General features: G+C 37.4%; 58 protein-coding genes (2 of these 58 running past the window's edge). 30 read left to right on the forward strand and 28 right to left on the reverse strand.

Annotated elements, in window-relative coordinates:
* The 3 genes from IO90_RS06535 to namA all read left to right on the forward strand — a co-directional run.
* Positions 1-815 carry the 3' portion of a tetratricopeptide repeat protein gene (locus tag IO90_RS06535; protein WP_034965122.1) on the forward strand. Its footprint begins 310 nt before the window's first position, so the window shows 815 of its 1,125 coding nt (coding positions 311-1,125); its start codon lies beyond the left edge, outside the window; the stop codon is at positions 813-815.
* A gap of 14 nt (positions 816-829) precedes the next feature.
* On the forward strand, positions 830-1,285 hold the full coding sequence (locus IO90_RS06540) for a DUF1569 domain-containing protein (protein WP_034965123.1): 456 nt from the start codon (positions 830-832) through the stop codon (positions 1,283-1,285).
* A gap of 219 nt (positions 1,286-1,504) precedes the next feature.
* Positions 1,505-2,560 carry an NADPH dehydrogenase NamA gene (gene namA, locus IO90_RS06545; RefSeq protein ID WP_034965124.1) on the forward strand — a complete coding sequence of 352 codons (1,056 nt, stop codon included), beginning with the start codon at positions 1,505-1,507 and terminating at the stop codon, positions 2,558-2,560.
* Positions 2,561-3,029: 469 nt separating this feature from the next.
* Here namA and IO90_RS06555 read toward each other — a convergent pair whose 3' ends face one another.
* Positions 3,030-3,392 carry a winged helix-turn-helix transcriptional regulator gene (locus tag IO90_RS06555; protein ID WP_034965126.1) on the reverse strand — a complete coding sequence of 121 codons (363 nt, stop codon included), beginning with the start codon at positions 3,390-3,392 and terminating at the stop codon, positions 3,030-3,032.
* A 125-nt stretch (positions 3,393-3,517) separates the two neighbouring features.
* Here IO90_RS06555 and IO90_RS06560 point away from each other — a divergent pair, with 125 nt between their 5' ends.
* Genes IO90_RS06560 through IO90_RS06570 form a run of 3 tightly spaced genes read left to right on the forward strand, consistent with a single transcriptional unit; the run spans position 3,518 to position 5,019 of the window.
* The gene (locus tag IO90_RS06560; protein WP_034965127.1) at positions 3,518-4,312 is read left to right on the forward strand and encodes an SDR family oxidoreductase; all 795 of its coding nucleotides are present in this window, start codon (positions 3,518-3,520) and stop codon (positions 4,310-4,312) included.
* A gap of 21 nt (positions 4,313-4,333) precedes the next feature.
* Positions 4,334-4,651: a hypothetical protein gene (locus IO90_RS06565; RefSeq protein ID WP_034965128.1), complete on the forward strand. Its 318-nt coding sequence runs from the start codon at positions 4,334-4,336 to the stop codon at positions 4,649-4,651.
* A 53-nt stretch (positions 4,652-4,704) separates the two neighbouring features.
* The gene (locus IO90_RS06570) at positions 4,705-5,019 is read left to right on the forward strand and encodes a nuclear transport factor 2 family protein (protein ID WP_034965129.1); all 315 of its coding nucleotides are present in this window, start codon (positions 4,705-4,707) and stop codon (positions 5,017-5,019) included.
* A gap of 174 nt (positions 5,020-5,193) precedes the next feature.
* On the opposite strand, the gene hemL is transcribed toward IO90_RS06570, so the two are convergent.
* From hemL to IO90_RS06645, 14 genes are all read right to left on the reverse strand, one after another.
* Positions 5,194-6,474, reverse strand: coding sequence for a glutamate-1-semialdehyde 2,1-aminomutase (gene hemL / locus IO90_RS06575; RefSeq protein ID WP_034965130.1), 1,281 nt, complete (start codon positions 6,472-6,474; stop codon positions 5,194-5,196).
* Positions 6,475-6,575: 101 nt separating this feature from the next.
* Entirely contained in the window at positions 6,576-7,640 is a 1,065-nt protein-coding gene (locus IO90_RS06580) for a glucosaminidase domain-containing protein (RefSeq protein ID WP_034965131.1), read from the reverse strand.
* Positions 7,641-7,911: 271 nt separating this feature from the next.
* Positions 7,912-8,826, reverse strand: a complete 915-nt coding sequence (locus tag IO90_RS06585; RefSeq protein WP_034965133.1) for a 1-aminocyclopropane-1-carboxylate deaminase/D-cysteine desulfhydrase — start codon at positions 8,824-8,826, stop codon at positions 7,912-7,914.
* Between the two features lie 374 nt (positions 8,827-9,200).
* Complete coding sequence (locus tag IO90_RS06595) at positions 9,201-10,151, reverse strand: electron transfer flavoprotein subunit alpha/FixB family protein (protein ID WP_034965135.1); 951 nt, start codon at positions 10,149-10,151, stop codon at positions 9,201-9,203.
* Between the two features lie 94 nt (positions 10,152-10,245).
* Complete coding sequence (locus IO90_RS06600) at positions 10,246-10,992, reverse strand: electron transfer flavoprotein subunit beta/FixA family protein (protein ID WP_034965137.1); 747 nt, start codon at positions 10,990-10,992, stop codon at positions 10,246-10,248.
* A gap of 303 nt (positions 10,993-11,295) precedes the next feature.
* Complete coding sequence (locus tag IO90_RS06605; protein ID WP_034965139.1) at positions 11,296-12,207, reverse strand: T9SS type A sorting domain-containing protein; 912 nt, start codon at positions 12,205-12,207, stop codon at positions 11,296-11,298.
* Between the two features lie 303 nt (positions 12,208-12,510).
* Positions 12,511-13,212: an SDR family oxidoreductase gene (locus IO90_RS06610; RefSeq protein WP_034965141.1), complete on the reverse strand. Its 702-nt coding sequence runs from the start codon at positions 13,210-13,212 to the stop codon at positions 12,511-12,513.
* Positions 13,213-13,264: 52 nt separating this feature from the next.
* Entirely contained in the window at positions 13,265-14,647 is a 1,383-nt protein-coding gene (locus IO90_RS06615; RefSeq protein ID WP_034965142.1) for a dipeptidase, read from the reverse strand.
* A gap of 144 nt (positions 14,648-14,791) precedes the next feature.
* The gene (locus IO90_RS06620; RefSeq protein ID WP_034965143.1) at positions 14,792-15,052 is read right to left on the reverse strand and encodes a hypothetical protein; all 261 of its coding nucleotides are present in this window, start codon (positions 15,050-15,052) and stop codon (positions 14,792-14,794) included.
* 498 nt (positions 15,053-15,550) lie between these two features.
* A complete protein-coding gene (locus IO90_RS06625) occupies positions 15,551-16,504 on the reverse strand; it encodes a transketolase family protein (protein ID WP_034965146.1) in 954 nt (317 codons plus the stop codon).
* A gap of 122 nt (positions 16,505-16,626) precedes the next feature.
* Positions 16,627-17,478: a transketolase gene (locus tag IO90_RS06630; RefSeq protein WP_034965148.1), complete on the reverse strand. Its 852-nt coding sequence runs from the start codon at positions 17,476-17,478 to the stop codon at positions 16,627-16,629.
* Positions 17,479-17,597: 119 nt separating this feature from the next.
* Positions 17,598-18,158: a porin family protein gene (locus IO90_RS06635; RefSeq protein ID WP_034965151.1), complete on the reverse strand. Its 561-nt coding sequence runs from the start codon at positions 18,156-18,158 to the stop codon at positions 17,598-17,600.
* Between the two features lie 205 nt (positions 18,159-18,363).
* Complete coding sequence (locus IO90_RS06640; protein WP_034965152.1) at positions 18,364-18,888, reverse strand: hypothetical protein; 525 nt, start codon at positions 18,886-18,888, stop codon at positions 18,364-18,366.
* Between the two features lie 56 nt (positions 18,889-18,944).
* Positions 18,945-19,892, reverse strand: coding sequence for a PhoH family protein (locus IO90_RS06645; RefSeq protein ID WP_034965154.1), 948 nt, complete (start codon positions 19,890-19,892; stop codon positions 18,945-18,947).
* Between the two features lie 103 nt (positions 19,893-19,995).
* Here IO90_RS06645 and IO90_RS06650 point away from each other — a divergent pair, with 103 nt between their 5' ends.
* Positions 19,996-20,823 (forward strand): S-adenosyl-l-methionine hydroxide adenosyltransferase family protein, encoded by an 828-nt coding sequence (locus tag IO90_RS06650; protein ID WP_034965156.1) that lies wholly within the window; start codon positions 19,996-19,998, stop codon positions 20,821-20,823.
* 51 nt (positions 20,824-20,874) lie between these two features.
* Here IO90_RS06650 and IO90_RS06655 read toward each other — a convergent pair whose 3' ends face one another.
* Positions 20,875-23,040 carry a M12 family metallo-peptidase gene (locus IO90_RS06655; protein WP_034965157.1) on the reverse strand — a complete coding sequence of 722 codons (2,166 nt, stop codon included), beginning with the start codon at positions 23,038-23,040 and terminating at the stop codon, positions 20,875-20,877.
* A 279-nt stretch (positions 23,041-23,319) separates the two neighbouring features.
* Here IO90_RS06655 and IO90_RS06660 point away from each other — a divergent pair, with 279 nt between their 5' ends.
* The 5 genes from IO90_RS06660 to lnt all read left to right on the forward strand — a co-directional run bounded on the left by IO90_RS06660 (position 23,320) and on the right by lnt (position 28,966).
* The gene (locus IO90_RS06660; protein ID WP_034965159.1) at positions 23,320-23,868 is read left to right on the forward strand and encodes a CopD family protein; all 549 of its coding nucleotides are present in this window, start codon (positions 23,320-23,322) and stop codon (positions 23,866-23,868) included.
* A 78-nt stretch (positions 23,869-23,946) separates the two neighbouring features.
* Positions 23,947-24,675, forward strand: a complete 729-nt coding sequence (locus IO90_RS06665; RefSeq protein ID WP_034965161.1) for an ABC transporter permease — start codon at positions 23,947-23,949, stop codon at positions 24,673-24,675.
* A 132-nt stretch (positions 24,676-24,807) separates the two neighbouring features.
* On the forward strand, positions 24,808-26,466 hold the full coding sequence (gene gldG / locus IO90_RS06670; RefSeq protein WP_034965163.1) for a gliding motility-associated ABC transporter substrate-binding protein GldG: 1,659 nt from the start codon (positions 24,808-24,810) through the stop codon (positions 26,464-26,466).
* Positions 26,467-26,519: 53 nt separating this feature from the next.
* A complete protein-coding gene (locus IO90_RS06675; RefSeq protein ID WP_034965166.1) occupies positions 26,520-27,227 on the forward strand; it encodes a DUF2071 domain-containing protein in 708 nt (235 codons plus the stop codon).
* An 83-nt stretch (positions 27,228-27,310) separates the two neighbouring features.
* On the forward strand, positions 27,311-28,966 hold the full coding sequence (lnt, locus tag IO90_RS06680) for an apolipoprotein N-acyltransferase (protein WP_034965167.1): 1,656 nt from the start codon (positions 27,311-27,313) through the stop codon (positions 28,964-28,966).
* 64 nt (positions 28,967-29,030) lie between these two features.
* On the opposite strand, the gene IO90_RS06685 is transcribed toward lnt, so the two are convergent.
* From IO90_RS06685 to IO90_RS06700, 4 genes are all read right to left on the reverse strand, one after another.
* Positions 29,031-29,534 (reverse strand): DinB family protein, encoded by a 504-nt coding sequence (locus tag IO90_RS06685; protein ID WP_034965169.1) that lies wholly within the window; start codon positions 29,532-29,534, stop codon positions 29,031-29,033.
* Between the two features lie 79 nt (positions 29,535-29,613).
* A complete protein-coding gene (locus IO90_RS06690; RefSeq protein ID WP_034965329.1) occupies positions 29,614-30,066 on the reverse strand; it encodes a GNAT family N-acetyltransferase in 453 nt (150 codons plus the stop codon).
* Positions 30,056-30,367 carry a barstar family protein gene (locus tag IO90_RS06695; RefSeq protein WP_034965170.1) on the reverse strand — a complete coding sequence of 104 codons (312 nt, stop codon included), beginning with the start codon at positions 30,365-30,367 and terminating at the stop codon, positions 30,056-30,058. The genes IO90_RS06690 and IO90_RS06695 overlap by 11 nt, the downstream gene beginning before the upstream one ends.
* Positions 30,368-30,512: 145 nt before the next feature.
* Positions 30,513-31,040, reverse strand: a complete 528-nt coding sequence (locus tag IO90_RS06700; RefSeq protein WP_034965172.1) for a ribonuclease domain-containing protein — start codon at positions 31,038-31,040, stop codon at positions 30,513-30,515.
* 118 nt (positions 31,041-31,158) lie between these two features.
* Between IO90_RS06700 and IO90_RS06705 the strand changes: the two genes are divergently transcribed.
* From IO90_RS06705 to IO90_RS06740, 8 genes are all read left to right on the forward strand, one after another.
* The gene (locus IO90_RS06705) at positions 31,159-32,298 is read left to right on the forward strand and encodes an acyl-CoA dehydrogenase family protein (RefSeq protein ID WP_034965174.1); all 1,140 of its coding nucleotides are present in this window, start codon (positions 31,159-31,161) and stop codon (positions 32,296-32,298) included.
* Positions 32,299-32,375: 77 nt separating this feature from the next.
* Positions 32,376-32,768 (forward strand): DUF1801 domain-containing protein, encoded by a 393-nt coding sequence (locus IO90_RS06710; protein WP_034965176.1) that lies wholly within the window; start codon positions 32,376-32,378, stop codon positions 32,766-32,768.
* 212 nt (positions 32,769-32,980) lie between these two features.
* Entirely contained in the window at positions 32,981-33,445 is a 465-nt protein-coding gene (locus IO90_RS06715; protein ID WP_034965178.1) for a nucleoside triphosphate pyrophosphohydrolase family protein, read from the forward strand.
* A gap of 10 nt (positions 33,446-33,455) precedes the next feature.
* Positions 33,456-34,001, forward strand: coding sequence for a TlpA family protein disulfide reductase (locus IO90_RS06720; RefSeq protein ID WP_034965179.1), 546 nt, complete (start codon positions 33,456-33,458; stop codon positions 33,999-34,001).
* A gap of 133 nt (positions 34,002-34,134) precedes the next feature.
* Positions 34,135-34,746, forward strand: coding sequence for a DUF4230 domain-containing protein (locus tag IO90_RS06725; RefSeq protein ID WP_034965180.1), 612 nt, complete (start codon positions 34,135-34,137; stop codon positions 34,744-34,746).
* 11 nt (positions 34,747-34,757) lie between these two features.
* On the forward strand, positions 34,758-34,937 hold the full coding sequence (locus IO90_RS06730) for a hypothetical protein (RefSeq protein WP_034965181.1): 180 nt from the start codon (positions 34,758-34,760) through the stop codon (positions 34,935-34,937).
* A 154-nt stretch (positions 34,938-35,091) separates the two neighbouring features.
* Positions 35,092-35,589, forward strand: a complete 498-nt coding sequence (locus tag IO90_RS06735; protein ID WP_034965183.1) for a hypothetical protein — start codon at positions 35,092-35,094, stop codon at positions 35,587-35,589.
* A 193-nt stretch (positions 35,590-35,782) separates the two neighbouring features.
* Positions 35,783-36,280 carry a hypothetical protein gene (locus tag IO90_RS06740; protein ID WP_034965185.1) on the forward strand — a complete coding sequence of 166 codons (498 nt, stop codon included), beginning with the start codon at positions 35,783-35,785 and terminating at the stop codon, positions 36,278-36,280.
* 71 nt (positions 36,281-36,351) lie between these two features.
* Here IO90_RS06740 and leuB read toward each other — a convergent pair whose 3' ends face one another.
* From leuB to IO90_RS06760, 4 genes are all read right to left on the reverse strand, one after another.
* Positions 36,352-37,491, reverse strand: coding sequence for a 3-isopropylmalate dehydrogenase (gene leuB, locus IO90_RS06745; RefSeq protein WP_228374651.1), 1,140 nt, complete (start codon positions 37,489-37,491; stop codon positions 36,352-36,354).
* Between the two features lie 50 nt (positions 37,492-37,541).
* The gene (gene leuD, locus IO90_RS06750) at positions 37,542-38,138 is read right to left on the reverse strand and encodes a 3-isopropylmalate dehydratase small subunit (RefSeq protein WP_034965187.1); all 597 of its coding nucleotides are present in this window, start codon (positions 38,136-38,138) and stop codon (positions 37,542-37,544) included.
* Positions 38,139-38,328: 190 nt separating this feature from the next.
* Positions 38,329-39,714 (reverse strand): 3-isopropylmalate dehydratase large subunit, encoded by a 1,386-nt coding sequence (leuC, locus tag IO90_RS06755; protein ID WP_034965188.1) that lies wholly within the window; start codon positions 39,712-39,714, stop codon positions 38,329-38,331.
* Between the two features lie 3 nt (positions 39,715-39,717).
* Complete coding sequence (locus tag IO90_RS06760; RefSeq protein WP_076768771.1) at positions 39,718-40,881, reverse strand: 2-isopropylmalate synthase; 1,164 nt, start codon at positions 40,879-40,881, stop codon at positions 39,718-39,720.
* A 149-nt stretch (positions 40,882-41,030) separates the two neighbouring features.
* Between IO90_RS06760 and IO90_RS06765 the strand changes: the two genes are divergently transcribed.
* The 8 genes from IO90_RS06765 (at position 41,031) to IO90_RS06800 (ending at position 49,762) form a co-directional block, all read left to right on the forward strand.
* Positions 41,031-42,566: a hypothetical protein gene (locus tag IO90_RS06765; RefSeq protein WP_034965191.1), complete on the forward strand. Its 1,536-nt coding sequence runs from the start codon at positions 41,031-41,033 to the stop codon at positions 42,564-42,566.
* Positions 42,567-42,873: 307 nt separating this feature from the next.
* The gene (locus IO90_RS06770; protein ID WP_228374652.1) at positions 42,874-43,584 is read left to right on the forward strand and encodes a DUF2268 domain-containing putative Zn-dependent protease; all 711 of its coding nucleotides are present in this window, start codon (positions 42,874-42,876) and stop codon (positions 43,582-43,584) included.
* A 165-nt stretch (positions 43,585-43,749) separates the two neighbouring features.
* Positions 43,750-45,693, forward strand: a complete 1,944-nt coding sequence (gene thrS, locus IO90_RS06775; RefSeq protein WP_034965195.1) for a threonine--tRNA ligase — start codon at positions 43,750-43,752, stop codon at positions 45,691-45,693.
* Between the two features lie 69 nt (positions 45,694-45,762).
* A complete protein-coding gene (infC, locus tag IO90_RS06780; protein WP_051878375.1) occupies positions 45,763-46,293 on the forward strand; it encodes a translation initiation factor IF-3 in 531 nt (176 codons plus the stop codon).
* 196 nt (positions 46,294-46,489) lie between these two features.
* Positions 46,490-46,687: a 50S ribosomal protein L35 gene (gene rpmI / locus IO90_RS06785; protein WP_034965196.1), complete on the forward strand. Its 198-nt coding sequence runs from the start codon at positions 46,490-46,492 to the stop codon at positions 46,685-46,687.
* 118 nt (positions 46,688-46,805) lie between these two features.
* On the forward strand, positions 46,806-47,150 hold the full coding sequence (rplT, locus tag IO90_RS06790) for a 50S ribosomal protein L20 (protein WP_034965198.1): 345 nt from the start codon (positions 46,806-46,808) through the stop codon (positions 47,148-47,150).
* 79 nt (positions 47,151-47,229) lie between these two features.
* On the forward strand, positions 47,230-48,408 hold the full coding sequence (locus IO90_RS06795; protein WP_034965201.1) for a M28 family peptidase: 1,179 nt from the start codon (positions 47,230-47,232) through the stop codon (positions 48,406-48,408).
* Positions 48,409-48,499: 91 nt separating this feature from the next.
* Positions 48,500-49,762 (forward strand): M20/M25/M40 family metallo-hydrolase, encoded by a 1,263-nt coding sequence (locus IO90_RS06800; RefSeq protein ID WP_076768772.1) that lies wholly within the window; start codon positions 48,500-48,502, stop codon positions 49,760-49,762.
* A gap of 51 nt (positions 49,763-49,813) precedes the next feature.
* On the opposite strand, the gene IO90_RS18320 is transcribed toward IO90_RS06800, so the two are convergent.
* The 3 genes from IO90_RS18320 to IO90_RS06815 form a co-directional block, all read right to left on the reverse strand.
* Positions 49,814-51,679, reverse strand: a complete 1,866-nt coding sequence (locus tag IO90_RS18320; RefSeq protein WP_051878377.1) for a T9SS type A sorting domain-containing protein — start codon at positions 51,677-51,679, stop codon at positions 49,814-49,816.
* Positions 51,680-51,831: 152 nt separating this feature from the next.
* Positions 51,832-52,455 carry an alpha-ketoglutarate-dependent dioxygenase AlkB family protein gene (locus tag IO90_RS06810; protein ID WP_228374653.1) on the reverse strand — a complete coding sequence of 208 codons (624 nt, stop codon included), beginning with the start codon at positions 52,453-52,455 and terminating at the stop codon, positions 51,832-51,834.
* A 9-nt stretch (positions 52,456-52,464) separates the two neighbouring features.
* Entirely contained in the window at positions 52,465-53,241 is a 777-nt protein-coding gene (locus IO90_RS06815) for an XRE family transcriptional regulator (RefSeq protein ID WP_034965205.1), read from the reverse strand.
* Between the two features lie 61 nt (positions 53,242-53,302).
* Here IO90_RS06815 and dinB point away from each other — a divergent pair, with 61 nt between their 5' ends.
* A complete protein-coding gene (dinB, locus tag IO90_RS06820; protein ID WP_034965207.1) occupies positions 53,303-54,451 on the forward strand; it encodes a DNA polymerase IV in 1,149 nt (382 codons plus the stop codon).
* Between the two features lie 21 nt (positions 54,452-54,472).
* Positions 54,473-57,541 carry a DNA polymerase III subunit alpha gene (locus tag IO90_RS06825; RefSeq protein ID WP_034965209.1) on the forward strand — a complete coding sequence of 1,023 codons (3,069 nt, stop codon included), beginning with the start codon at positions 54,473-54,475 and terminating at the stop codon, positions 57,539-57,541.
* Positions 57,542-57,549: 8 nt separating this feature from the next.
* On the opposite strand, the gene IO90_RS06830 is transcribed toward IO90_RS06825, so the two are convergent.
* Positions 57,550-57,671, reverse strand: partial view of a type II toxin-antitoxin system RelE/ParE family toxin gene (locus tag IO90_RS06830; RefSeq protein ID WP_051878378.1) — the final stretch only. It continues 175 nt past the right edge of the window; the window shows 122 of its 297 coding nt (coding positions 176-297); its start codon lies beyond the right edge, outside the window; it ends in the stop codon at positions 57,550-57,552.

A 57,671-nucleotide genomic window follows, 5' to 3' on the forward strand; every position in this document is an offset into this window, starting at 1 on the left:
CCGTCGCCATACAATACCACAATATGGGACTTCACGCCAAAACGATGGAATCTTTGGACGAATATTACAAACTCTGCAAGGATTTGCCCGAGGGGAAATTCAAAACTTTGTATCTCGGACTCAATTCTACCATCAGAGGTTTGGTTTATAAAAACCAGAACAACAATGAGTTGGCTTTGGAAAAACTACTGATCGCTCTCGATTATCTTCGAAAAGTGGGAAATTACGACAACTCGATTCCCAACAGCAGTGTGATTCTTTACAACATCGGTTATTGCTATTTTTACCTTAATAAAAATAATGAGGCGGAAAAATACTTCAAAGAATCCGCTGATGTCGCAAGATCTGTCCACGCAGAAAGTTTGGAAGCCTTCGCATACAAAGGCCTTGCGGAAATTTACACAACGCAAGGCAAACATCACGAAGCGATCGGGCTATTGAAAAAAGCTGTCAATCTGTCCAAAAAAGTGGGCGACCTTGTCTTGAGTGAAGGCATTTCCAAAGGTTTTGCTGACAATTATCTCGCACTTCAAGATTGGAACAATTATGAAGTGTACAACAAGCAATACATTGAAACCAAATTTGCCAGAGAACAAAGCGAACTTGCCTCTCTCAACAAAAGCATCGATGTTTTGAATGCAGAAAACAATCAAAAACTGGCAGAACAGAAAACCAAGTCTAATATCATTAATTTAATAATTATCTTCCTATCAGTTTTAACATCTAGTTACTTGATTATTAGATTAATAAAAAACAGAAAGAACAACAAACTCCTGACAGAGGAACTCAACCAAATCAATAAAATCGTTGCATAAATAATAAAAAACCTATGAAAAATATCTTCGACCAAACCGATACTTCTCATTTCATCAAACGAATCAACGCGCTTACAGAAGACTCTTTTCCAAAATGGGGATTGATGTCCGTGGACAAAATGCTGGCGCACTGCAACGTGACCTATGAACTCATCTACGAACAGGAAAAACACAGAAAACCGACCTTCATCACAAAATGGCTGATGAAAAAATTTGTCAAATCCAAGGTAACCAATGAATTGGCCTACAAACAAAACGTTCCAACGTCCGCAATGTTTGTAATCACCGACAGCAAGAATTTCGAAGAAGAAAGAAAGCGCATCATCGGATTTATCCAGAAAACGCAACAGTTGGGAGCAGAAGCCTTTGAAGGCAAAGAAAGTTTCAACTTCGGAAAACTGACGGCCACAGAATGGAACAATATGATGGCCAAACATCTGGAACATCATCTTTCGCAGTTTGGGGTTTAAGATTTGGGCAACTTATCCGCCTTCCACTCCCAATCTTTTTTGCACACGATTTCCAATTAAATCGAACTTTCCTAAATGCAAAAAAGGATTTCCGTTCAAGTCGGGTTGCAGATTTCTATATAAAAACAACATTTGCTCATAATTACGAAGAATCTATTTTTTTTAGAACAATCGTGGTAGTGGGCATTATCAATCATAATTAGCAAAAATCATTAAAAAATGAAACTTTTCACGCCCATATCATTCAGAAACATAGAGCTGAAAAACCGAATCGTAATGTCGCCAATGTGTATGTACTCGGCAGAAGATGGCGTCGCCAACGATTTTCACTTTGTTCATTACGGCAGTCGCGCGCAAGGTGGCGTTGGATTGGTAATGGTAGAAGCAACCGGCGTAGAACCTCGCGGAAGAATTACCAACAAATGTCTCGGCATTTGGAATGACGAGCAAGCTTTGGCTTTGAAAAAAATCGTGGATTTCGTTCATCAGAATTCAGAAAGCAAAATCGGAATCCAGTTGGCTCACGCTGGCAGAAAAGGCTCGACGTGGGAAAACCGACAAATCAGCATCGAAGAAGGCTGGGAAACCATTGCGCCAAGTCCAATTCCTTTTCACCACTCAGAAAGAACGCCACACGTTTTGACGATTGAAGAAATCAAAAACTTGGTTGAAGATTTCCGAAAAGCAACGAAAAGAGCCGTGGATGCAAGTTTTGATGTGATAGAAATCCACGGTGCACACGGTTATTTGATTCATCAATTCTTGTCACCACTTTCCAACACGAGAACCGACGAATATGGTGGAAATGCAGAAAACAGAGCCAGATTCCTGATGGAAATTGTGGATGCCGTCAATTCTGAAATCACAGAAAATCAAGCGTTATTCGTAAGAATCTCTGGAACCGAATATGCGGAAAACGGCTGGGAAATCTCCGACAGCGTAGAACTTGCCAAAATTTTGAAAACCAAAAATGTAAACTTGATAGATGTTTCCAGCGGTGGCAATATCAGTGGCGTTACCATTCCGCTGAATCCTGGCTATCAAGTTCCGTTGGCCGAAGCTGTAAAGAAAAATGCGGACATCAAAACTGGTGCAGTTGGACTCATCACATCAACTGAACTTGCTGAAGAAATTTTGGAAAACGAACAAGCAGATTTGATTTTCTTAGCGAGAGAAATTCTTAGAAATCCGTATTTCGCAGTTCAATCTGCGTGGGAAAATGGAGAGGAAAATTTCTATCCACATCAATATTTGAGAGCGAAACCAGCGAAATAATTTTTACAAGTGGTAATTATACAGATTGTACACTCTTTGTTTTTCATATTCTTGGCTTACATTTTTTATTTAAAATATAATAATGGAATTATAAAAACTAGATATATTTACGTCGCACATTTTGTCGGAATATTACTTTTTATATTTAATTTATTTTTCGACGGGTTGCCTATTGAACTATTTTTTATACTCATGATATTTTCATTATCAACGGTTATAGTCAATTTTATGAGCAGATTCTTAACAGTTTTTGAAAACAATAAAGAATGAGCGAAACAAAAACATTCGAGAGAAAACATTTTGACAGTAAAGGATTTCATATTCACAAAATTTTTCATTTTTGGAATATGTATTTATCAAATGTTGTTGATATGGTGCCCAGATATTTATGAAAAAATGAATGGATAGTCAAATGGAATATTCTTAATTGTAATAATGAAAACTTTCCCAGTGGGAAAGTTTTTTGTTTTTACTCAATATTCAATCTTTTCAAGATCACTTTCCTCAGATGCTTTTCATTAGCGTCGCCCCATTCTCCAATCGCTGAAATCACAGGAATCAATGTTTTTCCCACTTCAGTAAGGCTATACTCCACTTTTGGAGGCACAACGGGAAATATTTCTTTGCTTACCAATCCGTGGTCTTCCAATTCTTTTAACTGAATATTCAAAACTCTTCTTGTTGCATCCGGAATCTTCCGTTGCAATTCACTTGGGCGTTGATGTCCTTGATGGATAAAAAAAAGCAAACGAATTTTCCATTTCCCATACAGCACCTCGCCAATCAAATCTAAACCACAGTTCAGATTCGGAATTATTTTTCGCTCATACATAAGACAAATTTAAACCTATGTTCCAAATCGTGCAATAGGGGAAAAAATATTCCCTATATGAATCGTAATTCCGTAATTGTGAGAAGCGTACATAAGTCTGAAATTTGCCTAAAATAATTAAACAAATGGAACAACAATTTAATTTCAACAATGAGTTATCTGGCACAATCGCTTTGGTAACTGGAGGTACAAAAGGAGCCGGAAGAGCCATCGCAGAAAGACTTTTACAAGCGGGAGCAACCGTTATCATCACTGCGCGAAATGCGCCTGAAGAAGAAAACGGAAAATTACATTTCATTACCTCGGATTTGAGCAAAGCAGAAGATTCACAAAAATTAATCAACGAAGTGCTAACGACTTATGGAAGGCTGGATATTTTGGTCAATAACCTAGGTTCTTCTGTGACGCCAGCGGGAGGTTTTGTGGCACTAAGTGACGAAGATTGGGAATCAACATTACAAGCAAATTTGCTTGCTCCTGTGAGATTGGACAGAGGATTTTTGCCACAAATGATTGAACGCAAATCTGGCGTTATCATCCACATCGCATCTATCCAAGGTAAACTGCCATTGTATGATTCTACCTTGCCTTATGCCGCTTCAAAAGCCGCCTTAATCAATTATAGTAAAAGCTTATCCAACGAGGTGACACCAAAAGGCGTTCGTGTGCTAACTGTTTCGCCAGGTTGGATTAATACAACTGCATCAAAAGCCTGGTTAGGTGAAATTGCAAGAAATGCCAACAGCACCATAGAACAAGCACAACAAGGTGTGATGGACGCATTAGGCGGAATCCCGTTTGGACGACCTGCTGAATCCGAAGAAGTAGCAGAATTAGTAGGCTTTTTGGTTTCTCCGAGAGCTAATTATTTGACAGGAACCAATTTCGTCATCGATGGTGGTACAGTACCAACAATTTAACAACCTTTAAAATTTAAAATTATGAACCTACCAAAAGTGATTAAGGAATTCATAACAGCAAAGAACAGTTTTGACAGTGTTGCATTTACAGAATGTTTTTCAGAAACAGCCGTAGTTTTTGATGAGGGCAAGACGCATACAGGCAAAAAAGCAATCGAACAATGGATTGATAATTCCAACAGACAACATCAAGATACGCTTGAGCCAGTTGATTATGATGAAAAAGAAGATATACTATGGGCAAAAGTTACAGGAACATTTCCGCAAAGTCCTATCGTTTTAAAATTTCATTTCAGTATAGCTGACAAAGCAATTCAGAGCTTAAAAGTTACTGAGTAAAGTATCTCTAGACTAAAGTACCAAACATTTTATAATCTATAAAATTAAAAATTATGAACTTATCAAAAGTAGTCGAAGAATTGATAAAAACACAAAACGATTTTGACAGCGCAGCTTATGCTCAATGTTTTACGGAAACGGCCGTAGTCTTTGATGAGGGGAAAACCCATACTGGCAGAAAAGAAATCGAACAATGGATAGATACAGCCAACAATGATTATCGCGCTACAATGAAACCTTTAGAATATTTGGAAACAGAACAGACTCTGACCACTGAGGTTTCGGGAAATTTTCCGGGAAGCCCGATTATGATTAAATATCATTATGAATTCGAGGACGGATTGATTCAATCCTTAAAAATCGTTTAGGATTAAATTCATTAAAATTAAAAAACCGCCCTCACAGAAAAGAACGGTAGTTAAACGAGATTCGATTTCTCATTTTGGAATTACTAATTTAAGATTAATAAGATACAATTCCAAGATGATTTTCAACATAAACAAAATCGACTTGACAATTAATAACCAAGTCGATTTTTATTTTTAATACTGAAAGTTTCTAACAGCTTCCAAAGTCTTATCAATCTCCGTATCGCCAATTGCAGACGAAATAAACCAAGTTTCATAACCACTCGGCGGAAGATAAATTCCTTGCGCCAAAAGCTGATGAAAGAAATTATTGAACAAACCAATTCCAGATTCATTTGCCTCTTTGAAGTTGCTGACAGACGTCGCATCAAAGAAAATCGACATCATACTTCCTTTTCGGTTGATTCTGTGTTTGATTCCTTTCTCATTCAGGATTTTTCCAATCTCGAAATCCAATGTTTCTGTGGTTTTCGCTAATTTGTTATAAAATTCTGGGTCTTGTTTTATCAACTGCAAAGTTTTGAGTCCAGCCCGCATTGCCAAAGGATTTCCACTCAAAGTTCCGGCTTGATAGACATTGCCTCTTGGCGAAAGGTAATTCATAATTTCGTTTCGTCCGGCAAAAGCACCAACTGGCAATCCGCCACCGATCACTTTTCCAAAAGTCACCAGATCTGCTTTCACATTCAAAGCTTCCTGTGCGCCACCAAACGCTAATCGGAAACCTGTCATCACCTCATCAAAGATCAAAAGTGCACCGTTCTCGTCACAGATTTTTCTAAGGTTTTGAAGGAAATTATTCTCAGGCAAAATACAACCCATATTTCCAGCAATCGGTTCTACGATGATACAGGCAATCTGTTCCGGATTCGCTTTGAAAAGGTCTTCAACTTGCTCAAAATTATTGTACTCAGCCAACAAAGTATCTTTCGCTGTTCCTTGTGTTACGCCTGGCGAATTGGGACTTCCAAACGTTGCCATTCCACTTCCCGCCTGAATCAGAAAGGAATCCGAATGTCCGTGATAACAACCTTCGAACTTGATGATTTTCTCTCTTCCAGTGAATCCTCTTGCCAAACGAATTGCGCTCATACAAGCCTCAGTTCCGGAAGAAACCATTCTGATTTGGTCGATATTCGGGACATTTTCTACGATGTACTTTGCAATTTCGGTTTCCAATTCTGTTGGTGCTCCGAAAGAAAATCCTTTCTCCGCCTGCAACTTCAAAGCTTCCAAAACTTCGGGATGCGTGTGTCCCAAGATGGCTGGTCCCCAAGAATTGATGTAATCGATGTAGTTTCTGTCGTCTTCATCGGTCAGGTAAGCACCTTTCGCAGACTTCATAAAAAGTGGAACGCCACCCACAGATTTGAAAGCACGAACCGGCGAATTCACACCGCCCGGAATATATTTGTACGCCTCTTCAAAAAGCGCTGAACTTCTTTGGTATAACATTTTTGTTGATAGTTGTTTTGTCCGAAGTCCGAGGACGGAAGTCGGAGGTTATTGATATTGAGTAGATTTTTGTCTTCGGACATCAGACTTCCGTCATCGAACTAAGACCTCGGTTTCTTATTCTGAAGATAAATCAATTGCCCGGATTTCGGCTGTTCGCCTTGGTTCATCCTGTTTTTGCTGTACAGTTTTTTCTCCTTGATGGCAAATTTCTGAGCAATATCGTGCATCGTTTCGCCCGTTCCAGCTTTGTAAGTGGCCTTGTTTCCAGATGAATTTTTACCTTCCAGGAAGATGATGTCGTTCTTCGCCAGTTTAGAACTTTCCAATTCGTTGTATTTCATCAGACGTTTTTCACTGATTCCAAATTTCTTAGAAATCTCAGAAACGTCCGCATCCACAGGCATTATGAAGAACTTAAGACCATCGTTTGGATGATTTTTTACCAGGATATTTTTCAAAAGCGCCGTTCTTGTTTTAGAATCTACGATTTCCGAAACTTTATTTTGTTGTTTGGCGTAAGAACCTTGCGTATAATCCACTTTGATGGTTGGCGGAGCAACTCTGTCATTTTGTTTTTCCTGACCCAATTGCGCCATAAAAACCGCATCGTTGTTGAGCGCAGGATATAATTTCAAGATGGCATAGTAAACCTCATCTTTGCTCGTGTTATCAAACTCGTATAATTTGTATCGCTCGATTTTATCAATCAAAATATGCGCATATCTAGGATTCGTCGCATAGCCCGCTTTTTTCAATCCGTGCGCCCAAGCCTTGTAATCCTTCGCATCCAGCTTGAACAATCCGACATAATATTTTCGCGTCGCCAAAAAAATCGAATGGTCTTCATAAGACTGCTTCGGGTCGTCATACACGCGAAAACATTCGTTGGGAGCGTCGTCCGTGTGGCTCATCGTTTTTCCGGTCCAGTCTTCTTTGCATTTGATTCCGAAGTGGTTTTTCCCTTGTTGCGCCAGTCGGCTTTGTCCGCCACCGGTTTCCAAAAGTCCCTGAGCCAAAGTGATGCTCGCCGGAATCTTATATTTCTCCATTTCTTCCACCGCGTACGGCGCAAATTTTTGGATGTATTGGTCTTCCGTTTTCCAGGTTTGCGCTTTCAACAAGCCTAAAACACCTACAAAACCAATCACTAATAACTTTCTCATATTTATTTTTTACAAAATACTTTTAATTTTTCAGGAGCTTATTGACTAACGTCGAATAGCAACTTGACATTTCTTATTTGGAGCTATTTCCCGCTATCCACTATTACTCCTCGCGCCAAGGCTAAATCCAGCGCCTGCTGTGGGGTAACCGTTACTATCGGGGCTATGGGTTTCTAAATTCTTTTCAACAATTGTCTTTAAAAATTTCCCCCATCCAAAACTCCACCAACCCCTTCAGAGTTTGAAACTCTGAAGGGGTTTTGTCCCACTATTACAAATTCAATCTTATCAATTCTCTTCCTTTATTCTTCAAAAACAAATTCGCGCCTTTGGTGCCTTGCAATCCGCCCGTATGAAATGCCAGAATCTTTGAACCTTTCGGAAAAAATCCTTTTTCTGCCAATTCAAAAATAGTTTGCATCAGCTTTCCTGTGTAAATCGGGTCCAGCGGAATCTGATATTCCTGAAAGAACCAATTTATAAAACGGACATTCTCTTCTGATATTTTACCATAACGGTTTTCATCAGCATTTACCAATTCGAAGTTTTCCTTTCCGCTCCATTCCAGAATTGTCTTTTCCAGCGAATCATCTCTTACAACCTTGATGCCTAAAACCTTTTGACCCGCTTCTGCAAATTTGGAAATTCCGGCAATAGTTCCGCCAGTTCCAACTGCGGTGCAAAGATAATCAAAATCTTTGGTGTCGTTTCCCAGCATATATTGCACGCCTTCAACAGCCGATTCATTGCTTCCACCTTCTGGAATAATCAATGAATTCGGATATGGATTTGAAAAATTTCCTGTTAGTTGTTCTTTATTCTGATAATCTTCTCTTGACACAAAATGAAAATCCATTCCGTTTTTCGAGGCTTCAGAAAGTGTGGGATTTTCTTGCCAGTTGTTTTCCAATTCGTTTCCTCGGATGATTCCAATCGTCTTGATTCCAAACTCGTTTCCAAAAGCTGAAAACGACGCAATGTGATTGGAAAATGCGCCACCGAAAGTAATCAGCAAAGGATTCTCAGGTTTGGATTCCAGATATTGGTTGACGTTGAGGAGGAGTTTCCAGAATTTGTTTCCGGAGATTGTTGGATGAATGAGGTCTTCCCTTTTGATGAAAATCTGGACATCAAAATTGGTTTTGAGTTCTGTGATGGGGATTTTATGTTCCGGGATTTGAAGCATCTTCAAAAGTAAAAATTTCTAATGAAAGGATTCATATTAAAAGTTATTTTATGAAATAATTAAAATGTTTAAAATCGTTTTACATTATCACAGCTTACAAAAGCTAGGAATCGCAAGTGCATAGGTATTTAGCATAAATTTCCACATTCCATATCTGAAAATTTCTAGATCTAGCAAACTTCAAACATTTGTCGAATAGTGAAATTTGCGAAGCGCGCCCCGACCTGAGTGGAGCTCTTTTTGTAAGCTTTGGGAAAAGCCTTGGCACAAAAAAGCGGGAACGGTGGGCGGATAAAGGCGCCCAAATAATCACAATCAGTAAAAACAAAAAACCTGAGCCAATGACCCAGGTTCTGATTTTATTTTGAGAAAAATTATGCTCCTTTCAAAGCTTTGATTTTCTCTGTCAATGCTGGAATTATTTGGAAAGCATCTCCCACCACTCCATAATCCGCAGATTTGAAGAATGGTGCTTCCGGATCATTGTTGATGACCACAATCGTCTTGGAACTGTTGACACCTGCCAAATGCTGAATCGCGCCGGAAATCCCAACTGCAACATAAAGATTGGGGGAAATGGCCTTCCCTGTTTGACCAACATGCTCATTGTGACCTCTCCAACCAATGTCGGAAACAGGTTTTGAACAAGCTGTTGCCGCGCCAAGAACATTTGCAAGGTCTTCGATCATTCCCCAGTTTTCAGGACCTTTCAGACCTCTACCAGCGGAAACTACAACCTCAGCTTCTTTCAAATCGAGTTTTCCGGAAGACTGCTCGTGGTTGATCACTTTTGTATCTTCGTTTGCAATGCTTAATTCCTTTATCTCTTCGGATCCAGAAGTTGCATTTTCTTTCACACCGAAAGCATTTTGAGAAACAGTGATAATCACACCTGCTGCATCAGCTTTTGCATGCATAAAACCTTTTCCAGAGAATGCTTTTCTTTTCACTTGGAAAGGTGAAGTACTTTCTGGAGCTTCGATGACATTGGTAATCAAAGAATAATTTTTAATTACTGATAACATCGGTGCAACGGAGGATGCATCTGTGGTGTGAGGAAAGACGATAATGCTTCCGTCAAAAATTTGATTAACTGCCTCGGCGTAGGCTTTTGAACTGAAGTTTTTAAGGCCTGCATCTTTTACATTGATGACCTTATCTGCACCATATTTGTAAAGAAGATCCGAAGAATCTGTAGGGTTGATGGAAATTGCAGTCACTGAATCTCCAGTTTTTGTTGCAACTGCTTTTGCGTAAGCAACGGCTTCAAATGCTGCTTTTTTATAAATTCCGTTTATATTTTCTGCGTATACGAATACTGCCATTTTTCTTTTTTTTTAAGATTAAAGATTATAGACTGATAGATAATAGACGATGATAAATCTATTATCTATCAGTCTATTCTCTCATTGTCTGTATTTATATCACTTTTGCTTCCTCGTGAAGTAATCTCACCAATTCATCAAGATTGTCAGCAGAAACCAATTTTACCGCAGCTCTTGGCGCCACGCTATCAAAAGAGACCGCTTCAACTTTTACTTCTGAATTAGAAGGTTCTACTACTTGAAGTGATTTTGTTCTAGCAGACATAATCCCTCTCATATTTGGGATAATAAGTTCTTTCTCATCTACCAAACCTTTCTGTCCGGCAACGACTGCCGGCAATTTTACAGAAATAGTTTCTTTCCCTCCTTCAATTTCTCTAACTGCAGTCGCTTCTGAACCATTTACATCAAGACCAACAGTGGCATTGACGAATGGAATATTTAGCAATTGAGCTACGATTCCTGGAACTGCGCCACCATTGTAATCGATGGATTCTTTTCCCATTAAGATTAAATCATAAGATCCATCTTGAGCCACTTTAGCAATTTCTTTAGCCACAGAGAAACTATCTTTAGCTTCAGAATTTACTCTCACTGCATCATTAGCTCCAATTGCCAAAGCCTTTCTGATCACTGCTTCTGTTCCTGCATCGCCAACGTTCACAACGGTAACTGTTGCGCCTTGGGATTCCTGTAATTTTATAGCTTTTGTCAAAGCGAATTCATCCAATGGATTGATAACCCATTGGATTCCGTTTTTGTCAAACGCAGATTTGTCTGCCGTGAAGTTAATTTTACTTGTAGTGTCTGGTACACTACTGATACAAACTAATATTTTCATATGTAATTTTTAATGTTTTTTATTTACCGTATGTCATCGCTCAACTTTATATTGATATTCTTTTTAGAACTGTATCGATTTCATCGTATCATTTGGATATTTTGTTATATGAATATCGCTAATTTATATAAAAAATGCTATGCATGCATAATTTATTGCTATTTATTAAATAATATTACTGAAAGTCTTTACAGACAATGAGTTTCGGGAATGCTGGAAAGATTAACATTATAATTACTTGAAATAACTGCACAAAAAAAGCACCTAAAAAGGTGCTTAATATTAGTAAAAAATAACTTTAAATTATTTTTTGATGAATTTCTGAGTAGAAGTTCCTTCTGCTGTTTGGATTTTAACAACATAAGATCCTTTAGCCAAGTTTCTTACATCAATTTGATTGTTAGAAACAGAAACATTAACCGCTTTACCAGACAAGTCATAAACTTGTGCAGATTCTACTTTTGATTTAGTAGCTACGTTTAAGAAATCTGCTGTTGGGTTAGGGAAAACAGAGAATGCTGATTTTTTGATATCATTAACTCCTGCAGTAGCAGAGTCGTAAAGCCTTACATTATCTACAAATGCTGCACCAAGAGCATCATAATTATCATTAGCAATAACCAAGTTACCAACAGCACTTGTTCCAGCAACAACTGGACCTGTGTAGATCAAAACATCATTTAAATAATAATTAGCCTCTCCATCATCAAAGTTCATTACCATTTTCACGTGATTCCAAGTATCTCTTGTGAAAGCTGCAATTTCACCAATTTCCGTATAAGCTAATGCACCATTAGCACCCGTGTAGTCAAGAACTAACAATTCATCGATATCAGCTCCAAGAACTACTCTTCCTACCACTGATCCAGCATCTGGATCTTGAGGAGTTACCATCCACCAAGTTTGATAAGCAGCAGCATTAACTTTAAAATCAAACTCCAAAACAATTTCGGGAGCATAGATATAATTAGTTGTGCTAATAACACCTCCAGCTAAAGTAGAAGTACCTGGAGTCATTTTAACTGATGCTATACCACTTTTAGCATCTTCAGTTGACACAACAGTTGTATGAGCATTTGCGGTTGAGCCCCAAATACTTTGTCCTGCTAATGTACCAACAGTATAACCTTCTGACTGCTCAAAACCAGCGTTGATTGCTTGAGCATTCATTAATCCACAAATAGCCACAAAGCCAGATAATAGAATTTTTTTCATAATAAAATTATTTTAATTAATTTAACTTTAACAAATGTAATAAAAATTTGCCTAAACAAAAACAATTTCTGACAATAATTAAACATTTAACATTTTAAGATTTTTATGTATCACCTATATATAAGATTTTCAAAAACTTACAAAAATAATGCTTGTCATAACACATTTTTTTGATCAAATTGAAATTTAAAAAAATAGTGTTTTCACCTTTAATTTATGTTTTATTCTGAGTAAATGAATGTATTAATAATTATATAAATAACAATAAAGAGCGTTATAATGTTAATATGCAATCTAATAGTTTCACTTTTTAACCTGGCTTGCTCTTAATTCAATTTTACTTGGTAAAACCCGCGGATTCATATTCAACATATCAAGAACGAGACTTCCCATATCTTCCGGCTGGATTTTCCAATTGTCTTTTTCCGATGGAATATTCCCATTAAAATGAGTAGCAACAGAACCTGGCATTATTGTAGAAACTTTGATGTTGTATTTTCTAAGGTCTATCATCGCCGCTTGTGTGAAACCTACAACCCCAAACTTTGAAGCATTGTAACCTGCTCCATTTTCAAAGAAATTGGTTCCTGCAAGACTGGCGATTGTGATATAATAACCTTGAGATTTCTTCAATTGTTCCACTGATGCTTTTAAGGTGTAGAAACAACCCGTCAAATTGGTTTCCTGCATCGCATTCCAATCTTCAATAGTCAATTCGTCCACAGGTTTGAAGATTCCTAAACCTGCATTGGCGATCACAACATCCAACTTTTCAAATTTTTCTAAGATCTTGGAAACCGCACTCTCCTCCTCTTCGAAATTTCGGACATCTGAGGTAAATCCGAAAACACTATCTGAAACTTTCTTAAGTTCCAAAACCGCTTTATCAACATCTTCCTGATTTCTTCCGCTGATGGCAACCTTGTGACCATTTTTCAATAATACTTCTGCTATTCCGAAACCAATGCCTTTGCTTCCGCCAGTGATGTAAATAACTTTTGACATAATTTTAATTTTTAATATTAACAAGAAAGACAGCCTAGACTGTCTTTATTTTTTATCCTCTTGCATAGAACTCAAAGAAATATGGGATACTTTCTATTCCTTTGTAATAATTGTAAAGTCCGTAATGCTCGTTTGGTGAATGTATCGCATCCGAGTCCAAACCGAATCCCATTAATACAGATTTCGCGCCAAGAACTTTTTCGAACAATGAAGTAATTGGAATGCTCCCACCACTTCTATATGGTAAAACCTCTTTCCCGAAAGCTTTTTCCATTGCCTTTTTGGCAGCCTGGAATTCTTTGGTATTGCTTTCCAAAACATAAGGCATTCCGCCGTGGTGAGGCGTCACTTTTACCTTCACACTCTTAGGCGCGATCTTTTCGAAATGTTTGTTGAACTTTTCGGTAATTTCTTCAGGTGTTTGATTTGGAACAAGTCTCATCGAAATTTTAGCAAAAGCTTTGGAGGCAATCACTGTTTTCGCACCTTCACCAGTGTAACCGCCCCAGATTCCGTTGACATCTAAAGTTGGACGAATTGACGCTCTTTCCAAAGTCGTGTAACCTTCCTCTCCTTGAATATCATTAAGACCAATCGATTTTTTGTAACCTTCCTGATCGTCTTTCAGTTTGTTCATTTCTGCTCTGTCTTCATCGGAAACAATCAAAACATTGTCATAAAAACCGTCGATTGTGATGTGTCCTTTGTCGTCGATTAATTCGCTAATCATTTTTGATAAGACATTGATTGGATTTGGAACTGCGCCACCGTAAAGTCCGGAATGCAAGTCGCGGTTTGGACCTTCAACTTCAACCTCCACATAGCTTAAACCTCTTAAACCTGTTGTAACCGTTGGTTGCTCATTAGAATAAATATGCGTGTCGGAAATCAAGATCACGTCACAACTCAATTTTTCTTTATTATCTTCTAGGAAATCCGCCAAACTTGCAGAGCCAACTTCTTCTTCTCCTTCAATCAAAAACTTGACATTACAAGGCAGAGAATCCGTTTTCATCATCGCTTCGAAAGCCTTTACGTGCATAAAAAACTGGCCTTTGTCATCTGCAGAACCTCTCGCGAAAACTGCTCCTTCGGGATGTAGCTCAGTCGTTTTTACAACTGGTTCGAAAGGATCACTTGTCCATAATTCTAATGGATCGGCTGGCTGAACGTCATAATGTCCATAAACCAAAACCGTCGGTAGATTTGCATCGATGATCTTCTCTCCGAAAACGATTGGATAACCTTTGGTTTCAAGGATCTCCACATTGTCTGCTCCAGCAACTTTCAGATGTCTCGCCACCTCGTCTGCACATTTCAGCACTTCTGATTTGTAGGCTGGATCTGCACTTATAGATGCTATTCGAAGAATGTCGAAAAGTTCTTCTAGAAAACGTTGTTTGTTTTCGTTGATGTATGTTTGTGTATTGCTCATTTTTATTAATGATAAATGATGATTGATAAATGATTAAATACTTTGTCAAAGATTTTAAAATTTTGACCAAGTAGGTTCGTAAAAATAAAAAATGTCCTGCAAAGGCAAGACATTTTTTATTATAATATTTTTATAAAATTCTGATTAGTGTTCAGCTTTTGGTGCTTCTTTAGTTTCTGGAGCAGTCACTTTTGATTCTATAGTTGCAGCTTTTGCTGTGTCAGCGATTTTATGAACAGCTTTTGCTGTGTCCGCAGCTGGTGCGTAAGTTCCGTGAGCTGCATTTTGGTCATCATATCTTACGACATCGCCTTCTTTTTTTAAACGGCCTTTGTTTCCTCCAGCAGGAAGATCACAAGAAATAACGAGAATAGCAGAAGCCAACAATATCACTGATTTTTTCATATGTATATCTTTATTTTATAATAGGTCATATACAATCGCCATCGTTACTATCACTACTTTTAACTGAGTTTTGACATATGGCGATGTCATTTTTATAATTTTGATGTGTCAAAAGTAGTGAAAATGAGATTTTCTGCAAAATGTTTTTTTGGAAAATGTAGCTTGCAAAATGTATTATGTAATCAGTCTAATTAATCTATCTCGATTTCGATGCAAATTTGAAATCTAAGGACAAATGATTCGACCCGGAAAACTGTAGCCCGGATTATCTAATTTTTCCTATTTTTTTTATTTGAATCGATGAGGCCCTTCGTGACGTTTACCCGGAAATCCTTTCTTGTGGCTGGGAAAGCTTTGACAAAAAGATTGGCTATGGTGAACCATTTCGTTAGGTTTAGTACCGAAAGACAGAGCCAATCTGCTCAAAAAATTATTTAATGTTCTTAAAGCAAAAATCCACCGAAAATGGTGGATTTTTTGTAAATATAATTTCCGAAATTATTTTGTTCTCTCGATGATTTTTTTAACTGCTTTTACGACTGCTTCCGCATCTATTTCGTATTTTTTCATCAACTGTGCAGGCGTTCCGGATTCCCCGAAAGTATCATGAACCGCTACAAATTCTTGAGGCGTTGGTCTTCTTCTGGACAGCATTCCAGCAATAGATTCTCCAAGTCCACCTAGGAAATTATGTTCTTCTGCAGAAACTATTTTTCCAGTTTTCTCTACAGACTTAAGGATAATTTCTTCGTCCAAAGGTTTGATTGTATGAATATTGATGACCTCGCAAGAGATCCCCTCCTTCTCCAACTCTTCTACGGCCAACAAAGATTCCCAAACCAAATGTCCGGTTGCAACGATGGTTACGTCTGTTCCTTCTTGCAAAAGAATTCCTTTTCCAATCTCGAAAGGCATATCTTCTGGAATGAAAACGGGAACCACAGGACGACCAAATCTAAGATAAACTGGACCTTCGTGTGCTGCGACTGCTAAAGTTGCCGCTTTGGTCTGATTGTAATCACAAGGATTGATGACCGTCATTCCTGGGAGCATTTTCATCATTCCGATGTCTTCCAAAACCTGGTGTGTTGCGCCATCTTCTCCCAAAGTGACTCCTGCGTGAGAAGCTGCTATTTTCACATTTTTATTAGAATAAGCAATCGACTGACGGATCTGATCGTAAACACGGGATGTTGCAAAGTTTGCGAAAGTACCTGCGAAAGGGATTTTACCGTTGATTGTAAGACCAGTTGCCAAGCCCATCATATTGGCCTCAGCAATTCCAGTTTGGAAAAATCTTTCTGGTGCTTTTTCTATGAATTTCTCCATCTTCAAAGAACCTATCAAATCTGCGCAAAGTGCAACAACATTTGGGTTTGTATCAGCCAATTCTGCCAAACCAGCGCCGAAGCCTGAACGTGTATCTTTCTTTTCTGTGTATGTATATTTCATTATTTTTTATAATTGATGGTTGAATATTATAATTGATAAATAATGGTTGATAAATGATTTTTGCTGTATTTTAATTTATGTGATTAAAAAGCCATTCATCACTTCTATTTTATCATTGATAATTAATAGTCTGTTGGAGCTTCTAGGTACAATTGTTTGAAAGCTGTGTCCAACTGCTCATCATTTGGTGCTTTACCGTGCCAAGCATGACTTCCGATCATATAATCAACACCACTACCCATCTCTGTGTGAAGTAAAATAGCAACTGGTTTTCCGTGTCCTGTTTCTGATTTTGCTTTGTTCAAAATTGCAATCACAGCTTCCAGATCGTTACCATTCTTCTCTTCTAATACCAACCAGCCAAATGCCTCTAATTTTGCACGAAGATCTCCTAATGGCATAACAACATCCGTATCTCCATCAATTTGTCTTCCGTTGTAATCTATGGTTGCAATGATATTATCTACTTTTTTACCAGCAGCATACATAAAAGCTTCCCAATTTTGACCTTCCTGCAATTCGCCATCACCTTGAAGTGTGTAAACCAAAGAATCATCTCCATCTAACTTTTTACCTTGCGCTGCACCTAAAGCTACAGACAAACCCTGACCTAAAGAACCTGATGCTACTCTGATTCCTGGCAAACCTTCATGTGTTGTCGGGTGCCCTTGCAATCTGGAATTCAGTTTTCTGAAAGTTGCCAATTCTGCAACCGGAAAGAATCCGAATCTTGCCAAAGTACTATAAAATACTGGCGAAATATGACCATTTGAAAGGAAAAACAAATCCTCGCCCTTACCTTCCATTGTGAAAGGTAATTTGTAGTTCAAAATTTCCCCATAAAGTGCTACGAAATATTCTGTACAACCAAGAGAACCTCCCGGGTGACCGCTGTTAACATCGTGAACCATTCTAAGAATGTCCCTTCTGATCTGCGTTGAAAGGCTTTTCAACTCTTCAATAGATTTGCTCATTATTTAAGATTTACTTTAATGCGAAATTACTGATTTTTTTTGAGTTAGATGAAGAGAATTATTAGAAAAACCGTAAAAAACCGCTCTATTGAGCGGTCTGAATATTTATTTAAAATAATTTAATTTCCGAATTTGTACGTAAGTCCCAATTGAAAAACTCCATTTCTTGAGGAATCGGCTCCATCATTGTCTTTTGCAATATCCGTAACACCTGCAACATATCTGATATTGGCTCCGAAGTTTGGTGTAAAGTCATATCCAGCTCCCAAACCAACGCCAAAGTCGAAACCATTAACAAAATCTTTGAAATCTGCAGATTCACCATCAGCCTTTATTTTTGCACTGACTAAAAAACTCATTTCTGGACCAGCTTCCAGATAAAACTGTGGTGTAGCATTGTATTGAAACATCACGGGAACAGATATGTAATCTAAGTTCACTGACATATTATCAAGGCCGTCAGATCTTACACCTTTACCATTGTAAAGCACTTCTGGCTGGAGACTGAATGTGTCTGCCAATGGAATATTGACAAACGCACCGGCATAAAACCCATATTTGGACTTACTCTCATTGGTATTTGATAGACTTGCAACATTTCCTCCGGCTTTCAAACCAAAAGTTTGCGCGTTAGAAAATCCAAATATTGTAACCGCAGACAATAGAATTATTTTTTTCATAGTTGTAATTTTAACAGGTGATTAATATTAATTATAACTTTTTAACATCAATTTCGATACCGTTAAAATAAAATAATTGAATAATGTGTTATAAGTCTTGGATATTGATAATCTAATTTAATATTAAATTTAATACAAATTAAGTATAACAAAAAAACTCTGGTGAAAAACACCAGAGTTTTGATTTATATTTTAGTTAAAAATTTTATTTCAGGTAGAAGTTGTAACCAACTACTACTGCACCTACAGATTCTTTTCCAGGAACTGGTCTATCATTATAATATCTTCTGTCATATTCTCCAGAGATACTTTGGTAACCTACGTACAACTCACCAGTAGGCATATTATACATAAATTTCGGAAGTGCATAAAGTCCACCGTTTATATTTGAATTAGTAGAAATTGCATATCCCAAATCCAGACCTACAGCAATCGGCGCCCCGTTGAAAGAGTATTTCCCCGAAACAGCTACTGGAATAAATCCAAAGTCGTCTCCTTTATAGGTTCCACCATCAAACCTGTAACTTTTTGCCACAAAATGGGAATAGCCGGTTGCTACACCTAGATCAAAGTTCTTAGCAATGTTCCATCTGTATGCCGCGTCCAAACCTAGTGTGAAAGCTGCGTTATCAGTAGTTGGTGCTCCAATATGCCCACCTAATTTAAAACCTTCCTGCGCTTGGGCAAACCCAAAAACTGCAACAGCTGCAGCTAAAAAAATCTTTTTCATAGTTTTCAATTTAAAATTCTAGCTATGCGTTGCAAGTTCTGTTCCAAAAGAAAATTCTATTTTTTCTCGATGCTGTTGTAAGCCATGATGATCTTTTTCACAACCGGATGTCGCACCACATCTTCCTCGCTTAGATGCACAAACCCAATCTCGTCCACATCTTTAAGAATGGTCATAGATTCTTTGAGACCAGACTGTTGATTTTTCGGTAAATCGACCTGGCTTGGATCGCCGGTGATGATGAACTTGGCATTCATCCCCATTCTGGTGAGGAACATTTTCATTTGAGAATGCGTGGTATTCTGAGCTTCATCCAAAATCACAAATGCTTCATCCAAAGTTCTACCTCTCATAAAAGCTAGAGGCGCAACTTCAATAATTCTTTTTTCCATATAACCTTCCAACTTCTCATGCGGAATCATATCGCGCAATGCGTCGTAAAGTGGTTGCATATAAGGATCTAGTTTTTCTTTCAAATCACCAGGAAGAAAACCTAGACTCTCACCTGCTTCAACTGCTGGTCTGGTCAAAATAATTCTTTTAACCTGCTTGTCCCGAAGTGCTCTCACAGCCAAAGCAACACTGGTGTAAGTTTTCCCTGTCCCAGCCGGCCCGATTGCAAAAACCATGTCTTTTTTCTCGGAAACTTTCACGAGTTTTTTAAGATTGGTAGTTTTAGCTTTGATGACTTTTCCATTGACACCTTTAACAATGATGTCTTGGTCAAAGATCAATTGTTTTTCTGACTCGTCTTTTAGCTTGAGGAGAGATTCTAATTGTTTAATCTCTAAAGAATTGTGTTTGGAAATATAATCCGAGATATCATCCAGTTTCTGCTTCAGGAGATCCAAAGTCTCCCTGTTTCCCATTGCGAAAACAAAGTTGTCTCTGCCTGTAAGTTTAAGCGTTGGAAAGCTGGATTTGATCAGATTGAAATTTTGATTCTGAACACCATAAAAGGTTTTGGTGTTGATCCCTTCGAGTTCATAATTTATTTCGAACATAAATAATATTAGTGGTTAGTCTAACAAATATATGAATAGATTTGACATATTTTAAGTCTTTTAAAAATTGAATTATATTAAATTTGCAATAAATATAAAATATATGTCAGTCATTACACTCACTTCAGATTACGGACTTGTGGACCACCGCGTCGCAAGTATGAAAGGTAAAATACTTAGCTGGAGTGAAGATGTAAAAGTGGTTGACATTACGCATAACATCACCGCGTACAATCTTTTGCAGACGGCGTACATCGTGAGAAACGCTTACAAATTTTTCCCCACTGGAAGCATTCACATTATTTCTGTAGATAGTTTTTATCACAAATCAAGAAAAAATATCATCACCAAAATCGATGGTCATTATTTCATTTCTGCTGATAATGGCATTACAAATCTGATGTTTTTCGATATAAAGCCAGAGGCTATCTACGAGATTACGCTTAATAACAGATTCGATGACAAGGTTGCCTTTCCATCAACAGATATTTTTGTTCCCGCAGCGATGCATCTGTACAAAGGTGGACTTCCGGAGGTTATTGGGAGGAAAATCAAAGTAATAAAAGATATTTCGTTTCCAAGAGCTATTTATAATGAAAACGAGAAAATGATCATTGGTGAAGTGATGTACATTGATAATTTTGGGAATGTGGTTTCAAATATCAGCCGAAAATTCTTTGACAAATACGCCTCGATTTCTGAAAAGTTCACCATTAAATTTAGAAATATCGTGGTTTCTAAAATATTGGATCAATACACAGATGTGGTTGTAGATTGGGAGAGAGAACAAGAATATCACGGAAAATCATCGGTCATTTTCAACGATACTGATTTGTTGGAAATCACCATTTACAAAGGCAGTTTGCTCAACGGCGCATCTTCCCTTTTCGGGATGAGTACGGGCGAAAAAATCTATGTAGAATTTGAATAAAAAAAACCGACATTGCTGTCGGTTTTTCTTTGAGATATTTAAAAAGAATGATTATTCCTTAATTAACTTCTTAGTCAGAGTTTCTTTATCTGTCTTGATTTTCACAACATAATTTCCAGTTTTAAGTCGAGAAATATCGAATGAATTTTTAGATAAACTATCTGTATCAAATTGTTTTACCAATTTCCCAGAAATATCATAAACCTCAACGCCTGTGATTTTTGAAATTCCTTTTAAAGTGAATTGATTTTTAACTGGATTTGGAGATAACAAAATATCTTTTGAATTTGAGATATCATCCACACCCAAAACTGTACAGCTGAAGTTGGCGATAAATCCTTTCTCGTTCACCATTTGATCTGATCTGAAAACAAGTGTAATAGCGCCCGTCGCATGAGTAGATTCGAAAGGCCCTCTGATCGTAGTTCCAGACATATTATTTGCACCAGTAAAAACTGGAGAGTTGGCAGCTGGACCATTTCTAACTGTAAGGAAATCGTAACCTGCCTCAAGATCAAATTCTGTGAAAGTCAGTTTTAATTTTTCGTTTGCATTATCTGGATAGAATGTTTTTGTCCAAGATTCTCCATCCGTGTAATTTCCATCTGGTCCACCTGTATCTGTAATCGTTTTGCCACACCAGTCATCATCTGTCAAGATGATCTGACTTCTTTGGTAGGCTGCAGAACATTCGGTTCCGACTTCAACATTGTAAAATGTATTCGGAGATAATTCTGTAATGTCAAATACTTTATCAGTACTCAAGCCAGATTTAACCAACGTACCATCGATCTTTGAAACTTTATATTTCCATTGGGTAGATGATGCATCTGCTAAAGTAATTGTAGCAGTTGTTTTTGTAATATTGTTTATAACGAGAGAAGTAACAGTTACCGTACAAGCATTTGCACAATCTGTACCTAGACAAGCTTTGGAATCCACAGTCTGTCTAATCAACGCTCCTGGTTGCTCTCCGAAGCCTAATGACATATTGATTCCAACCGAAGGAAGAAGGTGACAATAACTCATAATCGTACCCCCGTTGCTTGGAATTGGACCAATTTCACAATCGCCTTCCGCAAGGTCAGCTCTGTAAGTAGGAGCACAACCGTCAATAGCAGTAGAATTACCATTCCAAGAACAAGCATGTGTGTGAGGTGAACCTAAAGAATGTCCCATTTCATGTGTCATTGCCATAATAGTCCAAGAATATGTTGGTACATTTTGATAGGTCATATTAATCCCAGAATAAGCATATCTATTTGTAGAACAAAGTGAATTAAGATAAGCCACACTTGTAGTTGATGGATAATTTACCAAATGGGCAAGATCCCCATCAAATGTCGTTCTAGTACTCCTAAATAATGACAAGTTAGCACTATAACTTCCTGTATAAGGATCGGCTGTTTCCCAAACGTAAACCGTTTTTAGAGACATTTTAACGCCATCGTTCACATACAGTGTGTTAATATTGTTATGAACTGCAGAGATCCAGTTGATTGTAGCATTAACATCGGATCCGTTTTGCACGAAGGGCTGATTGGCGATTTCATAATAAACTCTTACACAAGCATTCGTCATCTGAGGCGCTTTAGAAGCTTTTGGATCGAAACTGACTTTTTGAGTTTCGTTTTCCATCAACTCGTCTACTGCACAAATAAAGGGGTTGGCTCCTGTCAACTTCTGATCATTATAAACCACAAAATCTTCAGACTTCACCGCCTTTCCCAAAGTCACATTACCAATGTTTGTGGCAGATGCAACACCGATAACGTCATTATCAAAGAAACTGAATGCAACAACAGAAGTATCATCGCCTTTGATGATTCCTCTGTAGAAAATACCTTTTTTGTAGGCAACTTCTTCTTTTTTGTTGGTTTTAGCTTTGAAATCGTTGGAATAGATATCTACTTTTACCATCTCCACAGTCAATTCTCTGTCTTCAAATGGAAAGGTAAATTCCACAGCATCTGGTCTGTCCTGTACTAGATTTGTTAACTTTGATTTATCTAGTTTCAAAACTTGTGCATCTCTGGCCGCTTGTCTGTAAATCGATCTATTAGAATTGGTTGCATCTACAGAAAACAGACTTACTTTTTTAAAACTCACTCTTTTGGAGTGGAAATCATTCACTTCCTTTGCCACATGTCTCAACGACTGTGCAGAGAAAAAGGAAAACACCAAAACTGTCAAAAACAGTTGTAAAACTTTCTTCATATCATACTTTTATTAAAATTAATCTTACAAAAAAAGCGATTTTTTTCCATATTCTATTTCAAAAATCAAATTTTAACTATTTAATCTCAATTTAAAAAATTTCGCAATATTGTTTTTTTATAACCTTTAAAAAGAAAAATATTCTACCACAAATAAATCCTCAACTTTTTTATTAATGAAAAACATATGTTTTTAACGGCGTTTATAAAGACATATATTCATAAAGCATTCATATTTCATCTTCTAATCAATAAAAAGTATCTTTGCAAAAAATTTTTGATGCTGTACTCCATTATCAAAGCGATTCACATTATTTTTATGGTAAGCTACTTCGCTGGAATTTTCTACCTGGTGAGACTTTTTGTTTATTATAAAGATACCGACGAGTTTGATGAGGTGAAACAGAAAATTCTCAGAAATCAATACGTTTTTATGGCGGTCAGACTTTGGAATATCATTACTGTTCCTGCAGGAATATTGATGTTACTTTCTGGATTGACAATGATTTTTCTAAATTCAGGATTGATGAAAACGCCTTGGTTTCACTTAAAACTGACATTTTTGGTGGGACTTGGAATTTACCATTTCTGGTGTTGGAAAAAGATGAAAGAACTCAAAAAACTGAATGGCGATATTTTACCAACACCAAATATCAAACTTCGACAGTTCAATGAGATTGCCACTTTCATTTTATTTGCCGTCGTTTTTACCGTAATCCTCAAATATTCCGTTATAGAATATTGGTGGCAACTGCTTTTAGGATTTTTCGGAATCATCATTTTGATAAGTTCAATCGTAAAACTGGTGAATCAAAATAAGACAAAATAAATTAATTGGGCTTCGAGAGCCTCAGCCTGACAAAAGCTAAAAAACAAACACCATCAACCAACAACTATCAACTAAACTATGATTGCAATATTCAAAAAAGAACTTTGGAATTTTTTCGGAAACTGGAGCGCGTGGATCATCATTGGCGCATTCAGCATTATTTCTGCCCTTTTCCTATTCTTCTTCGAGAACAATTTTAATATCTTCGAAATCGGAAGCGCTTCCATACAGAGTTTTTTCGTGCTTTCGCCTTGGCTTTTTATGTTTATCATTCCTGCAATCAGTATGCGAACTTTGGCCGAGGAACAGCAATCTGGAACTTTGTTCTGGCTGTTTTCTCAACCTGTAAAAATCACTGAAATCGTCGGTGGGAAGTTTCTTTCCGTTTGGCTGGTTGGGGTTTTATGTTTGCTACCAAGTTTGGTTTATTATTACACCGTTTACGTTTTGGGCGTCCCGGAAGGCAATATTGATGGAAGTATGACATTTGGAAGCTACATCGGATTGATTATTTTGATTGCCACATTTTCCGCCGTTGGGATTTTAGCTTCGTCGCTGTCATCAAACCAAATCACGGCTTATCTTTTGGGTGTTTTCATTTGTTTCATCGCCTATTTCGGGATTGAGCAATTGGCGAGTTACAAACTTTTGGGAGGCGCAGATTACATTTTGCAAAACATAGGATTCTATCAGCATTTCTTAGCTTTCACGAGAGGACAGATTGATACGAGAGACGTTTCTTACTTCCTATTCGTCATTTTTTTGGGATTAGGATTGGCGAGTTGGTTTGTCTGGAAAAAGAAATAGATGCAATGAGTTTGAGAATGGGAGCGCGCTTTCACTTGCATCATACACAAACTTTAAAGTCCGAAAAGGGCGATTTAACAAAGAAAGGATAAAATCCTATTGAATAAAATTATAAAATTCATTATCATTAAGATGAATAAAAAAAATAAAATCACACTTATCATTATCACAGTTCTTCTCATCATCGGGATGAGCGGATTGGTTTACAAACGTTTCGATTTGACGGCGGAAAAACGATACACGCTTTCAGAATCCACCATCAAAGTTTTGGAAAATGTGAACAAACCGATGATGGTAGAAGTCTATCTGGATGGCGATTTCCCCGCTTCCTTCAAACAACTTCAGAATGAAACCAAATTTATGTTGGACGAGTTCCGGAAGATCAATCCAAAAATCGATTACAAATTCCGTGATCCAATTGCTGAAAAAATCCCGCAAGACACGCTGGCTGGAATGGGAATGCAACCTTCGATTCTGCCTGATATGAAAGAGGGGAAAATCTCGGAGATCGTGATGTTTCCGTACGCGGCAATCAAATATAATGGTTATGGGACTTCGGTTCCGCTCATCATTCAGCAATCTGGAATCGATGCAAGCACGCAACTTAGCAAATCCATCGAAAGTCTGGAGTATAATTTTGCATCAACCATCAAAGGTCTATCCGAAGAAACGGCGAAGAATGTCGGATTTTTGGTCAATCAGCAAGAGTTGAGTCCAGATGAATTCCAGGGATTTTTGGATGTTGCGATGGAAAATTACAACGTTGGACCTGTGATTCCGGAAAACAAGACCGAACTTTCATTGGCCGACGTTCCGAAACTGAAACAAATGGACGCGCTCGTGATTGCAAAACCACGAAAAGCTTTTACGAACAACGAGAAAGTGATTCTGGACCAATACATTATGAACGGCGGAAAAACGCTTTGGATGCTGGACGCTGTGAATGCCGAAATGGACACGCTTTTCCAAGCGAAAAAAATAATGGCCTATCCGATGGACCTTAATCTGACAGATTTTATGTTCAATTATGGCTTGAGGATCAATCCAGCTTTGACGAAGGATATGAAAAAGTCGGCAATGATCAGAATTGTTTCTGGCGAAGTGGCTGGCAATCCGCAATACAGCAGTTTTCTGTGGCCATATTTTCCATTGGGAATCTCTGAAACCACGCATCCGATTACTAAAAACATCAATCCTGTAAAATTCGAATTCCCAACTTCTATTGACACGTTGGGAAGACCAAATATCAAAACCAGAGTTCTTTTCGAATCGAGCGAAAGAACCATCTCCAAAGCGGTTCCGAATTATGTAGCTTTGTCCGAGATCGTGCGCGCAGACAGCATCGGCGAAATGGAACGCCCCACTCCACCAAAGATTTTTGCTGTGGCTTTGGAAGGGAAATTTACCTCAGCTTATTCTACAAGAAGTGAAAAAAACGCTTATCCCGATTTCAAATCTCAAAGTCCGGACAACAAAATGCTCGTGATTGCCGATGGCGACATCGCAAGAAATCAAATCTGGAAAGGAAAACCGCTTCCTTTGGGCGAAGATCTACTAACCAAAGAACATTATGGAAACGCACAATTCCTCAGAAATGCACTGGATTATCTTTTGGATGACAGCAATCTGATGGAACTCAGAAACCGCTCGATTGAAATCCGTTTGTTGGACAGAGAAAGAGTTGCAGAAGAACAATCGAAATGGCAATGGATCAACCTGCTTTTACCATTGGGGATTTTGGGGATTTTGGGAGCTGGATTTTATTTTATTAGAAAGAAAAGATTTTCTTAAGACTTAAATTTAATTCCTTAGCTTCCTGCAAAATTGTAAAAACCTTCATAAAAATGAAAATCCCAACAATTCACGGATACATTGACAGAAGAATTTTAATCAACTTCACAGCTGACCCAAAAGTAGTTGAGAAAATCATCCCTTTTCCTTTCAGACCAAAACTTTACAAAGAAAAAGCAATCGTCGGAATTTGTTTGATAAGATTAAAACACATTAAACCAAAAGGACTTCCTGACTTTGTTGGAGTGAACTCAGAAAATGGCGCTCACAGAATTGCAGTTGAATGGGACGAAAATGGAGAGACCAAATCTGGAGTTTACATTCCACGGCGAGACACTTCACTTAAACTAAATACTCTTGTCGGCGGACGAATATTCCCCGGAAAACATTACCACGCAAAATTCAATGTCAATGAAAATGACGGAAATTATCATATCGACTTTAAAAGTTCTGATGAGACCGAAATTTTAATTGATGCTTCCGAGACAAATGTGTTTAATGACAATTCAATTTTTGAAACATTAAATAATGTTTCCGATTTTTTTGAAAAAGGAGACCTCGGCTATTCTCCAAACCAGAACAAATTCGAAGGACTGAGATTGAAAGCTTATCACTGGGAAGTTCGACCACTTGATGTAACAAATGTAAGATCATCTTTTTTTGAGAATGAGGAATTTTTCCCAAAAGGTTCAGTGACTTTTGACAATGCTTTGCTGATGACAAATATTGAGCACGAATGGAAAAGTGAAACGGACAAATAAAAGTAACCAATGTAAAATGTCTCTGCTTCGCGCATTTATTAACTTCAATATGAGTATTTTTGTTAACTCATATTTTGATAATAATGAAAAACCTTCTATTAGCTTTAATATCCGGAGTTTTACTCGCCATCTCTTGGCCGACTTATGGGATTCCGTTTTTTATATTTTTTGCGTTCGTTCCTTTATTAATGATGGAACACAACATTGCGAAATTCAGTGATATCAAACGGAAAAGTTTGGCGATATTTGGTTTGTCCTATCTTACGTTTGTCATTTGGAATGCGGTTACGACGGGTTGGCTTTACAATTCAAAACTTCCGGACGGGAGCAATTCTCTTTTGGCCGTTTTGTTTCCGGTTTTGACGAACGCCTTTTTTATGTCAATCATTTTCCACTTATATCGACTTTACAAAAGAAGTCAGGGAACCTATTTCGGGTTGGTGTTTTTCGTGGTAATTTGGATGGCTTTTGAGAAGTTGCACTTGGTTTGGGAATTCACCTGGCCTTGGCTGAATCTCGGAAATGTCTTTGCAGATTATCACCAATTCATTCAATGGTACGATACTTTGGGCGCAACAGGCGGAAGTTTCTGGATCTTGATTTGCAACGTTCTCGCATTTTATACTTTTAGAATTTGGGAAGCGGGAAGAATCAGAAAATCATTGATTAAAAATGTATCGATGTTGGCAGGTTTCATTGTCTTGCCGATGCTGATTTCTTTAATTAAATATTACAATTATTCTCCAAAATTTGTCGGAACTTTGAATGTGACAATGCTTCAGCCGGCTTTGGATCCTTACAATGAGAAATATCAAAAAGACAGTTTGACGATTCAAAGTGATCTTTTAAAGTTAGCTTCCGAAAATTCAGTTATAACATTAAGAGGAAAAGAAAATCAAAACATCGACCTCTATCTTGCGCCAGAAACATCTTTGCCTGGACCAGGTTCTATGAGCGAACGAGGATTTAACAATAGTTTGCTTATTAATAATGTGAGGACTTTTCTCTCCCAACATCCGAAATCCGTTTTCGCAGGTGGAATTTCCAGCCATTATGTTTATGCGGAAAATGAAGAAAAACCAGTGACAGCAAGCTTCTTGGAAAGACAAGGCATTTGGGTGGATGAATATAATTCGGCGATACAAATCGTCCCGAATCAGCAACCAGAAGTTTATCACAAAGCAATGTTGGTTCCTGGCGTTGAGATTTTCCCTTATATCAATTTCTTCAAACCAATCTTGGGCGATGTGATGCTAGACTTGGGAGGAACTACCCGTTCATTGGGAATTTCTACAGAAAGAAAAGTATTCGCAAATCCTTACAATAATTCCGTCATCGCACCCATCATTTGCTACGAAAGTGTCTATGGAGAATACGTGACGGATTACGTGAAAAAAGGAGCCAATCTCCTAACAATCGTCACCAACGATTCTTGGTGGGGATTTTCGCAAGGTCATAAACAATTGTTGGCTTATGCAAAACTCCGCGCGATAGAAACCCGAAGAGAAATTGCAAGGTCGGCGAACAGCGGAACCAGCGCGCACATCAATTCCCGAGGCGATATTGTGGACGATTTGCCTTATGGTGCAAAAGGTGCTTTGATGGCGAAAGTGAATCTCATCGACCACGAAACTTTCTACACAAAAAGTGGTGATTTTCTTTCCAGATTGTCGATGTTTGTGATTGGTGCTTTGTTGTTGTTTATTCCTGGGAGGAAGTATTTGACTAGGAAGAAATAAATATCAAGTGTACCAATTTAACAAACTATCAATTTACCAATGAGAGAATTGGTAAATTTTTAGATTAGAAACCCGGCAAATACCTTTCCTTAATAATATTCAAATGATGAAGGTTATGACCAACAGTCAATTTCCCAATCGTCTCCACTTTTGTCTCATTTCCATTCACGATTCCGATTAGTTGTAAAGCTTCTGCGGGAAGTGTTTTGAAGAAAATAAACGACTGCTTTCTCGTCACTTTAAATTCCTTGATTAGACTTTTCAAAGTTCGTGAGTCAGCGTAGGAATTATCCGCCCAAGCTTCTTCATCAAAACCAGAAACCAAAGACTGGTCTTTTCTGGAAAATCTCAAAGCACGATAAGCAAAGACTTTTTCTGTATCAATGAGATGTTGCAAAAGTGTTTTCAAACTCCATTTTCCTTCAGCATAGGCAAAGTTACCTTGTTCTTCGGTAAGTTTTTCATAAATATCCAAAGTCTGCTTCCCTGAATTTTTCAATTCCTCAATCCAATTTTCTGATGGAACAAGGTCAAGATAACGCTGGATATATTTTTCGAAATCGGTCATTTTTTAATTTAAAGTTTAAAATTCAAGATTTACAATTTTTTGGCACGCAATGAAATCATTTATTATTTATCGTTTATCTTTATGATTCCACTTCCCACTCATAGAAATTCACCTCATCGTATTTTTTGAAACCTGCACTTGGATATAACTGATTTCCTATCATATTCTCCTTTCCGGTTTCGAGGTACATTCCGCACGAATTGGATGTTCTGCAAAGTTCTTTCGCTTCCTCAATCAACGCTTTGGAATAAGCTTTTCCCCGAAATTCAGGATTTACGTAAAGGTCATTCAAAAGCCAATAACGCTTCATTCTCGTAGACGAAAACAATGGATAGAGCTGTACAAACCCGCCTAACTTTCCTTCTTCCTCAACCACAAAAATCTCAGAATCTCCGCTTTCCAATCTTTCGGAAATGAACTGTTCTGCGCCAGAAACATCAGAGGTTTTGTGGTAGAACATTCTGTATTCGTCAAACAACTGAGCCAATTGCGAAAGGTCGTCGATGGTTGCTTTTCTTGTATTATTCTTCATTTTCATCTAAATTTTCATCGTCATCTTCGTATTGCTCAAGGTAATAACTGAACGTGAAATCTTCCACTTCCTCATTCACATCTTCCAAAGTTGTCAAAAGGTCTTCGAAAGTTTCCAATTGGTCCACGCTCATATTCACAAATTCAATGTGAATTGGAAGTTCCAGACCGCCAGAAATCACATCCGAAAGTGCATCCAGATTGTCTCCGAAATGTTCCGGCAATTCTACTTTTGATTTCAATTGTTCATAGAAATCTTCGTAGTCTCCTATATTTAAAAAATCGATTAGTATTTCTTTCATTTTATTATTATGGATATTATTTTATATATCCTTCGAGAGCCTCAGGATGACAACCTATCTGGCTCAAGCCGTAGATTGATGACAACACTGTCAGGCTGAGGCTCTCGAAGCCTTCCCAATTAGAAAACTTCCATTTTCCAGCTTTTTATTTCTTCTCAAAACTTTTATAATGATTCTTTGTCAGCCACACATCGCCATTTTCAGTAAAAACAATTCGGTCTGCGCCACGGTTTCCGCAATTGTAATTTACATCGGCTTCGTAATATTTTTCGCCCCTTGGCAACTGTTTTTCACGATTGCTGAATTTGTCGCCGCCAATCGCTTTTCCTGGCAAAACGTCACAGAGATTTCCTTTTGATGCAATCCAGCCTTTACTTTTCGCTTCAGATTTTGTGATATAAAAAACCGGTAACTGATGATTGGATTTCACATAAGCAATCACTTTATCATCTTTCGTTAATTCATCAATCGAATAGTTGTCAGAAGAATTCTCAGCATCAAATTCTTGAATAGTTCGATTCTCAGTTTTTGAAGCTTCTGACTTTCGACTTTCTGCTTCCGTCAAATATTCATTTCGCTTCTCGATTTTGTAATTCGTGATGAGGAACATTACCGAGATTCCGGCAAAAGCACCGACGAGAAAGAATAAAAGGGTTTTTAGCTTCGGATTCATTGATGAAAATTTCTATGCTAAAATAATGAAAACCTCGATTCATAAAGCATAAAAAACAAACTTTAAAAATAATTTCTCCTAAGTCTAATTTTTCTATATTTGGCAACAAAGATAAAATATGAACTCCGACACAATGGACAACTTAAAAATGATAGCCGAAACAGCAAAAGACTTTGCTGAAAAAAATATTCGCCCCAACATAATGGATTGGGATGAGAGCCAAACTTTCCCTGTAGAATTGTTTCACCAGTTGGGTGAATTGGGATTTATGGGAATCGTAATCCCTGAAGAATACGGCGGTTCTGGTCTTGGTTATCAGGAATATGTGACGATTTTGGACGAAATCTCACAAGTTGACCCATCGATTGGATTATCCGTTGCGGCGCACAATTCACTTTGCACGAATCATATTTATGAATTCGGGAACGAAGAGCAAAGAAGAAAATGGTTGCCAGATTTGGCTTCCGGAAAAGTCATCGGCGCTTGGGGATTGACGGAGCACAACACAGGTTCAGATTCCGGAGGAATGTCCACAACAGCGGTTAAAGACGGCGACGATTGGATTATCAACGGTGCAAAAAACTTCATCACGCACGCTATTTCGGGCGACATTGCGGTAGTGATGACAAGAACTGGAGAAATTGGTGCAAAAAATAATTCCACAGCGTTCGTTTTGGAAAAAGGAATGGCTGGATTCACTTCCGGTAAAAAAGAAAATAAATTGGGAATGCGCGCCTCGGAAACAGCAGAATTGATTTTCGACAATGTTCTCGTTCCGGATTCTCACAGATTGGGCGAAGTGGGGAGCGGTTTCAAACAAGCGATGAAAATCCTGGACGGCGGTCGTATTTCTATCGCCGCGTTGAGTTTGGGAATTGCAAGAGGTGCTTACAAAGCGGCTTTGAAATATGCTCAGGAAAGACACCAATTCGGAAAATCGATCTCAAGTTTTCAGGCGGTTAACTTTATGTTGGCCGATATGGCGACAGAAATTGACGCTTCAGAATTGCTAATCAGAAGAGCTTCTGACCTCAAAAATGCTAAAGCAAAAATGACACGCGAAGGCGCAATGGCAAAATTATACGCTTCTGAAGCATGCGTAAGAATTTCCAATAATGCGGTTCAGATTTTTGGTGGATATGGTTACACGAAAGATTTCCCAGTTGAAAAATTCTACAGAGATTCTAAATTGTGTACGATTGGCGAAGGAACTTCTGAAATCCAGCGATTGGTGATTGGAAGAGACATTACGTCTTAAGAATCAAAATTTTACATTTAAAACATCAAACCCTTTCAAAAATTTTTAACTTTGAAAGGGTTTTTAAATTATAGCCGATGAATCAAGACATCATTTCTTACAATCAGAAATTAGAATCTGAAGACGAGAAAATCGCAACCTTTCTTTCCAAAGAAATATGCAAACATCTTCCCGAAGCCGAGAATAAAATCTGGCATTCGCATCCGGTTTGGTTTCTAGATGGAAATCCGATTGTTGGCTACAGCAAACAGAAACGAGGAATTCGATTGATGTTTTGGAGCGGAAAATCTTTCAATGAAGAAAAACTGAATGTGGAAGGCGAAAAATTTCAGGACGCTTCTATTTTTTATAATGATGTGAATGAAATCGATAATGATGATTTGAAACGTTGGCTGGAAAAATCAAGAGAGATCCAATGGGATTATAAGAATATTGTGAAGCGGAAAGGTGTTTTGGAACGTTTGAAATAATTTTAATAAATCCTTCGACTCCGCTCAGGATGACAACTTTTTATTAAATCCAGCAATAAGCGATGTCAGGCTGAGCGGAGTCGAAGCCTTTTGTTTTCCTACTTATTCTTACTTTTTTAAACTAAAATTTACTATTCAAAAAACATTTTAATTTTATAAATGCTGTCTTTAAGGATGGCATTTTTTATATTTGTTAAAATTTTAGAAAATATATGGAAAAGATAGACAGCCTGAACCAAGTTGCCGAATTTCACAAAACCTTCAACGCCCCAATTCTTGACACACCTCAGATTCCTTCAAAAGAACGTGCTGAGCTGAGAGTGAGTCTTCTACAGGAAGAATTGGACGAGTTGAAAAAAGCGATTGAAGACAACGATTTGGTAGAAGTTGCCGATGCACTTTGCGACCTTCAGTATGTTTTGAGTGGTGCTGTTTTGGAGTTTGGATTGGGCGATAAATTCGTGGAATTGTTCAATGAAGTTCAGCGTTCCAATATGTCCAAAGCTTGCGATAACGAAGTTCAGGCGCAGGAAACAGTAGAATTTTATAAAGCTAAAGGAACCGATGCTTACTACGAAAAATCTGGAGACAAATACAATGTTCACCGCGTTGCAGACAACAAGGTTTTGAAGAACAAATATTATTCTGCAGCCGACTTGGCTTCACTTTTAAAATAAAAAACCGACGATGAAAAAAATTTCAATTTTATTAGGAATCATTGCTCTCATTGCACTTAACTCTTGCGCGCAACGAGTAATCGTAAACAGAGAAGTAGAATCCAAGCACGATGGCAAAATGCTTTTGGGAACGCAGAGGCTTGACCAATTCCGAAAAGAACCTTACAAAACTTGGTTTGATGAGGAATACAACCGATATCAAATTGACCAAACAAGCTTAACCGAATTAAGAAAAGAAAAACTCAATTCTTATAGTTTGGTTGTTTTTGTCGGAAGTTGGTGCGAAGACAGCCACAGAGAATTTCCGAGGTTGATAAAAATTCTGGAAACTTTGAAATACAACACAGAAAAAATGCAAATCATTGCCGTGAACCGCAAAAAGGAATCTCCAGCTGGCGAAGAAGGAATTTACAATATAACGAGAGTTCCAACCATCATCGTCAAAAAGTACGGAAAAGAAATCGGAAGAATCACAGAAATGCCCGAAACAGGATTTTTGGAGAAAGATTTGCTTAATATTTTGAAAAAAGATAATAATTCAGGTTTATTTAAATAATAATTTGGGCAGCTATTCCGCCTTCCGTTCCCAATCTTTTTGCCTTGGCTTTTCCAGTCGCAAAAAAGGATTTCCACTCAAGTCGGGCTGCATAAGATTCCACGTTTAAATATTGCTGTAAAATTCAAAATCAATGACAAAATACACAGGCATCCTTTCTTTTATTTTCGGAATCATTCTTACGGTTTTCCTATTTCTATCGTGGAGAAGTTGCAACAAGAAAGAAGATGCAGCGCTCATCAATCAAGATTATTACCTCATCACGAATCAGATTCAGAAAATAAATAAAATGGTGGTTTTGGAACAGGATTTTTCGAGTTTCCAAACACACAAAAGTTCGGCGGCAAGCATTGCAGGATTTGATATCCTACCTAGAGAAATGGTTCTTTACACCACTGCAAAAGCACAGGTTTCCTACGATTTGAAACGGATGAAAATTGATGTGGACACGGTGAATAAAAAATTGATTCTGCAAGAACTTCCTCAGCCAGAGATCAAGATTTTCCCGGATGTGAAAATTCATTTCATGGATGATTACGCCATCAACAGATTTTCTCAAAAAGACATCAACGGCGTGATGGAATCTGCAAAGAAAAATATGACCAAAAGCGTGAATCAGGCAAGTTTGAAACAGCAAAGCCAGAAACAATTGAAAGATAATCTCAACGATATTTTCGTTTTGGCAAAAGCCTTGCATTATTCTATTGAAGACAAAACAAATACGTTTCCTTCAAATGAATTATAAATACAATTGTTATGAATCCAGATAAAAAACAAGAAAGCAACAACTCGTCTGAGCAGAAAAAACAGACGGAAGATTTCAGAGATATTCCAGCATCATCTGACAAGAAAAACCCGCCTGACATTGACAAAAATGATGTTGATAAAAGTTCAAAAGTTAATAAAGACGGAAAAACAGATAACACCGAAAAGTAATTTTCTTTGTGAAAAAACCAATAAGCCTTTCAATTTATTTTGAGAGGCTTATTTATTTAATAAAATTAATGTATATTTAACATCAGGAATTAAGACTTATAAAAATTAATTCCTATGTGTTCTTTAAATTTCGTTTCACCAAACATTACAGCTTATGTCTTATATTGTTGTAGGGCTTTTCCCGAATCAAGCGGAAGCAGACAAGGTCCTTTTAAAATTAGAAAATGCTGGTTACTACGATTATAGTGTTTCTCATTCTGAAAAAGAAATGACTAAAAATGTAGATATTGAGAAGAAAAATGGGTTTTGGAATTGGTTGTTTGATGACAATCATCTCGAAAGAGCCCGATTCGAATACGCAAGTATAGACCACAACACGATCACCGTACATCTGCAAACAGAGCAAGACGCACACATCGTGAGAGATATCTTGGACAACAATGGCGCTGTGAATGTGGAAGAAAAAACCCAGGATTTCATGTCTGAAAATTACGCTGATGCACATCGCGAATATGTGATTTCTGAAAGCAGAAATGCAAAAATCATTTCTAAGGCAAAGAACAACCTATTCTTTACCAATAATCGAAGACATCACCATCACGAAAATTGGATTGCTGATGAACCGGATGGACTCGGTTTCAAAATCAGCTAAATAATTAGAATCATAATTTCCCATTATGAAATTTTATTACAAAGACCTTTTGATTTATTCGGAAGGTTTTTTTTGTGTGCTTTTTTGATGGATTAAAATAATAAAAAATGTTAAAATCATATTCATTTCCTTTTCTGCCACAATTTTTGTTTTGATTGATACAAATAAGTTTAACCACCAAAAAAATATTATTATGTCTTACACTATTATCGGGATTTTCCCAAACGACACAGAAAGCAGGAATGTTATCACAAAATTGGAAGAAGCTGGATTGTATGATTACAGCATTTCCAAATCTGAAGTTGAAGCTATCAAAGAAATCGACACCGACAGAAAAGCCAGCTTTTTCGATTGGCTGTTTGATAGAGACACCGTAGAAAGGGACCGCTACGAATATGCAAGTATCGACAGCAGTACGATTTCAGTTTATGCTGAAACGGAAGAAGACGCGAACGCAGCGAAGACAATATTGGATGACAATGGCGCGATAGATGTCGAAGAAAAAACAAGAACTTATCTCGCAGACAAATATCCAGACACGCCAAACGAATATCCAATCTCCGAAAGCAAAAGAGCAAGAATCATCGCGAAAGCAAAAAATGACCTTTATTTCACGGATGAGAGAATTCCTTCCAACACGCCCGAGCAAGGAATGGTTGACAAGATGGATTCGCTTGGCAAGTTAGACTAAACCAGAATATCTTAATTTAATTTTACACCAATATGATAAGAGCTGATTTTTTTAGCTCTTATTTTTTTGAATCAAACAATCGTGGATTTTCCTAACTGTACATTCTCGTGGTTGTAGTACGACCTTTCCGAAAAACGAATGTAATCCGAAATGAAATCCCCTACTTCACTGGTCGAGTAATTGACATCTGGATTCAGGTCAATCGTCACATATCTGCTTTCGATGGCATTTTCCACGCTTTCTCTTAATTTATTCGCTGCTTGTGTCAGTTCCAAATGGTCGAGCATCATTGCGGCACTTAGGATGGAAGCAATTGGATTGGCAATTCCTTTTCCTTTCGCTTGAGGATACGAACCGTGGATTGGTTCGAAAAGTGCGTTGTCATTTCCAATTGATGCGGAAGGCAATAAACCAATAGAACCGCCAATCACGCTGGCTTCATCAGAAATAATATCGCCAAACATATTTTCTGTCAAAATCACATCGAATTGTTTTGGGTTCAGAATCATCTGCATTGCAGCGTTATCAACAAACATAAAATCCACTTTTACATCTGGATATTCCAAAGCAATTTCTTTCACGATTTTTCTCCAAAGTCTGGATGTGTCTAGAACGTTGGCTTTGTCAATCAAGGTCAGTTTTTTCTTTCTTTTCTGAGCGTCTTGAAAAGCTAAATATGCAATTCCTTTAATTTCCTCTTTGGAATATCTGCAGACATCGTAAGCGTAATCACCATTTTCCTCAGTGAATTTTTCTCCGAAATAGATGCCGCTAATCAACTCACGATAGATTTGAATATCCGTTCCTTCAACGATTTCTCTTTTTAAAGGACTTTTTTTGATTAATGAAGCGTAAGTTTTGATTGGTCTGATGTTGGCGAATAATCCCAATTCTTTTCTCAATTTCAACAAACCTTGTTCTGGACGTACTTTCGCGTCAGGATTGTTATCAAAAGCTGGGTCGCCGATTGCGCCGAACAAAACAGCATCAGAATTTTTGCATAATTCCAAAGTTTCGTCTGGCAAAGGATTTCCGGTTTGATAAATTGCTTCAGCGCCCATCACGCCATAATCAAATTGAAAATTATATTGATAAGCTTCGCCAATCACTTTCAAGACTTTCACACTTTCGTTGGTCACTTCCGGACCGATGCCATCGCCTGGCAAAACTGCTATTTTATAAGTTTTATTCATAAATAATTTATCATACATTAATTATCAAAAGTTTGATTTTAAAGCTATCAGCTAAAAGCCAATCGCCATCAGCCAATTACTTTCTGTGTTTTTTGTTCAAATTTCTGAATCGCTTCTTTTTTGCTCGTTAAAAAATCAATATCGTCGTAGCCATTTATCAGGCATATTTTTTTGTAAGAATCCAACTCGAAACTTTCTGTTTTGTCATTGAATGAAATTGTCTGTTTTTCGACATCAACCGTAATTTGAGTTGAAGGATTTTGCGTAATGGTTTCCATTAAATCTTTAAAATAATCCTCAGAAACTTTCACTGGAAGCAATCCATTATTAAGTGCATTACCTTTGAAAATATCAGCAAAATAACTTGACACAACGACCTTAAAACCATAATCCGTTAACGACCAAGCCGCGTGCTCTCTGCTGCTTCCACATCCGAAGTTATTTCCTGCAACCAGAATTTCGCCGGAATATTTAGGATTATTCAAAACGAAGTCAGGATTTGGTTCATTCGTGTGAACATTATACCGCCAATCTCTGAAAAGATTTTCGCCAAAACCTTCTTTGCTGATGCTTTTGAGGAAACGTGCCGGAATAATCTGGTCGGTATCTATATTTTCGCTCGGCAACGGAACGGCCTGAGATTTTATTAAAACTAATTTTTGCATATGCTTAATTCGATGTTCAAGATTTAAAATTCAATGTTTAAGAGCCTAGTTTAAAATTTATAAAGAATTTCTCTTTACCGAAACCCTAAAGGGAGGAAAAATGCTTTCAAATTTCATTAAAATTGCTCCCTTTAGGGCTGGGGAAACAATTTCAATGAAATTTAAACAGACTCTAAATTCCAGTTTGTCATTAATTCAAATTTTCAAAAGCAGGGATTCTACCTTCCACAGCAACTTTCGCAGCGGTCAACGGACTTGCCAAAAGTGTTCTTGCGCCTTGACCTTGTCGGCCTTCGAAGTTTCTGTTGGAAGTGGAAACACAATATTCACCTTCTGGGATTTTATCGTCATTCATTGCCAGACAAGCGGAGCATCCCGGCTGGCGGATTTGAAAACCTGCATCATTAAAGACTTTATCCAATCCTTCATCATAAATTTGTTTCGCTACTTTTTGTGAACCCGGAACCAGCCAAGCCACAATATTTTCAGCTTTTTGCTTTCCTTTGACATAAGTTGCAGCGGAACGGAAATCCTCAATTCTGGCGTTGGTACAACTTCCGATGAACACATAATTTACTTTGATGTCTGACGTTGATTGTCCTGCATCAATTCCCATATATTTCAAAGCTTTTTCCTCGGATTCATTTTGAGCAGTTGGAATTTTGGAATCGATAGAAATTCCCATTCCTGGATTGGTTCCGTAAGTTATCATTGGTTGGATATCTTCTGCTGAGAATTCAAATTCCTTATCGAAAACAGCGTCAGAATCGGATTTTAAAGTTTTCCAATACTCGACTTTTTCATTCCACTCATCTCCTTTTGGTGCGAAGGTTTTATCTTTTACATAATCGAAAGTGGTTTCGTCGGGTGCAATCATCCCGCCTCGTGCTCCCATTTCGATGCTCATATTGCAAACGGTCATTCGCCCTTCCATCGACATTTCTTCGAAGACATTTCCTGCATATTCGCAGAAATATCCAGTTCCGGAATCGGTTCCGACTTTCGAAATAATATAAAGAATCACGTCTTTCGCCTGAACATCTTTATTCAGTTTTCCATTCACAGAAACCCGCATTGATTTTGGCTTGTTCATCAATAAACACTGACTCGCAAAAACCTGCGCAACTTGACTCGTTCCAATTCCAAAAGCAATGGCACCAAAAGCGCCGTGCGTGGAAGTATGACTGTCGCCACAAACAATACTCATTCCAGGCTGTGTAATCCCCAATTCTGGTGCGATGATGTGAACAATGCCTTGATATTGATGTCCAAGCCCGTACAACTCGATGTTATTTTTTTCGCAATTTTCTGTCAGTTGCTGAACCTGTGTTCTCGATAATTCGTCTCTGATTGGCAATTCCTGTCCCAAAGTCGGAACGTTGTGGTCGGCAGTTGCCACAATCTGATTCGGACGAAAAACTTCCAAACCTCTTGCCTCCAATTCCGCAAAAGCCTGTGGACTCGTAACTTCGTGAATCAAATGTTTGTCGATATAAATCACCTGAGGTCCATCCGGAACGGTTTCTACAACGTGCGCATCCCAAACTTTATCAAATAGTGTTTTGCTTTGGCTCATTTTCTATCCAATTTTTTGATTAAATGATTTCATCATAAAGCTTAAATCATCATTGTTAACTTCTTTTTTGGTGTCGGCGATTTTCAAGAATTCCTGATACAAAAAGTCCAACTCCACTTTTGTCACATCAAAACCAATATTTTTGAATCGATAAGCCAAAGCAGAACGTCCACTTCTTGCGGTCAAAACAATGGAAGACTCATTGATTCCGACTTCTCTCGGGTCGATGATTTCGTAGGTTTCTCGGTTTTTGATAACGCCATCCTGATGAATCCCGGAACTGTGCGCAAATGCATTTGCACCGACAATTGCCTTGTTTGGTTGAACCGGCATTCCCATCATTTCAGAAACCAGATAACTCATCTCGTTCAGCATTTTGGAATTGATATCGGTGAAGAAATTAAGGTCAGGGTGTTGTTTTATAATCATCACGACTTCTTCCAAAGCCGTATTTCCGGCACGTTCGCCAAGTCCGTTAATCGTACATTCGATTTGTCTGGCGCCGTTGATAATTCCTGAGATTGAATTTGCGGTTGCCATTCCAAGGTCGTTGTGACAATGGCAGGACAAAATTGCTTTGTCAATATCTTTTACGTTTTCTCTCAGGTATTTTATTTTTCTCCCATATTCTTCCGGCAGGCAATAACCCGTCGTATCAGGAATATTAAGCACAGTTGCGCCGGCTTTGATGACTTCCTCACAAACTTTTGCCAGGAAATCATTATCAGTTCTTCCTGCATCTTCTGCATAAAACTCCACATCATCCACGAAATTCTTTGCATATTTCACCGCTTCAATCGCTCGTTCCAAAACTTGCTCTCGTGTAGAATTGAATTTGAATCTGATGTGAGAATCCGAAGTTCCTATTCCGGTGTGGATTCTTGGTCTTTTTGCATATTTCAAAGCTTCCGCCGCGATTTCTATATCTTTTTTGTTGGCTCTCGTCAATCCGCAAACTTTCGCATATTTTACGATTTTCGAAATCTCCTGAACGGATTGGAAATCGCCGGGACTGGAAATTGGAAAGCCTGCTTCGATAATATCAACGCCAAGAAAATCTAGTTTCTCGGCGATGATTATTTTTTGTTCAGTATTGAGTTTACATCCGGGAACCTGCTCACCATCTCTCAACGTCGTATCAAAAATTTCAATTTTTTCCGGATTCATAATAAAGTTTTTTACCTAATTTTGATATTCAAAAGTAGAATTTGATTTATGATATCTGATTGAGACTTTCCAAAAAATACAATATTCAATTCCTTTAAAATAATTGACAACAAATTAATTATCAATTATTTATATATTTTAAATTTACAATGTCAGAATTACAGAAAGATTTTTTATTCGTACTTATAAAGTCACTTTCGACCTCGGAAAAGCGTCAGTTTAAGTTGTACGTGAACCGACTTGGAATTAACGTCGATGCAAAATTTCTCCTACTTTTTTCTGAATTGGACAAAATGAAAGAATATAGTGAGGAAGTTATTATTGATAAAAAAATATCATCGAAACAGCAACTTTCCAATCTGAAAGCGCATCTGTATAAACAAATTCTGGTAAGTCTGAGACTAAATCCAAGTCTTCAAAACAGCAGAATCCAATTGCGTGAACAGCTTGATTTCGCTACGATTCTTTATCAAAAAGGTTTGTACAAGCAAGCTTTGAAAATCCTTGACAAAGCCAAACAATCCGCATTGGACTTAGATGAAAAAAGTATCGCCTCCGAAATCATTGAACTTGAAAAAGTGATTGAATCTCAATTCATTACAAGAAGTATTGATGGACGTGCAGATGAATTGATTCTGCAATCGACCGAAATCAATAAACAAAATAGTTACGCCACTCAACTTTCCAATTTGTCTTTGAAATTGTACAGCGAGATGCTGACACACGGTTACATCAAAAATGACGAAGACCGTGAGAAAATCCTTGATTTATTCGATAAGAAAGTCAAAAAAATTGACCTTAACAAACTTAATTTCACTGAGAAACTTTGGTATTTCAAAGCGCACGTTTGGAAAAATCAGCTTTTGCAGGATTATAAATACACTTTGAAATACGCCTATCAATGGGTAGAACTGTTCCACGACAATCCTGAAATGATAAAAAACCATCCGGTTTGGTACATCAAAGGAAATACTTATTTGTTCAAAATTTTGTTTCTCTATGGCAATATTAAAAGGATTGAAGAAAGTTTTGAAAAATTCAGTCGAGTTATAAAATCGGATACTTTCATTCACAATGAGAATTCGCAGTCGTTGATTTTTCTTAATTATTATAACACCAAAATGAATCTTTACTTCATCAAAGGAGATTTTTTCGGTGGCACAAAGATGATTCCCGAACTGGAATTAAAAATGGAAAAACATCGGGACAAGATAGATGAACATCATTTCCTAATTCTTTATTTGAAAATCGCATCGATGTATTTTGGCAGTAAACAATATCAAAACACTATCAAATATGGTTTGAAAATCATTAATTCAAAAGGAAATATTCAGGAGGATTTACTTTTCCACACGAGGATTTTGATTCTGATGGCGAAGTTCGAAGCTGGTTTTGATGACGATTACGATGACTTTGTAAAAAGCACAATCAAGTTTGTGAAAAAGATGAAAAATCCAGGCAATTTGCATTTCAGAATTGTAGATTTTTTCAAGAAAATCAATGACCAAAATTCCAACGCGCAACTTTCAACTTTCAAGGAATTCGAAAAACATCTTCAGGAATCAGAAAAAAACCGATACGACAAAAGAACGCTTGTCTATATCGACATCCACGGCTGGGTAAAATCGAAAGTCAGAAATGTGGACGTCATCGAGATTATAAAAGAGAAAGTTAAGCTAAAATAATCACGATTAAAATTAAATGAAAAACATAACTCTGCTTCTAGCAATACTGATTTTGTCTTCTTGCTCAGTGAGGAAAAACAATGATTTCGACTTTGAAAAGATTGCAAAAATTTCCGACAGCATAAAAATCCAGAATATTACCATCCATAATTTATTCAAATCTCAAATTTTAGCACATAAGAACGATGAGTTTGACTCCACAATAATTGTAAAAAATGTCTATTTGCCACATCGAAAACTATGGGATAGTTGCTATGCTCAGATTTTTGGAGATGAAAATGCAACCCGTTTCAATAATGAACAAGGAATGGTAAAATGGAACAGGACACTTTTCGACAAAGATAAAATTGATTTTATTGATAAAACAAAGACTATTACTGAGATAAATATTGACAAATTAATCAAATCGAATCTTGAAAAATTCAGTCGCCTGGTTCCCTATCAACCAAACGCAAAAATCAGTCTTCTTTTCACGCCAATATCCGGAATTGGTTTTGGTGGATGTGATTCGCAACAATTTGCGCTAGAATTAAACAATCAATCGATAAACATCAGTTATACATTACAAAAGGGTTTGCCCCACGAATTAAATCATTTGGTTTATGAGAAGTTCAGAAACAATGACGTTGATAAAAATTCTGCGCTAAGCCAAACAATTGATGAAGGATTTGCTTGTTATTTCACTTATATTTTTTTTGACAAAAACATTACTGAATATGAAGCTGTTGAAAATATGTCAAAACAAGACTGGGATTGGTTTATAAAAAATGAAAAAGAAATTTTCAAAAAGACAAAATCTTATTTTTCAGATTTATCAGGTAACAATCCTTTATTGCGAAATGACAGACATAAACTTTTTCCTGAAGCTCCTAAAACTTTAAATTATTGGTTAGGATTTAGAATTGTATCAAAATACGTAGAAAAATACGGGAAAAATTCTTGGAAAGACATTTACAAATTAACCGCTAAAGAGGTTTTGGAAAAAAGTGACTACGAACAATATATTGATAAATTATAAGTATTTCCAAGGCTTTAAAAGATGGCAAGAAAGCAATTATTCAATTTTTCACAAAGTTATTAGTTAACTCCTTAATATTAAAAACCTTCACGATATAATTTTTCGTTAACTCGTAATTGTTCTTTAAAAAATCACTATTTTTGCATCCTAAAAATTTCAGTCATAATGCTAAAAATTACTCTTCCTGATGGTAGCATCAGAGAATATGAAGGAGCAGTTACTCCACTACAAGTTGCACAAAGTATCAGTGACGGTTTGGCAAGAAACACCATTTCTGCCGTCGTAAACGGAAAACAGACAGAAGTAGACACCACGATAACGGAAGATTCTACAGTGCAACTACTGACGTGGAATGACGATATGGGTAAAAAAGCATTCTGGCATTCTTCTGCCCACTTGCTGGCTCAGGCTATTATGGAATTTTATCCAGAAGCTAAGCTGACAATCGGGCCTGCAATCGCAAACGGATTCTATTATGATGTAGATTTCGGAGGAGAGCCTTTGTCTGAAAAAGACTTCGAAAAGCTGGAAAAGAAAATCTTAGAAAATGCTAAGAAAAATTCGACTTTCAACCTACGTGAAGTTTCCAAAGCTGATGCATTAAAGGAATATGCAGACAATCCTTTCAAAACTGAATTGATTGAAAATCTGCCTGATGGCGAAATCACTTTCGTAACGCACGACAACTTTACAGACCTTTGTAGAGGTGGACATATCCCATCAACAGGAATCGTAAAAGCGGTGAAAATATTGAACGCCGCCGGTGCTTACTGGAGAGGTGACGAGAAAAACCCACAGCTGACCAGAGTTTACGGAATCTCTTTCCCTAAACAAAAAGAGCTGACAGAATATCTTGAAAGACTTGAAGAAGCGAAAAGAAGAGACCATAGAAAACTGGGTAAAGAATTGGGGATTTTTGCATTCTCAGAAAAAGTTGGTGCCGGACTTCCACTTTGGTTGCCAAAAGGAGCTGCGCTTAGAAAAAAATTAGAAGAATTCCTTTCCAAAGCTCAGAAAAAACAAGGTTACGAATTCGTAATTTCTCCGCACATTGGAGCTAAAGAATTATATATCACTTCAGGACACTGGGAAAAATATGGCGAGGACAGTTTCCAGCCAATCAAAACACCGAATGAAGGTGAAGAATTCTTATTAAAACCAATGAACTGCCCGCACCACTGCGAGATTTACAAAGCGCAACAATGGTCTTACAAAGATTTGCCGAAGCGTTATGCGGAATTCGGGACAGTTTACAGATATGAGCAATCTGGAGAATTACACGGCTTGACGAGAGTTCGTGGATTTACTCAGGATGACGCGCACCTTTTCTGTACGCCAGACCAATTGTTACAGGAATTCGAAAAAGTGATTGACCTTGTACTTTATGTTTTCGGTTCGCTTGGATTTGCTGATTTTACAGCTCAAATTTCATTAAGAGACAAAGAAAACAGAGAAAAATATATTGGTTCCGATGAGAATTGGGAAAAAGCAGAAAACGCCATTGTAACTGCTGCAAAAGCAAAAGGCTTGAAAACTGTAACCGAATATGGCGAAGCCGCTTTCTACGGTCCGAAGCTTGACTTTATGGTAAAAGATGCGTTGGGAAGAAGCTGGCAGTTGGGAACAATCCAGGTAGATTACAATTTACCGGAAAGATTTGACCTTTGGTACAACGGAAGCGACAACGAGAAGCACAGACCAGTGATGATTCACAGAGCGCCGTTTGGTTCTATGGAACGTTTCATTGCGATATTGATTGAAAATACAGCGGGTGATTTCCCACTTTGGTTGAGTCCTGAACAGTTTACTATTTTGCCAATCAGTGAAAAATATTCAGATTATGCAAAAAAAGTTTCAGAATCATTGGAAATTCACGATATTTGCGGATTGATAGACGACAGAAACGAAAAAACGGGTAAGAAAATCCGTGATGCCGAATTGAAAAAGTTACCATTTATGCTTATTGTAGGTGAGAACGAGGAAAACAACGGCACAATTTCTGTAAGAAGAAGAGGCGAAGGCGATTTGGGAGAAATGAAAGTAGAAGACTTCATCTCTTATTTCAAAGAGCAGGCAAAACCGGCATTTGAATTGGGAGCAAACCAATAAGCTGACAACAAATTATTAATTTTAAAATTTAAAACCATAGCACTAAAAAGAAACAACAGCAGAGGTCCGATGAGACGTCCAGTCCAAGAAGACCTCCATCAAATCAACGGAAAGATTCGCGCAAACGAAGTACGTCTTGTTGGTGACAACGTAGAACCAGGCGTTTATCCGTTATCAAAAGCTTTAGAAATTGCAAGAGAGCAAGAGCTTGACCTTGTCGTAATTTCTGATAAAGCTGAGCCTTACATTTCTCGTATCCTTGATTATAAAAAATTCTTGTACGAGCAAAAGAAAAAAACCAAAGAGCTAAAAGCGAAGCAGATAAAAGTAGTTGTAAAAGAAATCAGATTTGGTCCTCAGACCGATGACCACGATTACGACTTCAAGAAAAAGCACGCTGAGAAATTCTTGGAAGAAGGTTCGAAACTGAAAACCTATGTTTTCTTCAAAGGCCGTTCTATTATCTTCAAAGACCAAGGAGAAATCCTTCTTTTGAAACTTGCCCAGGATCTGGAGCACGTTGGAAAAGTAGACCAGCTTCCTAAGCTCGAAGGGAAAAGAATGATTATGATGATGAGCCCTAAAAAGCCTGCTAAATAATATTGATACCATTCAATTGATATATAAAACCTCAAATTAGTTTTTGAGGTTTTTTGCATTTTGAATTAATAAAATCAAACACAGATTTTACCGCCACAGTTTCAGAATTTTTTTGTAATTTTGCAAACTATTATTCGTGGAGATGTTCATTAATAATAAAAATAGATATTGATAACAAAACATAAAAAGCAAAACAATGCCAAAATTAAAAACGAAATCAGGTGCTAAAAAGCGTTTTGCTCTTACCGGAACCGGAAAGATCAAAAGAAAAGGTGCTTTCAAAAGCCACATCTTGACAAAGAAAGAAACTAAGCAAAAGAGAAATCTAACGCAAACTTCTTACGTTGCAGAAGTGGACAAGAAAAGTGTACTACGTCAATTAGCGTTAAAGTAGTTTTTATAAATCATTTCGGTTTATAAGAATTAAAACAATTCAAAAATTAACCCTGAAACGGTGCCCCTAAGAGTTCTATTCAACTAGTTCCGCCCTTTTCAAAAAAACAATTTAAATTATGCCAAGATCAGTAAATTCTGTAGCGTCTAGAGCGCGTAGAAAAAAAGTTTTAAAAAAGGCTAAAGGTTTTTTCGGTAGAAGAAAGAACGTTTGGACTGTAGCAAAAAATGCGGTAGAAAAAGCAATGTCTTATGCTTACCGTGGTAGAAAAGAGAAAAAAAGAAGTTTCAGAAGCCTTTGGGTAATGCGTATCAACGCAGGAGCTAGAGAGCACGGATTGACTTACTCTCAGTTTATGGGAGCTCTTAAGAAAAACAACATCGAGCTAAACAGAAAAGTGCTTGCAGACCTTGCAATGAACTATCCAGAAGCTTTCAAAGCTGTTGTAGATCAAGTAAAATAATTACAAATCTTTGTTATCAATATAAAATCCTGAGAATTATCTCAGGATTTTTCTATTTTTGCTGAAAATTAATTTAATAATGTTCAAAAAATATATCAGTTCATTAGTTTTATTATCATCTCTTCAATTTGTCAATGCCCAAACTTTTATTCAAGCTTATCAGGACAGAGCGAATCAGGTTTCTCAAACCAATGTCAATACATATTTGCAGGAGTTTGAAGCGTTGGGCGTGAAGAGAACTGGAACGACACAGAATAACAATGCCTTCAATTGGCTTAAGAATAAATATACAGCGCTCGGTTACGCCACAGAGAATTTCCAAGAGCATTCTTGGACAGCCAGCGGACTTTCATCCAAAAATCTGATTGTCACCAAAACAGGAAGTCTTTATCCAAATAAATTCGTGATTGTTTGTGGACATTTCGATTCTATCAATGGACCTGGGACGAATGACAACGGAAGTGGAACGTCTATTATTTTGGAAATTGCCCGGATTTTAAAAGATGTTCCGACAGAATACTCCATCAAGTTCATTCATTTTTCTGGTGAGGAGCAAGGACTCTTGGGAAGCTCCAGATATGTTTCACAAATCGTGAATGGAACAAGTCCGAAAATGGACATCAAAGTAGTGGTGAACCTAGATCAAGTTGGCGGATTGAAAAACAGGACCAACAATAAACTTTATCACGACCGCGATCAAGCTTCTCCAACTAGCAACAATGCAGCGGCGGCAATTGCAGTTCAGGAACTAGCTAATTGTACTCTACTCTATTCGCCATTGGGTGTAGATTTTGATCCAGCAGAAAGTACAGATTATGTTCCTTTCCAACAAAATGGGGAAATTATTACTGGATATTGGGAATATGAAGGTGGTTATAACAATCCTTACGTTCACACGGCAAATGATCTTTTGGTGAATATGGATCCTGTGTATGTTTATAACGTTGGGAAAGCAGCAACTGGCGCTATTCAACATTTTTCGGTAGCCTCTAAAATGACTTTAGCCGTGGATGAGACATCAAAAATATTGGAATCTATACAATTTTATCCAAATCCGGCAAAGAATATTTTAAATCTAAAAATGGATAAAACCTCAAAAGCTTTTACATTTGAATTGACGGATATGAGTGGAAGTCTGATTTTGATCAATAAAAACAACAATCGTCAAATTGACATTTCAAATTTGAAACCTGGCGTTTATCTTGGAACATTAATCATCGAAAATGAAAAAGTGACTAAGAAGATTATCATAGAATAATCGAAAAACTTCCCATAACAAAAATCATAAGCCTTATTATTTAAGGCTTATTTTTTATGCTTAGATTTGTTCTTAATAAAAATTAGAACCAATGTTTCTATCAAAAACTTATTTCAAAAAACTAACTACACTTTCCTTACTCGGAATTTCTGTTTTATATTTTTCTCAAGGAAAAACACAAGTTGAACACGCCAACGAAAGTAACCTAAAAAAACATATTACTTACCTAGCTTCCGACGAATTGCAAGGAAGACTAACTGGTTCTGAAGGTGAAACAAAAGCCGCAAACTATCTTTCTGGCGAGCTCAAAAAGTTAGGATTGAAACCTTACGAAGGAAAAGAATTCATCCAAAATTTTGAATACAGTGTGAAACTAAATCCACACGACGATAAAACATCAACGCCAGTAAAAGGTAAAAATGTGATTGCATTTTTGGACAACAAAGCTGAAAAAACCATTGTGATTGGTGCGCATTACGACCATTTGGGTCTTAATGAACATCACAATTCTACTTTAGCAAATTCTGCTGGACAAATCCACAACGGCGCCGATGATAATGCATCGGGAACAGCCACAGTTTTAGAATTGGCAAGAATGTTTTCTCAAAATAAAATCAAGGAAAATGCAAATTACGTTTTCGCATTATTCTCAGGTGAGGAAGATGGCTTGATGGGTTCCAAAAAATTAGCAGAAACCATCAAAACCACCTATCCAAATACCGTTTTTATGATTAATATGGACATGGTTGGGCGGCTTAACAGCAACAAAGATTTAACCGTTGGTGGCGTCGGAACCTCTCCTATCCTACCCGAATTGGTGAAAAAATACAAGCCTGAAGGTTTCAATCTAGCTTTAGACGAATCTGGCGTCGGACCAAGTGATCATACTTCTTTTTATTTGAAAGATATTCCGGTTCTTTTCCTTTTCACAGGAACGCACAACGACTATCATAAACCGACTGATGATTCAGACAAGATCAATTACTCAGGCGGAACAGTGATTGCCAATTATGTTTTTGATCTGGCTAATGCTCTAGGAAATGAAAAAGAAATTCCGTTTGTGAAAACCAAAGTGGTAGCCAGCAAATCAGTTCCAAAATATAAAGTAAGTTTGGGAATTATGCCAAATTACGCCGACAACAAAGACGGAATGGGCATCGACGGCGTCATCGATAACAGACCGGCCGCTAACGCAGGAATCCTGCAAGGTGATGTCCTTACAAAAATAGGAACTTGCGAGGTGAAAGAAGTCTATTCTTATATGGACTGTCTCTCCAAAATAAAAGCTGGCGAAGAACATCCGGTGACTGTAAAACGAAATGGCGAAGAAAAAATCTTCAACGTGAAATTCTAAATAAAAAAAAACCGATTGAAATTACAATCGGTTTTTTTTTAATAATTATTTTTAATTTTTTATAAATTTCTGAACAATATCGGTTCCTTTTATCTTTAACAAATAAACACCTTTGCTAAGTCTGGAAACGTTGATCACATTATTATTTGAACTGATAGTAGACTCGGACATTTTTCTACCTTCCAAGCTATAGATTTCTGCTGTTTCCGTTTTTTTGAAATCCATAGAAACTGTCAAATTATCTTTCGCAGGATTTGGATAAACAGTTACCGAATTTTTAATGATGTCATCCACAGCCATTACAGTGCATTGGTAAGTAGGCATCGTATATCCAGTTGTTGTCATTTCTTCAGAAATGACGGCAATATCATCACAAGTAAACCCGTAAGTTCCTACCATATCGATCGCAGCCTGTCTTACTGCAACTGCAGCTCCTTGTTGATTGGTAGTAGAATTGGTCATTCCAAGACCTTCCAAAAATATACGGTCTGTTTTTTCTCTGCCAATTCTATCATATATTCTCATCAAACATGTCGCCCATATCTGACCATCTCGATGGATATTTGCAGAATTGCTGATATTTGTAGTATACTTAGTTGGATAATTGGTCACACGTCCTGGCCAGAAAGGATTATGCCCGTCCCAACTAAAGACCCAATTGTATTCTGGTCTGCTGGATGGCCATTGATTCAGACTTCTACTGTAAGACATCGCCCAATAATCTCCCGAGCCTTCTCCCAAACCTTGTCTGGAAGAACCATTTCCGCCTACCATCCAAGCGTGAACCCCATGACCGAGCTCATGCAAAATAACATGTGCATCTTCCCCATCGTCTACACCTCCTTCGCCAAAAACCAATTCTTGTGCAGATGGATCATAATAAGATTGATCCTCACCATCCACGCCATGCGGATCAAAAGACAGAACACCATTGTTACGCGCAGGAACACAAGGAATTCCTAAAGTTTCATTAATGTAAATCAAACTTTGATTCAAATGATAGAAAACATTGATCGCCTCAAATCCATCATCAAATCTATTGAATAGAAAATTGTTACTTGCTTGTGAGAAAAGTCCTTTGTTAGGAGCTTCTATTTCTTTAATTGCAACATATTTACTTCTCAATTTGTATAGTCCACCACTTAATTCTAACTCAGGTACCGTAACCAAAGTACGTGCGGCATCCAAGCTGGCATTAGTTGCATCGTTCCCGTCTACATATTGTCCACTATAGGTCACTTGCATTTTATTGATTGGATTTGGCTCATAGATATAAGCTGTTCCAGTTGCTTTTAATGCTTTATCAGAATTAGTATTGTTGCTACTTTTACTTTTTTTCTTTTTGTCTTTGTCGTCAGAATGTTTGTTGTAAATGGCAATATCGCGTACAATAATTGCCTCTCCTGTGTGGGCATCAATCATAACTTCCCAACTCCCTTTGGTTTCATAAGATTTCACGACAATACGATGCACTAATTTTGTTTCGCCAGAATCAGTAAGAAATATAAAAAGTTTATTTTCTTGATTGACAATTTCACCTTTGACTTTAGATTCTACCAAAGCTTTTTTAAACGCTTCATCAGAGGATATCAAAGGAATTGTATTAATATTTTGATTGACCTTTTGTAGCGAAATATCAGATGCATAAGTAATCTCATCTTTTTTATTGAAGTGAATAGCGATATCACCTTCATAAACTGGAACTCCTTTGATCTCTTGTTGAAATCTCAAAGTTTCGCCAGACAAGCTTTTTCTTGAAGATTTGAATTCAAAATTATCTTTGGGAGCCATTCCAACTTTGTTAGGATTTTTGGCTATCCATTCTTTTGCTTTTGATTCGAGTGTCGTCGTCTGCGCATACATTGTAGAAAATGTCAATGCAAAACCGGCAACAAGAAGATTGATTTTTAATTTCATAAGTATTTTTTTTAATTCAGTTGCAAAAATAATAATTTTTAATCAAATTATAAATTATTAACTTAAAAAAATATCAATTTAATTAGTTAAAAATCAAAATAAATAACCAATCATTAAACTTAACATAATAACTAAAAATCAATTTTTAATATCTACAATTCCCGAATATTCCGAAAAGTCAGATTGATCCGAGGTTTCATTGGTCTGGCAGATTTGGGAATTCGATGCTCCCAATTGGTCTGCAAATCGCCTTTCATAATGAGCAACGAGCCGTGCTGAAGTGGCAAAGTATATTTGTTCTGATGATTGTTCTTCTTTCGAAAATCAAAATTCCTCACTTGCCCGAAGCTTACCGATGCAATCACAGGTCGATTTCCCAATTCGCTTTCCTTGTCGCGATGCCAAGCCACAGAATCATTTCCGTCTCTATAGAAATTAAGCAAGACAGAATTAAATTGATGACCAGTCAATTTCTGGATTTTATATTTTAATCCCAAAAGTTCCGGCGTCCACGCATTCACACTGAATTCATTGCCTCCCAAATGATAAGATTTTTCATCGTCGCCATACCAAGCTGTCAAACGAGGTGTCAGGATTTCCTTATCAAACATTTTTTGCGTGCTTTGTTTCCATGGAACGGTTTCGATGAGATTTTTTTCAATTTCCGTTGCTCTTTCTTCAGACAAAAAATGTTCGGTATAATCCAATAACTCGGTCGGAAATTGGTAATATTCGCCTGCATCAAACAAACTGAGTTGCATATCTGTACTGTACATTTTTAAAATTTATTTGGAATTCGAAACCTTGTTGTCCAACGCTTTGATATCTTTTCGGATTTCCAAAAACATATCTTTCAAATTATAATTATCAAAATTATCGGGTTCAAAATCCTCAGGAAAAATCCCCGACGCATATTGCCAGATTTCCACAATCTCGCTCAACGGAATCTCATAAGGCTTGTAAAAAGAATTGTCCGCCGAAACCTCGATGGCTTTTTTCTTTTGACCTTTGAATCGTTTATAGGAAATCCCGTCGTTCAAAGTCACGAAAATGTAACTTTTATTGATTTTCAAATCCTCAATATCTTCCACATATTTCCCGATGATGAACGAACCATCCTTGAAAGGTGGCATAGAATCACCTTGCGCAGGGAAAGCCCGATATTTCCCATTCGTCAAAAATGGCAATGAAATCCGTTGAAGACTTTCGATATATTCCGGGTCGCTGTAACCCGACAAATAACCCATCGACGCTTTTTGGGGAATGATTTCGATGCTGTTGTTGCCCAAATTATCTACGATGATTGGCAGTACGATTCTGTTGTCCGGCAGATTCATCATTTCTTCCAAAGGATATTTCCGGATGTCCACGGTCAAAAGCAAATCGATGCTGATGTGGAAGAATTTTGACATCGTGATAAGCACGTCATACGGCGGTTCCGAACGGCCATCTTCATAAGAAACGTACCGTGACCTTGTGATAATTAAGGTGTCTGCCAACTCCTGTTGAGTCGTCATTTTCTTTGCTCTTAAAAACCTGATGTTATCTGAAAAAATTGACATTGTTATAATTTGTAACAACAAATATAATCATTTTGTTTTAAAATGTAACTAATTTTGTCACGTGAATCGAGCAATTGTACATATGGATTTGGATACTTTTTTTGTGTCCTGCGAAAGACTGAACCACTCAGAACTCAACGAAATCCCTCTGATAATCGGTGGTGGCGACCGTGGCGTGGTGGCTTCTTGCTCGTATGAAGCGCGAAAATTTGGGGTGCGTTCTGCGATGCCGATTAGAATGGCACTCAGACTTTGCCCAGATGCAAAAGTAGTCAAAGGCGATTATGAGAATTTTTCTAAAATGTCTCATTTGGTCACAGAAGTCATTCAAGATAAAGTGCCGTTAATGGAAAAAGCGAGCATCGATGAATTTTATCTTGACCTGACCGGAATGGACAAATTTTTCGGCTGTTACCAATGGACTAAAGAAATTGCATCAGCTGTAAAAAAAGAAACCGGACTTCCGATAAGTTTTGCTTTATCCAATAACAAAACCGTTTCAAAAATCGGAACCGGAGAATCGAAACCTGAAGGAAAATTTCAAATCAGAGAAACAGAAATTCAGCCTTTTTTAAATCCGCTTTCTGTCAAAAAAATTCCGATGGTTGGCGATAAAACGTTTCAGCTTCTTTCGAGGATTGGTGTACGAACTATTCACACTCTTTCCGAAATGCCCGTTTTGGTTCTTCAACAAATGATTGGTGCGAACGGAAAAGAACTTTGGAAAAAAGCAAACGGCATTGATGAAAATCCCGTCGTTCCCTACTCCGAAAAAAAATCAATCTCTTCAGAACGAACTTTTGCAACGGATTCTATTGATGTTTTGGAAATAAAAAGGTTGATTTCGGGAATGGCAGAAAAATTAGCCTACCAATTAAGACAGGAAAAATGGCTGACTTCCACGGTCGTCATCAAAATCCGATATTCCAATTTCGATACGGAAACCAAGCAACACAAAGTCGCTTACACGTCTGCCGACCACACGTTGTCCAGAGTGGCGCTTGAACTTTTCAACAAAGTTTATACGAGGAGAATGCGAATCAGACTCGTCGGTTTGCGTTTCACAGATTTGGTTCACGGCAATCACCAGATGAATCTTTTTGAAGACACCGAGGAACAAATGAGCCTTTACCAGACGATGGATTACCTCAAAAACCGATTCGGAAAAGATGCGCTTGGACGAGCTTCCGGTTATGATTTCGGCAAATAATTTTTTAAAATTTTAATTTAAATGTATCTCAACTGTCACTCTTTTCACAGCCTTCGTTACGGCACTTTATCGGCTCAAAATCTGGTAGAGCAAGCTTCCGAACTTGGAATCAAAACATTGGTTTTGAGCGATATTAATACGGTGACCGCGATTTATGATTTCAAAAAAGAATGTGAAAAAAAAGGAATCAAACCGATTGCAGGCATTGAAGTGAGAAAAGAAAACAAACTCTTATATATTGCAATTGCGAAGGAATTCAGTGGAATTGGAGAAGTGAATAAGATTTTAACTGGACATAATTGCGACGGCGTTGAACTTTCTGAAACGGCTCCGAATTACAACCAAGTATTTGTTGTTTATCCAATTCAAAATATTCCTGAAACTCTGAAAGAAAATGAATTCATCGGAATCCGAGAAGAAGAATTGAATCTGTTGATTCGGCCGGAATTTAAAGATAAAATCAATAAAATGGTTGTTCTTCAACCTGTCACTTTCAGCACGAAAAAGGAATATAATCTTCATCGAATCCTGAGAGCAATTGACGGAAATACCTTGATTTCTAAACTTTCTAAAGATGACATTTGCAGAAAATCGGAACATTTCAAACCTGAAATTGATTTAATAAAATCATTCGAACATTATCCTCAAATCATTAACAACACAAAAAATATTCTCGCTGAATGTAGTTTTGAATTTACATATAAAGAACCGCGAAGCACTGAAAATAAGAATAAAAAATATTTTAAAGAATCTCTGGAAGAGGATATGAAATTGTTGACCGAGCTTGCTTATTCGGGTTTGGAAAAACGATATGGCGCAAATGATGAAGTTGCCAAAACCAGAGTTGAAAAGGAACTCAAAGTGATTGGCGAACTCAAATTTTCGGCGTATTTTCTGATTACTTGGGACATTGTTCGGCACAGCAACGAGATGGGCTTTATGCACGTCGGGCGTGGAAGTGGCGCCAATTCCATTATCAGTTATTGCCTCGAAATTACGGATATTTGCCCGATAGAACTGGACCTTTATTTTGAAAGATTTCTAAATTTAAACCGAACTTCTCCACCCGATTTTGATATCGATTGGAGTTGGCAAAATAGAGATGCAATTATCCAATATATTTTTGACACCTACGGAAAAGATAAAGTTGCTTTTTGTGGAACTAATGTAGAATTCAAATATAAATCGATTTTTCGGGAAGTGGGGAAAGCGTTTGGGTTGCCCAAAGAGGAGCTTGACAATTTGGCTGGTAAATCGATGGAAAACCACGACAAAAACTCGATTGTAAAGTTGGTGCAAGAATATGGACAATTAATGGAAAAATTTCCGAACCAACGAAGTATGCACGCTTGCGGAATTTTGATTTCTGAAGAACCCATCACAACTTACACGGCTTTGGAAATGCCTCCAAAAGGATTTCCAATTGCTCAATTTGATATGAATGTTGCGGAAGATATTGGTCTGGAAAAGTTTGATATCCTTTCTCAGCGAGGACTTGGAACCATCAATGACACCGTAGAATTAATCAAAAAAAACAGAGGCATTGAGATTGACATTCGGGACACTTCTATTTCTAAGGACGAATCTGTTTGCAATGAATATTTAGCGATTGGCAAAACGATTGGCTGTTTTTATATCGAAAGTCCGGCAATGCGTGGACTGCTGAGAAGATTGAAATGTGACAATTACAGAACTTTGGTGGCCGCTTCCTCCATCATTCGACCCGGCGTGGCGCAAAGTGGAATGATGCGGGAATATATTTTCCGGCACAATCATCCCAACCAATTTGAATATTTTCATCCGGTGTTTGAGGAAAACCTGAAAGAGACTTACGGTATTATGGTCTATCAAGAAGATGTGATAAAAATTGCCCAATATTTTGGTGGCCTTTCTCACGCGGATGGTGATATTTTGAGAAGGGCGATGAGTGGAAAGGAACGTTCAATTCAGAAATTGAATGAGGTTAAAGTCAATTTTTTTGAATCCTGTAAAAAAGAAGGACATTCAGAGCAAATGACAACAGAAGCTTTCCGGCAGATTCAATCTTTTGCGGGCTATTCTTTTTGTAAGGCGCACTCGGCTTCTTACGCGGTGGAAAGTTACCAGAGTTTATATTTGAAGGTCTATTATCCGTTGGAATTTATGGTTTCGGTCATCAATAATCAAGGTGGTTTTTACCGGACGGAAGTTTACATCCACGAAGCGAGAATGTCTGGCGCTGATGTCCAAAATCCTTGTGTCAACAACAGCGACTATCAAACGATTTTGAAAGGAAAAGAAATCTATCTGGGCTTTATGGTTTTGCAATCGCTTGAGACAAAAGTGGCTCAAATCATTTCCGAAGAACGGGAGAAAAACGGCGATTACAAATCTCTGGAAAACTTCATTAAACGCATTCCGATTGGGATTGAAACCATTCAAATATTGATTTTCATTGGTGCTTTCAGATTTACGGGAAAGCCTAAAAACGAACTTTTGGTGGAAGCGAGATTGCTATTAATCAATTATAAAATTGAGAACAGAAATATTGCTCTTTTCGATGAACCAGCCAATGACTTTAAACTTCCTGAACTGAAACGAGAACAGTTTGAAGATGCTTTTGATGAAGTTGAAATCATCGGATTTCCTGTTTCGTGCAGTCCATTTGACTTGTTACAAACCAAATTCAGAGGGAATGTTTTCGTGAAAGATTTGCTGAAGTTTCATAAAAGTCAAGTGAAAATGTTAGCATATCTTATTTCCAGAAAACACGTTCCCACGAAAAAAGGCGCAATGTTTTTCGGAACTTGGGTTGATGTGAATGGTGATTATTTTGATACCGCCCATTTTCCGGACAGTTTGGAAAAATATCAATTTCAGGGTGGCGGTTGTTATCTTTTGTTGGGAACGGTAGAAGTGGATTATCATTTTCCGACCATCACGATTCATAAGATGGCAAAGATGCCAATGATTCCTGACCCGCGTTACGCTTATGACAAAGAAAAGCAGTACGATGTCCACAAGCAAATCAGAGAAGATGTCAGTATGACGTCCCGAAAACCTTATCCTCAGGCACACGAGATTAATTTGCCGAGGCAGAAGTTTAGTTAGTAATCTTATTACCTGTCTGGATATTTTTCTGGACTTTGGTTTGTATTGAAAACTGAATAAATATAAACCACTTTTTCTTCTTCATTTATATCAAAGAAAATCATATATGGAAAAGATTTGAAAGGCAAGG

The sequence above is a fragment of the Chryseobacterium sp. FH1 genome (assembly GCF_000735135.1).
Classification (GTDB): Bacteria; Bacteroidota; Bacteroidia; order Flavobacteriales; family Weeksellaceae; genus Epilithonimonas.

What these genes read in the sequence shown, in the direction of transcription:
- IO90_RS06540 (WP_034965123.1), top strand. Translation starts at nt 830, where the DNA reads ATGAAAAATATCTTCGACCAAACCGATACTTCTCATTTCATCAAACGA.
- namA (WP_034965124.1), top strand. Translation starts at nt 1,505, where the DNA reads ATGAAACTTTTCACGCCCATATCATTCAGAAACATAGAGCTGAAAAAC.
- IO90_RS06555 (WP_034965126.1), bottom strand. Translation starts at nt 3,392, where the DNA reads ATGTATGAGCGAAAAATAATTCCGAATCTGAACTGTGGTTTAGATTTG.
- IO90_RS06560 (WP_034965127.1), top strand. Translation starts at nt 3,518, where the DNA reads ATGGAACAACAATTTAATTTCAACAATGAGTTATCTGGCACAATCGCT.
- IO90_RS06565 (WP_034965128.1), top strand. Translation starts at nt 4,334, where the DNA reads ATGAACCTACCAAAAGTGATTAAGGAATTCATAACAGCAAAGAACAGT.
- IO90_RS06570 (WP_034965129.1), top strand. Translation starts at nt 4,705, where the DNA reads ATGAACTTATCAAAAGTAGTCGAAGAATTGATAAAAACACAAAACGAT.
- hemL (WP_034965130.1), bottom strand. Translation starts at nt 6,474, where the DNA reads ATGTTATACCAAAGAAGTTCAGCGCTTTTTGAAGAGGCGTACAAATAT.
- IO90_RS06580 (WP_034965131.1), bottom strand. Translation starts at nt 7,640, where the DNA reads ATGAGAAAGTTATTAGTGATTGGTTTTGTAGGTGTTTTAGGCTTGTTG.
- IO90_RS06585 (WP_034965133.1), bottom strand. Translation starts at nt 8,826, where the DNA reads ATGCTTCAAATCCCGGAACATAAAATCCCCATCACAGAACTCAAAACC.
- IO90_RS06595 (WP_034965135.1), bottom strand. Translation starts at nt 10,151, where the DNA reads ATGGCAGTATTCGTATACGCAGAAAATATAAACGGAATTTATAAAAAA.
- IO90_RS06600 (WP_034965137.1), bottom strand. Translation starts at nt 10,992, where the DNA reads ATGAAAATATTAGTTTGTATCAGTAGTGTACCAGACACTACAAGTAAA.
- IO90_RS06605 (WP_034965139.1), bottom strand. Translation starts at nt 12,207, where the DNA reads ATGAAAAAAATTCTATTATCTGGCTTTGTGGCTATTTGTGGATTAATG.
- IO90_RS06610 (WP_034965141.1), bottom strand. Translation starts at nt 13,212, where the DNA reads ATGTCAAAAGTTATTTACATCACTGGCGGAAGCAAAGGCATTGGTTTC.
- IO90_RS06615 (WP_034965142.1), bottom strand. Translation starts at nt 14,647, where the DNA reads ATGAGCAATACACAAACATACATCAACGAAAACAAACAACGTTTTCTA.
- IO90_RS06620 (WP_034965143.1), bottom strand. Translation starts at nt 15,052, where the DNA reads ATGAAAAAATCAGTGATATTGTTGGCTTCTGCTATTCTCGTTATTTCT.
- IO90_RS06625 (WP_034965146.1), bottom strand. Translation starts at nt 16,504, where the DNA reads ATGAAATATACATACACAGAAAAGAAAGATACACGTTCAGGCTTCGGC.
- IO90_RS06630 (WP_034965148.1), bottom strand. Translation starts at nt 17,478, where the DNA reads ATGAGCAAATCTATTGAAGAGTTGAAAAGCCTTTCAACGCAGATCAGA.
- IO90_RS06635 (WP_034965151.1), bottom strand. Translation starts at nt 18,158, where the DNA reads ATGAAAAAAATAATTCTATTGTCTGCGGTTACAATATTTGGATTTTCT.
- IO90_RS06640 (WP_034965152.1), bottom strand. Translation starts at nt 18,888, where the DNA reads ATGAAAAAGATTTTTTTAGCTGCAGCTGTTGCAGTTTTTGGGTTTGCC.
- IO90_RS06645 (WP_034965154.1), bottom strand. Translation starts at nt 19,892, where the DNA reads ATGTTCGAAATAAATTATGAACTCGAAGGGATCAACACCAAAACCTTT.
- IO90_RS06650 (WP_034965156.1), top strand. Translation starts at nt 19,996, where the DNA reads ATGTCAGTCATTACACTCACTTCAGATTACGGACTTGTGGACCACCGC.
- IO90_RS06655 (WP_034965157.1), bottom strand. Translation starts at nt 23,040, where the DNA reads ATGAAGAAAGTTTTACAACTGTTTTTGACAGTTTTGGTGTTTTCCTTT.
- IO90_RS06660 (WP_034965159.1), top strand. Translation starts at nt 23,320, where the DNA reads ATGCTGTACTCCATTATCAAAGCGATTCACATTATTTTTATGGTAAGC.
- IO90_RS06665 (WP_034965161.1), top strand. Translation starts at nt 23,947, where the DNA reads ATGATTGCAATATTCAAAAAAGAACTTTGGAATTTTTTCGGAAACTGG.
- gldG (WP_034965163.1), top strand. Translation starts at nt 24,808, where the DNA reads ATGAATAAAAAAAATAAAATCACACTTATCATTATCACAGTTCTTCTC.
- IO90_RS06675 (WP_034965166.1), top strand. Translation starts at nt 26,520, where the DNA reads ATGAAAATCCCAACAATTCACGGATACATTGACAGAAGAATTTTAATC.
- lnt (WP_034965167.1), top strand. Translation starts at nt 27,311, where the DNA reads ATGAAAAACCTTCTATTAGCTTTAATATCCGGAGTTTTACTCGCCATC.
- IO90_RS06685 (WP_034965169.1), bottom strand. Translation starts at nt 29,534, where the DNA reads ATGACCGATTTCGAAAAATATATCCAGCGTTATCTTGACCTTGTTCCA.
- IO90_RS06690 (WP_034965329.1), bottom strand. Translation starts at nt 30,066, where the DNA reads ATGAAGAATAATACAAGAAAAGCAACCATCGACGACCTTTCGCAATTG.
- IO90_RS06695 (WP_034965170.1), bottom strand. Translation starts at nt 30,367, where the DNA reads ATGAAAGAAATACTAATCGATTTTTTAAATATAGGAGACTACGAAGAT.
- IO90_RS06700 (WP_034965172.1), bottom strand. Translation starts at nt 31,040, where the DNA reads ATGAATCCGAAGCTAAAAACCCTTTTATTCTTTCTCGTCGGTGCTTTT.
- IO90_RS06705 (WP_034965174.1), top strand. Translation starts at nt 31,159, where the DNA reads ATGAACTCCGACACAATGGACAACTTAAAAATGATAGCCGAAACAGCA.
- IO90_RS06710 (WP_034965176.1), top strand. Translation starts at nt 32,376, where the DNA reads ATGAATCAAGACATCATTTCTTACAATCAGAAATTAGAATCTGAAGAC.
- IO90_RS06715 (WP_034965178.1), top strand. Translation starts at nt 32,981, where the DNA reads ATGGAAAAGATAGACAGCCTGAACCAAGTTGCCGAATTTCACAAAACC.
- IO90_RS06720 (WP_034965179.1), top strand. Translation starts at nt 33,456, where the DNA reads ATGAAAAAAATTTCAATTTTATTAGGAATCATTGCTCTCATTGCACTT.
- IO90_RS06725 (WP_034965180.1), top strand. Translation starts at nt 34,135, where the DNA reads ATGACAAAATACACAGGCATCCTTTCTTTTATTTTCGGAATCATTCTT.
- IO90_RS06730 (WP_034965181.1), top strand. Translation starts at nt 34,758, where the DNA reads ATGAATCCAGATAAAAAACAAGAAAGCAACAACTCGTCTGAGCAGAAA.
- IO90_RS06735 (WP_034965183.1), top strand. Translation starts at nt 35,092, where the DNA reads ATGTCTTATATTGTTGTAGGGCTTTTCCCGAATCAAGCGGAAGCAGAC.
- IO90_RS06740 (WP_034965185.1), top strand. Translation starts at nt 35,783, where the DNA reads ATGTCTTACACTATTATCGGGATTTTCCCAAACGACACAGAAAGCAGG.
- leuB (WP_228374651.1), bottom strand. Translation starts at nt 37,491, where the DNA reads ATGTATGATAAATTATTTATGAATAAAACTTATAAAATAGCAGTTTTG.
- leuD (WP_034965187.1), bottom strand. Translation starts at nt 38,138, where the DNA reads ATGCAAAAATTAGTTTTAATAAAATCTCAGGCCGTTCCGTTGCCGAGC.
- leuC (WP_034965188.1), bottom strand. Translation starts at nt 39,714, where the DNA reads ATGAGCCAAAGCAAAACACTATTTGATAAAGTTTGGGATGCGCACGTT.
- IO90_RS06760 (WP_076768771.1), bottom strand. Translation starts at nt 40,881, where the DNA reads ATGAATCCGGAAAAAATTGAAATTTTTGATACGACGTTGAGAGATGGT.
- IO90_RS06765 (WP_034965191.1), top strand. Translation starts at nt 41,031, where the DNA reads ATGTCAGAATTACAGAAAGATTTTTTATTCGTACTTATAAAGTCACTT.
- IO90_RS06770 (WP_228374652.1), top strand. Translation starts at nt 42,874, where the DNA reads ATGGTAAAATGGAACAGGACACTTTTCGACAAAGATAAAATTGATTTT.
- thrS (WP_034965195.1), top strand. Translation starts at nt 43,750, where the DNA reads ATGCTAAAAATTACTCTTCCTGATGGTAGCATCAGAGAATATGAAGGA.
- infC (WP_051878375.1), top strand. Translation starts at nt 45,763, where the DNA reads ATGAGACGTCCAGTCCAAGAAGACCTCCATCAAATCAACGGAAAGATT.
- rpmI (WP_034965196.1), top strand. Translation starts at nt 46,490, where the DNA reads ATGCCAAAATTAAAAACGAAATCAGGTGCTAAAAAGCGTTTTGCTCTT.
- rplT (WP_034965198.1), top strand. Translation starts at nt 46,806, where the DNA reads ATGCCAAGATCAGTAAATTCTGTAGCGTCTAGAGCGCGTAGAAAAAAA.
- IO90_RS06795 (WP_034965201.1), top strand. Translation starts at nt 47,230, where the DNA reads ATGTTCAAAAAATATATCAGTTCATTAGTTTTATTATCATCTCTTCAA.
- IO90_RS06800 (WP_076768772.1), top strand. Translation starts at nt 48,500, where the DNA reads ATGTTTCTATCAAAAACTTATTTCAAAAAACTAACTACACTTTCCTTA.
- IO90_RS18320 (WP_051878377.1), bottom strand. Translation starts at nt 51,679, where the DNA reads ATGAAATTAAAAATCAATCTTCTTGTTGCCGGTTTTGCATTGACATTT.
- IO90_RS06810 (WP_228374653.1), bottom strand. Translation starts at nt 52,455, where the DNA reads ATGTACAGTACAGATATGCAACTCAGTTTGTTTGATGCAGGCGAATAT.
- IO90_RS06815 (WP_034965205.1), bottom strand. Translation starts at nt 53,241, where the DNA reads ATGTCAATTTTTTCAGATAACATCAGGTTTTTAAGAGCAAAGAAAATG.
- IO90_RS06825 (WP_034965209.1), top strand. Translation starts at nt 54,473, where the DNA reads ATGTATCTCAACTGTCACTCTTTTCACAGCCTTCGTTACGGCACTTTA.